Origin of the sequence: Collinsella aerofaciens (genome assembly GCF_028209625.1) — a bacterium.
Taxonomy (GTDB): domain Bacteria; phylum Actinomycetota; class Coriobacteriia; order Coriobacteriales; family Coriobacteriaceae; genus Collinsella; species Collinsella aerofaciens_AM.
In genome coordinates this window covers 1-57671 of record NZ_JAQLDU010000009.1, presented here as the reverse complement: position 1 = coordinate 57671, position 57671 = coordinate 1, and the positions used below count along the sequence as shown (strand labels likewise).

Sequence of the window (57671 nt, the reverse complement as noted above, 5' to 3'; positions counted from 1 at the left end):
ATGCAGCACGCGAACTTGTCCATAACGACGTGAGCGTTAACCCTCAAAAGTACGCGCAGACCGAGCATGCGCAGGCGCTGCTTTCCTATGCCGGCGTGCATCGTCATTTGCTCGACGAGCTCCATCGCATCGAGGACATGGGCAGCGACGAGGAGTTTGAGCAGACGCGCAACCGCCTGTTCGACGATATGCGCGATGAGCTGCTCAAGATCGTTCGCGTCGATGCGCTGGCGGTCGATGCCCAGCTGCTCGCCATCATTTTGGCGGACACACCCGTCGACGCCTGCCTGGGCGACCTGATGAAGCTCGAAGCGACCACGACCGATTACCTGCGGCAAAGCGTGCCCGGGTTCGACATGGAGGCCCCACACTACTGGGCCAATAATGTTTTGGCCGACGGTGTCACCGCAGCGGACCTTACCGTGAGCGAGCCGGCCCTTATCGGGTGGCTCCACACAGTCGAGGCCATCTCGCAGCTGTGCATGGCAAGCGCCCGCTACCGCGCTGCTGCCAACTACGCCCGCCGCGTCCTTAAGGCAGAAGGCTATCCCACCCGAGCTGCCGGCACCGTGTTGCTCGCTCTCGCTCGCCTGGAAGACCAGGACGGCTTTTTTGCCCTAGCCCACCAGCTCGAGGAACAGATGGGGGCAGACGCACTCGAAAACTCTCCTTGGTACCTGCTCGCCCGCACGATTCTGCTGTTCAAAACAAACAAGATGCGCCCGGCGACGCGCGCGCTGCGTGAGTTCGCTAACCGTTGCGAGGGCGGCGCGTTCTTTTTGCTGAACCCCATGTATCAGACACCGTACCTTCCCTGCCGGCCCGAACCGCACGACCCCTGGGACCTTTCGCATCAGGCAGTTTGGGAAGCCGACGGCATCATCTCGGACACCCCCGACTTTGCCCCCTGGGCCAACGCCTGCGAAGATGTATCGCAGCTTGCCCAGGAATTTGTGCGCCGTTACGGCTTTTAACGGCGCAAACGCCACGACCATGTCATTCACGTTAGGAACGGCTTCATGAACTTCCGCTCATCTCTCGCCTGTGCCTCGAGCGATATCGCCCGCTGGGGGCTGCGCTCCGTCCTTAAGCGCCAGGGCGGCGTACTCCCCGGCCGCATCGCCATGAAGATCGACCCCGAGCTGCTAAGCGACCTCGCGAGCCTGGTCGACCGCAGCGTGGTGATCACCGGCACCAACGGCAAGACCACCACCTCCAACCTCATCGCCGACGCCGTTGCTGCCAGCGGTGCTACCGTGGTGTGCAACCGTGCCGGCAACAATATGGAGCCTGGTGTGGTGGGCGCTCTGCTCGAGGCCCGCGGCAACCTTAAGCGAACCGCCAGCAGCAAGCGCGTAGGCGTTTTTGAATGCGATGAGCTCTACACTGTGCGCGTCCTGCCCAAGCTCAAGCCGACGTACTTCGTGCTGCTCAACCTGTTCCGTGACCAGCTAGATCGCTATGGCGAGATCGATCACACCCAGGAGGTCATCGCCCACGCGTTGGAGCTTTCGCCGGCAACGACGCTCATCTACAACGCCGACGACCCGCTGTGCGCCTCGATTGCCGCGCGCGTTCCCAACGCGAGTATTGCCTTTGGCATCGATGGCGCCACGGGCACCGAGTCCGACCGCATTAGCGACTCGCGCTTTTGCTCGCAGTGCAACGCCCCGTTGGAGTACGACTACGTACAGTATGGTCAACTCGGCGCCTACCATTGCCCCTCGTGCGGCTGGGCCCGCCCTGCGCTTGTCCGTCGCGTGACGGGCGTGGAACTCGGCTGCGACGGCTACGGCTTTGACCTTGTCTTTGGACCCGATACCGACGCACCCGCAACGCATATCGCCACGCGCTACAACGGTCTGTACATGGTCTATAACGTTGCCGCCGCCTTCTTTGCCACACACGAGTTGGGCGTGAACACGGCGCTTCTACAGCCTACGCTCGATGCCTATGTGCCTGCCGGCGGTCGTATGGGGCGCTGGGATATCGCCGGCCGCACCGTCGAGGCCAACCTGGCCAAGAATCCCGTAGGCTTCGATCGACAAATCCAGTCCATCAAGACGGCAGGCGGCAGACTCTGCGCTTTCTTCCTCAATGACAACGACGCCGACGGCCACGATGTCTCGTGGATCTACGACGTCGACTTCGAGCGCATCGCCGACACGCCGGGTCTTGTCGCCTTTGCCGGCGGCACGCGCGCGCACGACATGCAGGTGCGCCTCAAGTACGCCGGCATCGATGCCGCGATTATCTCGGACGTCGCGCAGGCAATTGGCGCCATGGCAGACGAGGCCGCCGATGACACCTTCTACGCCGTCGCCAACTACACGGCCTTCCCGCCGCTGGTCAAAGAACTCGACGGGCTGAAGGGTGCCGATGCAGCCACGGTTGCTGCCCGCGCCGCAGTCCGTGCCGACGGCAGCGCTCTTCCTGTCGGTATCGCGCCAGTCGAGCTCTCGCGCCCGCTGCGCATCGTCTACCTGTATCCCGATGCCCTCAACCTCTATGGCGACGGCGGCAACGTCATCGCCCTCGAGCGCCGCTGCGCCTGGCGCGGCATCCCCGTTCGCGTGGATGAGGTCCGCATGGGCGAGGTGCTCGATCTGCATGATGCCGATATCGTCATGATGGGCGGCGGATCCGATCGCGACCAGCTAGCCGTGGCACACGAGCTTCTCGCCCAAAAAGACAAGGTCGCAGCCTATGTTGAGGACGGCGGTTCGCTGCTCGCCATCTGCGGCAGCTATCAGCTGCTCGGCCGTTCGTACTATATGGGCGAAAAACGCATAGAGGGCCTGGGCGTCATTGCCGCCGAGACCGTACGCGGCTCCGACCGCCTGATCGGCAACGTCGCCGTCAAGACCGACCTGGCACCCGAGCCCTTTGTGGGATTCGAGAACCACGGTGGCCGCACGCTTTTGGACGCCGATGCCACGCCGCTCGGAACGTCCGTCGTCACGGGCACCGGCAACAACGGCGACGATGGATTTGAGGGTCTCACCTACAAGGGTGTCATCGGCACGTACCTGCACGGCCCGGCGCTACCCAAGAATCCCGAACTCGCCGACTGGCTCATCGCGCACGCCCTCGAGCGCCGCGGCGACGCACAGGCCAACGCTCTGCTGCCGCTCAAACCCCTCGACGACACCTACGAGCACGCCGCCCACGACGCCGCCATGAAGCTCCTCCCCTAACGCCCCAACCACCACAAAGGGGACAGATACCTTTGTGGTGGTTTTCCAGTTTGCCAACGATATACGCGCCGGCAAAAAAGTCTGCTATACTCTTTCCCGCTGTCCCCATCGTCTAGCGGCCAAGGACGCCACCCTTTCAAGGTGGATATCGCGGGTTCGAATCCCGCTGGGGGCACCACAGAATCTGAGAAGCCCGTTACCAATTCGGTAGCGGGCTTTTTGCTACCCATACGCCGGGATTCGAACCCCGAAGGCATAAAATCACACTGTCATCCAAGGGCCCGTGGACAAAAAATAGCAAATATGAGTACTGTTACCAATTTAGTAACAGCGATTTCATGCCATCAGAAGGCGATTTGGACACAAGGCGTCCTACGGCGGAGGAATTGCAGGCATTTATCAGCTAAGTACTTGGACATATGTTGCGTAACACTGCATATTTTGCAAAAAGATAATGCTACAGGGCTTGTGACAGTACTCATATTTGACGTTTTTTGCCCACGACCCCTTATTGCGTGGGCGAATCAGTTGCAAAGCGGGATCCAAAGCGTCCTTCGCAAACAAATAGCCGGGCCCCGCGCGATGCGGACCCCGGCTCAATACCGTGACGATATGTCAGTTACGCTCTACACGTAGAACAGGATGTCGTCGTAGGTCGGAACCGGCCAGTAGTCGGCGGCCACGATCTCCTCCATGGCATCCACGGCGGCGCGCAGCGTATCCATAGCGGGAACGACCTCGTGTGCATACACGTTGGCCTGCTCCTGGCCATCGAGAGCCTCGGCCTTCTGATGCACGGCGTCGAGCGCCTTAATGGAGTCGTTGATGGCGGTGATACCATTGCAGAGCTTGTTGAGCGTGTTCTGCTCGCACTGCATGGCGGCCTCAGCACCGGCGGCACGAATAGTCTCAAGGCCCTTAGCGACCTTGGTGGCATAGGCGGTAATGACCGGGCGATAGGTACGACGCGCCTCGCGAACCATCGTGGTAGCCTCGATGTTCATGAGCTTGTTGTACTTCTCGAGCTTGCAGTCATAGCGGCACTGGGCCTCGGCCTTGGTCAGGACGCCCGTCTCCTCAAAGAGCGCAATGGCCTTATCGGAAACAAAGGCGGGAAGAGCGTCGGCCGTGGTCTTGTTGTTGGCAAGGCCGCGCTTCTCGGCCTCGATGGGCCACTCGTCGGAGTAACCGTCGCCGGAGAACAGGATGCGCTGGTGATCGGTCAGCACCTTCTTGCAGTACTCGAGCGCGGCGTCCTGGAACTTATCCTCGGGCGTACCCTCGAGTGCGTCGGCGAAAGACTTGAGCGACTTGGCCACGGCAGCATCGAGCACCAGGTTGGAGTCGGAGACGTTCTGCTCGGAGCCGCAGGCACGGAACTCGAACTTGTTGCCGGTGAAGGCGAACGGGGAGGTACGGTTGCGGTCGGTGTTGTCCTGCATCAGCTTGGGCAGGGTATCGGCGCCCAGGTCGAGCACGCCGCGCGTGGCATGGACGGAAGCCTTGCCATCGATGATCTTCTCGACGACCTCGGTAAGCTGGTCGCCCAGGAAGATGGACATAATCGCCGGAGGAGCCTCGTTGGCGCCCAGACGATGATCGTTGCCGGCCGAGGCAACGGAGGCACGCAGGAGCTCCTGATAGTTATCGACGGCCTCGATCACCGCGGTGAGGAAGACGATGAACTGCAGGTTGTCGAGCGGGGTGTCGCCCGGGTCGAGCAGGTTCTCGGACTCGGTGCCAAGCGACCAGTTATTGTGCTTGCCCGAACCGTTGATGCCCTCGAAGGGCTTCTCGTGCAGCAGGCAGACCAAGTCGTGGCGGGAGGCGATGAGCTTCATCTTCTCCATCATGACCAGATTCTGGTCGATGGCCTCGTTGACCTCGCCGTAGACAGGGGCGAGCTCATGCTGGCAGGGAGCGACCTCGTTGTGCTTGGTCTTGGCAGGAATGCCAAGCGCCCACAGTTCATCGTCCAGGTCCTTCATATAGGACGAGACGGTGGGACGGATAGCGCCAAAGTAGTGCTCCTCGAGCTCCTGGCCCTTGCAGGGAGCAGCGCCAAAGAGGGTGCGACCGGTGATGACCAGGTCCCTGCGCTTGCGGTAAGCGTCCTTCTTGATCAGGAAGTACTCCTGCTCATCGCCCACGGAAGGAACGACCTTCTTGGGGGTCTTGCCAAACAGCGCTAAAACGCGCTTGGACTCACGCGAGAGCGCGGTCATGGAGCGCAGCAGCGGGGTCTTCTTGTCCAGGGCCTCGCCCGTGTAGGAGCAGAAAGCTGTGGGGATGCACAGGACATCGTCCTTAATGAATGCGGGGCTGGTGGGATCCCAAGCGGTGTAGCCACGGGCCTCGAAGGTGGCACGCAGGCCGCCGTTGGGGAAGCTGGAGGCGTCCGGCTCGCCCTGAATGAGGTTTTTGCCCGTAAACTTGGTAATGGCGGTGCCGTCGTGGTTGGGCTCGAGGAAGCTATCGTGCTTCTCGGAAGTAATGCCCGAAAGCGGCTGGAACCAGTGCGCGTAGTGCGTAGCACCCTTGGAGATGGCCCAAACCTTCATGGCGTGAGCGACGGCGTTGGCCACATCCAGGTCGAGCGGCTCACCCTCCTCGAGGGTTGCGGCAAGGCGCTTCCAAATGTCCTTGGGGAGGTAGTCCTTCATGACTTCCTCAGAGAACACCATGGTCCCGAAGCGGTCAGTAAGATCGGCCATACGGAACTCCCTTCGTATCGGCACCGCGTGAGAAGCGGTGTTGATTACTAACGAACGAGTCATAGCTTAGGCTCGCCGTGTTTCCGCGACATTACCGTTGTGTTGCTGTCGCGAAACCAATCAATGAGGTTACCGCATCGCGGCAGTATTGCCACCCTTAACAGCCAATGAACTGTATAAATTGCAGACCTCCCCGCATGGTTTAAGGGTAGTCAATTTAGGACGGGGCTAAATTGACTGGTATTTCGCATCAGATACCAGTCTTTATAGTCCGTGCCTAGATTAGCCGCTCTGTTATAGATAAAGCCGATAGCAAGGCATCTTTGATTAGTATCCTCAAATAGCGAGTGAAACTCCACCGTGACACAGTGGTGCTGTAGAATCCTTACAACACATCACACTATTACGTATCTAAAGGAGCACGATATGCGCGTCGACGAGGTTTTTAAGCAGGCAGCTTCCCAGGGCACTGCACCCGTTTCGTTTGAGATGTTCCCGCCCAAGGGCGAGCTTACCCTCGACACGGCTCGCGAAGTGGCAGGCAATCTGTGCAAGCTTTCGCCGAGCTTTGTCTCGGTCACCTGCTCGGCTGGCGGCTCGGGCAACGGCGCCACCACCGCCCCCATCGCGCATATGATTACGAGCGAATTCGATACGCCCTCGGTGGCGCACCTCACCTGTGTGGGCCGTACCCACGCCGATATCGCCGCCAAGATCGATGAGTACCGCACCGCCGGCGTGGAAAACATCCTGGCCCTGCGTGGCGATCTCCCTGCCGGCGCGACCGAGGACGACAAGCCCGCCTCCGACTACGCCTACGCCCGCGACCTCATCCCCGAGCTCGTCGACGCCGGCTTTTGCGTGGGTGCCGCAGCCTACCCCGAGGGCCACATTGCCTGCGAGGATCTCAACCTCTCGGTCGAACACCTCAAGCAAAAACAGGACGCCGGCGCGAGCTTCTTTGTGACGCAGCTCTTTTTTGATAACGAGTGCTTCTATCGTTTTCGCGAGCTTGCCGACAAGGCCGGCATCACCGTGCCCATTACCGCGGGCATCATGCCGTTTATGGGCAAGTCGCAGATCAGCCGCATGGTCTTTATGTGCGGCGCGTCACTGCCCTCCCCCGTCATCAAGATTCTCGCCAAGTACGAGAACGACCCCGAGAGCCTGCAGGCAGCCGGTGTAGATTATGCCGCCCGTCAGCTTTGCGACCTCAAGGAGCACGGTGCCGCCGGTCTGCACCTGTACACTATGAATCGTCCTGCGATCGCCGCGACCATTATGGAGCGCCTGGGGTAATGGAAAAACCGCACATCGATACAACCGCTGTCGAAGTGCCGGCCGACCTTGCGTCGCCGGCGCTTTACCGTGTCGATGCTGCGCACCATCCCCGTGTCGACCGTGCCGAGATGCTGCGGTATCTGGGTTACGGCGGCCAGCAGATTGAGCCCGAGCTGTCACGACGTATTGAGCTTGTGGTCGAGCGCCTTGAGCTGGACATTGAGCCCCGCGGCGTGCGGCGCGTGTTTACCGTCGATGCCACGGGCGTGGACGAGCAGGGAGAGCCTTGCATCCGTCTGGTTGGCACCAACGTTGAGCTGCGCGGTCGCGACATCTATCGACATCTCAAAGACGCCCGCTTTGCCGCGCTCATGGCATGCACCCTCGGCATGGACGCCGAGCGCCGCCTGCGTACCACGGGAGCCCAGCAGCCCCTGGAGGGAGCCGTGCTCGACGCCGCATGCTCTGCCTATGTAGAAGCCGCCGTCGAGCAGATGGACCAGCAGGTCAAGGCTGCGGCCGCTGCACACGGGCTCGCCGGTAACTGGCGCTTTAGTCCCGGCTATGGCGACTGCCCGCTCTCGGCCCAGCGCTCAATCGTGGCTGCGCTCAACGCCACACGGCTCATCGGGCTTACCGTTACCCCCACCAGCCTGCTCATGCCCACCAAGAGCGTGACCGCGGTGATCGGTCTGTTTGACGGCGAGGTCCACGACGCCCAGAGCCGCCCCACCTGCAATATCTGCCGCATGCGTGAGCACTGCCGCTTCCACGCCGCCCACACCACCTGCTATTCCAGCCATTAGGAGCCATCGATGTCTACTCCGCTTATCACTCATGATTCTGACGGTACTGCACTGGCGGCACCTGTCAATACTGCGCGCTGCAACGGCGCTGTGTACAAGACGCGCACGATCGACGACCTTCGCATTAAGGACGATCGTCTGCGCGCCGCCATCAAGGGCACCGGGCACCTGCTGTTTGACGGCGGCATGGGCACCATGTTGCAGGCCGCTGGCATGAAGGCGGGCGCCCTGCCCGAGCTGCTCAACTTTGAGGAGCCCCAGGTCATCACCGATATCCAACGTCAATATGTCGAGGCAGGCTGTGACGTGATCACCGCCAACACCTTTGGCGCCAACGCGCACAAGCTCGATGGCGCCGCCACCGTGGCAGATGTCTTTGCCGCCGCGGTCTCTTGCGCCCGCGCGGCCGGTGCCCATTACGTCGCCGGCGACATCGGCCCCATCGGTGCGCTGCTTCGCCCCCTGGGCACCCTCAGCTTCGACGAGGCCTACGACCTCTTTGCCGAGGAAGTGCGCGCCGGCGTCGATGCGGGCGTGGACCTCTTTATTATCGAGACCATGACCGACCTTGCCGAGATCAAGGCGGCCGTCCTCGCCTGCCGCGAGAACTCCGACCTGCCCGTCTTTGCCACCATGACCTTTGAGGAAGACGGTCGCACCTTCCTGGGCACGAGTCCCGAGGTTGCCGCCATCACGCTCGATGCCATCGGCGCCGACGTTTTGGGCATCAACTGCAGCCAGGGACCGGCCGAGCTCCGAGGACTCGCCGCTCGCATGCTCACCGTTACGGACAAGCCCGTTATAGTGCAGGCCAACGCAGGACTGCCCCACGTGGACGACGACGGCAACACCGTCTTTGATATCCAGGCGCCCGAGTACGCCGTGGCCGTCGCCGGTATGATTGAGGACGGCGTAAGCGTCGTGGGCGGCTGCTGCGGCACCACGCCGGCGCACATGGCCGCCTTGCGCACGCTTATCGATAACCACACGCCCAGCCCGCACCACCGCAAGCCCAGCATGTCGGTCACGAGCGCCCAGACGGTCGTGGACCTTCCCTGTGACGGTCACAAGATCGCCGTCATCGGCGAGCGCATCAATCCCACCGGCAAAAAGCGCCTGCAGCAAGCCCTGCGCGACGGCGACCTGGACTACGTCGTGAGCCAGGGCATCAGCCAGCAGGAGCAGGGCGCCGACATCCTGGACGTCAACGTGGGCCTGCCCGAGATCGACGAGGTCAAGATTATCCAACAGGCCACCGAGCAGCTCCAAGGCTCCACGCTGCTGCCGCTGCAGATCGACTCCACCGACCCCGCCGCCGTCGAGGCCGCCGTACGTCGCTACGCCGGCAAGCCCATCATCAACTCGGTCAACGGCAAGCAGCAGATCATGGACGAGATCTTCCCGCTGGTCGCCCACTACGGCACCAACGTTGTCGGCCTTACGCTCGACGAAGGCGGCATCCCCGATACCGCCGAGGCCCGCTTTGCCATCGCCGAGCGCATCGTGGCCGAGGCTGCCCGCTACGGCATCGGCCCGGACCGTATCCTCATCGACTGCCTGGTCATGACCGCCTCGACCAATCAACGCCAGGCCGAGCAGATCCTGCGCGCCATGTCCCTGTGCAAGGAGCGCCTGGGCGTCAAATGCGCGCTCGGCGTGTCGAACATCAGCTTTGGTCTGCCTGCCCGCCCGCTGCTGGGCTCGGTCTTTTTGGCCGCCGCCTTTGGCGCGGGCCTCGATGCCCCCATCATGAACCCGGGCTCCAAGCGCTTTATGGACACCGTCTACAGCTATCGCGTCCTGAGCGTTGAGGACGAGGGCTCGACCGGATACATCGAGCGCTATGCCGGCTGGACCGATCCGTATAAGATCGCCGCCAACCCGGCAGCAGCTCAGGCCGCATCGACCGACACCGTGCCCGCTGCCGGCACCGCCGGCACCGACGGCAACGACGACCCGATTCGTCGCATGGTCGTCTCGGGCCGCAAAGGCGAGATCGCTGCCGAGACCGAGCGTCTGCTGGCAGACCACGACGCCATGGACCTTATCAACAACCACTTTATCCCCGCTCTCGACGAGGTGGGCGTCCTCTTTGACCAGGGCAAGTTCTTCTTGCCGCAACTCATGGCCTCGGCCGAAGCCGCACGCGTGGGCTTCGACACCATCAAGCGCCTGATGCCCGCCGGCGAGATCGCCGACAAGGGCAAGATCTGCGTGGCCACCGTCAAGGGCGACATCCACGATATCGGCAAGAACATCGTCAAGATGCTGCTCGACAACTACGGCTACACCGTCTTTGACCTAGGCCGCGATGTCGACCCGCAAGAGGTGCTCAAGACCGTGCAGGAGCGTGACATCAAGCTCGTCGGCCTCTCGGCGCTTATGACCACCACGGTCGTCGCCATGGAAGAGACCATCAAGTTGCTCCATGCCGAGGTTCCGGGCGTCAAGATCATCGTGGGCGGCGCCGTGCTCACCCCCGAATACGCCAAGCAAATCGGCGCGGACTACTACGCCAAGGACGCCGCCGAGAGCGCTCGTATCGCCGAAGAGGTCTTTGGGAAGTAACACAACGGAAACAACCGAGCACCAAAACGTGCCGCACGCGCCACTTGGCACGTGCGGCACGTTAGAATAGATAAGACTATGCTCGTTTTGGCAGATAGGAGCGCAAGGATGGCGATCACGCCCGCAGAAATCGCGGAAACCCGCGGCATGGTTGAGGAACAGAACCTCGACATCAGGACCATCACCATGGGTGTTTCGCTCATGGGTTGCGGTGACGAGAACCTCGACCGCATGTGCACGAAGATCTACGACCATGTGACGCACACGGCTGAGCATCTGGTCGAGACCGCCGAGAACCTCGAGCGCGAGTACGGTATCCCCATTGTCAACAAGCGCGTTTCCGTCACCCCGGTGGCGCAGATCGCCGCGTGCTGCAAGGATGAGGACCTCACCCCCATCGCGCATGCCCTCGACCGCGCGGCCGAGACGCTCGGCATCGATTACCTGGGCGGCTTCTCCGCACTCGTCCAGAAGGGCATCGGCGACGCCGACCGCCGCGTCATCCAGTCCATCCCCCAGGCGCTCGCCACCACGAGCCGTGTCTGCTCCAGCGTCAACGTCGCCAGCCTGCGTGCCGGCATCAACATGGACGCCGTGCTTATGGCCGCCCAGACCATCATCGATGCCGCTAAACTCACGGCCGACCAGGATTCCGTCGGCGCTTCCAAGTTTGTCTGCTTTGCTAACATGGTCGAGGACTCCCCGTTTATGGCGGGCGCCGTCCACGGCGGTGGCGAGGCCGACGCCGTCATCAACGTAGGCGTCTCGGGCCCCGGCGTTATGGCCGCAGCCCTGGAGACGCTGCCCGACTCTGCATCGATGATGGAAGTCGCCGAGAAGATTAAGCAGACCGCCTTTAAGATCACCCGTGCCGGCGAGCTCATGAGCCGCGAGGCCGCCCATCGCCTGGGTGTCGAGAAGGGCATTGTCGACCTGTCGCTGGCTCCCACGCCCGCCATCGGCGACTCCGTCGCTCGCATCCTCGAGATCATCGGCGTGGGCACCTGCGGTGGTCCCGGCACGACCTGCGCGCTCGCCATGCTCAACGATGCCGTCAAGAAGGGCGGCGTCATGGCTAGCTCCAGCGTGGGCGGTCTCTCGGGTGCTTTTATCCCCGTGTCCGAGGACGCCGGCATGATCGCCGCCGTCGAGGCCGGCGCGCTTTCGCTCGAGAAGCTCGAGGCCATGACCTGCGTGTGCTCCGTTGGCCTGGACATGATCGCCATCCCCGGCGACACCCCGGTCGAGACCATCGCCGGCATTATCGCCGACGAGATGGCCATCGGCGTCATCAACAACAAGACCACGGCCGTCCGCGTGATTCCCGCCATTGGCAAGGGCGTGGGCGACTGCGTCGAGTACGGCGGCCTATTTGGCCGTGCGCCTATCATGCCGGTGAACCCCAACGCCGGCACCGTGCTTGCCCACCGCGGTGGACGCTTCCCGGCGCCGCTGAACTCGCTCAAGAACTAGCTGAGGGGGACTGGCGAGGAGCCCCGCCGCCGGGCGGCAGACATATAAGGTCGCCTGCTCGGACAGTCCTGACTCGCACGGAGAGCACATTAAGTGCTCTCCGGCTCGTGCGGAACTCGCGATCGACCTTATATATTTGCCCTCCCCGGGGCTCCCGCACAACGGGACCTCGGTTGGGTTCTATCCCGGTTGCAGTCGCTTCGCTTCTGCTCCACTTTGCTGGTATGACGGTTTGGCGTTGGATCGGTTCTTTCTGATATATGCTGGTTGCGGCTCTTCTTTTGGGAGGAGTCGCTTTTTTGTTGCTAGGAGGTTGGCCCGTGGCTGATGGGGAGAATCGTTCTGAGCTGCTTTCCACAGATTGGAATCTGGAGTGGATGCGTCTGCAAGCTGATCGGCGGCGGGCTGACGATTCTTTTGAGTGGGATAAAAGGGCTCGGCATTTTCGGCCGTTGGAGACTGCCCCTTATGCTCGGGATTTTATAAAGCTGCTGGCGCTTGAGCCCGGCGAGTCGGTACTCGATATGGGGTGCGGGGCTGGGTCGATTGCTATTCCGCTTGCTCAGGCTGGGCATCCTGTGATTGCTGCTGACTTTTCCCCTGCCATGTTGGGCACGCTTGATGCTGGCATTGAGTACTATGGGCTCGAGGATCGCATTACGCCGCTTGAGCTTGCCTGGGACGATGATTGGGATCTGGTTGGGCCGGTTGCCAAGGCTGTTGATGTTGCCTTTGCCAGTCGCTCTGTCACCACGACCAACCTAAAAGGCGCGCTTGCCAAGCTCGACCGTACGGCTCGTCGGCGTTGTGCAGTCACGATGGTCGCCAACTCCAGCCCGCGCTATGATCTGCACTTGATGAACGCTATCGGCGCCTCGGTTACCTGCAGCAATGGCTTTGTGTACGCCTTCAACATCCTCATTCAGATGGGTGCCCTGCCGCAGGTCACGTACTTTGAATCGCCGCGTCGCGATACCTTCGACAGCCTTGAGGCAGGCGTGGCGGACTTTTCCCGCATGCTTGAGCATGGCAACGAGGATAAGGTCGACCGTCTGCGCGACTACATCGCCCAACACATGATCGAGAATCCCCATGCCGGTGAGCCGGGCTCCAAGGGCGTGTCGCAGGGGCGCTATATGCTCGACCATGTCCGTAAGGTTCGCTGGGCGTTTATTGCATGGGAACCGGTCTCTGAATCCCGCTCGTAGCCCGTTCACAGCCTGCGCTGCCCATCACCTCGGCATCCGCATTCTTTTTGAACTGGGCAAACACGCTCCACACCGCGCCGTTCCTGCGCTATCGTGGGACAGCTCACGTAGATTAAGGCCCCGTCGCGGGGCGCCCCATACATAGAAAGCGAGAACCCATGGCACTGACAGGAGCCCAGGTCAAGCAGCTTCGCAGCATGGCCCATCACCTCAACCCCGCCATCATCATCGGCAAGTCCGATGTCAACGAGGGCACCGTCGAGCAGACGGTCGCCTACCTGGAGAAGCACGAGCTCGTTAAGTGCTCCGTGCTCGATGGCTCCAGTCTTTCCGCCCGCGAGGCCGCCGAAGAGCTCGCTGAGCGTTGCCACGCCGAGGTCGTCCAGGTCATCGGCCGCAAGTTCTCGCTGTATCGCGAGTCCTCGCGCAAGGACATCGAGAAGATCAAGCTCGTCTAAGAGCCAATGATCCGGCGAGCCAACACATAGCAAGCTTACGGGTGCCCAAGTACTTCGGGCGCCCGTTTTTTATCGCTCGACCAGCACGCGATTGAGCCGCCCCTCCACCAAGCGCTCGTATAGATGCCGCGTCTCGGGCTCGGGTACGCCATTGACCTGTTCCCTTAGATGGTGCATATGCCCGCTGTATAGCTCGACGATATCGCGCCGCCGCCCCGCCGCACTGTAGACGCGCATGGCGCAGCGCACCATATCCTCACGCGCCGTTTCCTGTCGAAGCCCCGACTCCGCCAGCCAAATCGCCGACTGCAAATCGTTTTCTTCTAGAGCGGCATTTGCTCCCTTAATCATGCAATCGATGTACTTTGACTGCATAATGCGTCGCATACGCAAAAAGTAGGTGGGGTTACAGCCATTGGGAACATACAGCGGTCCGGCATAAAGCTGCTCAATCTTAAGGCACAGCTCAACTAAATGGGGCCCGCGCGCACCCGTGCGATTTCCCAAAACCTCGCGGCTTATCTGGTCAAACAGCCGTACATCGGTCTTGACGTAGTCGCCGTTGAGTCCGATGCATTCATTTTGGATGAGCACACACGACTTGCCATCCGGCGTCGGTCCCAAAGCCGACCGCAAGCGCGATATCGTCGAGTACAGGTTGTTGCGGGCGCTATTGAACTCGGCATGGGGCCACAACTCCATGGCCAGCGTCTCACGATCGACGAGCGCATCCATGCCCAGCGCAAGCCGCTCGGCAAGTGTCGCCGCCTTCTTGCGGCGCCACATTTTGTCCGTGATGGGAAACCCGTCGCGCTCGGCGCGAAACGCACCAAACATGCGAATCTCGATATGGTCAATGGTATCAACGGCTTCAACCTCGCCGGCCTGGAACAGGCGCTCGCCCTCCCCTTCCAAATCGTCGCGCAGCGAGTACCGCGACAGCTCGCGCACGGGAAGCTTCTTGCGAATCCTGGTCGCCGGCTCGCCCAGACAATGCATGGCAAGGCGCGCAAAGAGCCGATACGATGGCTCCAGAATCCCCGCACGATTCATGGACATCCAGGCCGCAAGATCGCTGTCTCGGCCCGCACAGGCCAAATGCAGCGCCACCATCCAGGCCTCCGCTCCACCAACCTGCGTCTGGCTTATATCGAGCAACTCCGCTTCCTCACGTACCGAAACCATCGAGGTGTTACGCAGATACGCCGCGCGCTCCAGCAGCAATGCGTTATCGCGCATGTACGCAATCGACTCTTCGGCAAGTTTGAGCACTTGGACCGCACGGAACTTTGCATTAACCGGCCGTCCCTCTGCCAGCGACTGCCAGCCTTCTAGCAACAGGCCAAACAGCTGAATCTGGTTGTCGCGCATGCGCACGGCAAAACGATCGAGCTCGTTGAACGCCGCGTCGTCGGTTACCGGCAGGCCGGAAAGGAGCCGCCGTGCCGCCAACACCATGCGCACCCAGATAGCCATCGCCTTAAGCCCACGTACGTCGAGCGCCTCCCGCACCACCGTCATCTCGTCGTCGCGCTCGTCGATTCCCGCAAACGACCCGTCAAAGAGCTCCACCAGCATGCTATCGGCCCGTATAACAATCCCCGCGATGTCGAGCTCGCAGTCATAGGCCTTGCTCGTTTTGAGCTGCTGTAGAACGCCGCCGTCATCTCCCCGTTCGGTCAGGCATCGCTTGACCTCGATATGCGCGGACAGCATGTCGAGCGCGGTGTGGGACGTCTCTATTTCTGGCACGGCCAGGTTCATAGGGAGCCCAAGCCCGTTGTCCCCATAGCAAACAGCCGTCAGTGTCTGGGCCACCCTCCATGAAACAGGGTCTATTTCGCAGACCGCCCGTTCGCCCCCGCGCTCGATGACCGATGCCATATAGCGAGCGAGCTTTGTATTGGACACGCTGACCGCTGCCAGATATACGCCGAGCGCCTCGGCAGGCGTTGGCTCTGGAGCCGGATCGTCCGCATCGATCGTGCCCAGCGCTGCTCGGCAGATATCGGCCCCGTGCCCCGTCAGAGCCAGATCGGCCCCATACTGCCCAGCAAGTTCAAGGACCGCTTCACGGTCCAAAAAGGCGTCCGCCAGGTCCATCGCCGTATCGCATCGGCCCGCCTTAAGCAAAATCCGGGCCGCCCTCGGAACAAGTTCGGGGCGAACCTCGGCCACCAACTTACGCAAGCGCAAGCGTCCGTTATCCTCCGTGCCCAGACACGTAAAACTCCGCTCGGCGGGGTCCAAGCCAAAGATCGGGTAGTCGCGTACGAAGTAGGACTGGTCGACCATCGATAGCCTCACCCCGCAAGCCTCGAGTTCTGCGATATTGCCCTCGCCCATCAAAATCATGAGACATGCCACGCAAAACAGTGCATTATTGTCGAGCGAAGCCAAGTCGACAAGTGCCGCGCCATATACGTTGACAATCTCGTTTTCGAGCAGACCGGCTACGTCGCCTTGGCCATACAGACCCGTCTGCAATGCCGAAACGAGCTCGGGCACGCCCTGCGTGAGCTGATAAAAGTCGAGCGATGTGCTGATCGAAAACGCCGATGCCCACGCCGAATACTCATAGGCATGCACCTTGAGCATCTGCGCATTGATCTTAACCGAATCGCCCAGCCCATGAATCAGTTGACGATTTGAAGGACGGCAGGAGATAAAGACCCCCACCCCCATAGCGCGCAGGCCGCGAATCCTGTCGATGAGGTCTTCGGTATCGTGCTGATCGAGGTTTGGCACATTATCAATCGCGATAAGGGAGTGCGGTTTGTCTTTGAGTTCTTCGGTAACCACCTCGAGCTGCATAAACACCTCGCGCCCAGTGGCGCGATCGGCCTCGATAATCCGCACGGGGCCTCGCGTCGGGTCGCATTTAACCTCATGGGTGTACTGCAGCAGCACCGAGGTCTTCCCAAACCCGTCGGGCGCATAAAGAACCACGATGCCGGCCTTTCGGCCCTTGGCGATAAGCTCATTCATCAAGCGTTCGCGTCGCACCATATAGCCTCCGCCCAGCGGCATCAGCTCGAGGTCGTCCATACTGCCCAAATCGTTTACCATGCCCGCTCCTCAACTCGACCGTATGGACACCGTAACCGCAAGACCATACAAGCCGCGCTATGAATAGAGCGACCTTGTGTTTTAGGTTGTCTTTTGGTACGCAAGCGGCAAGTTTTTGTACAGCGAGGGCCGATTGTTATTAATCCCCCGACTAATCGGTCTTTAAGCAGGTAAATGGCTTGTCAGCTTGTCCCATCTAAGCGGCAGTGTAACGCAAATGAACAAGGTTCAGCCATGTCATTCAACTCGCCTAGCACCCGCTACCGTCTACGACCTTTTAGTGGCATTTTTGCATAGAATCTGGTATGGAATGAATCAAACTGTTTGACATCCGGCATTCGCCAAGCTTGCGGCAAGATTTTGGTCAAGCGGGCGGAAAGGGATAACAAAAAGGCCCCCGCAAAGCGGAGGCCTTAGGCAAGGCTATGTCGAGATGCAGGATTCGCGCTACTCGCAGAGCGAAAGGGCGGCCTCGTCGGCAACGACAACGCAGTTGGTGTGCAGCTGCAGGATCGAAGCCGGGCACGCGGGCGTAACCGGACCATAGCACATGTCATGCACGGCCTGAGCCTTGGCCTCGCCGTTGGCGACGACTAGGATCATGCGGGCATACATGATGGTCTGGGTACCCATGGTGTAGGCCTGACGGGGAACATCGTCGATGCTGTCGAACAGGCGGCTGTTGGCCTGAATGGTGCTCTCGGTGAGGTCGACGCAGTGCGTGCCCTTGGAGAAGTGGTCATCGGGCTCGTTGAAACCGATGTGGCCGTTGTTGCCAATGCCGAGCAGCTGCAGATCCGGGTAACCGGCGGCGGCGACGATCTTGTCGTACTCAGAGCAGGCAGCGGCGGCGTCGGGGTTGGAACCGTCGGGCACATGCGTGTTGTTCAGGTCGATGTTGATGTGATCGAAGAAGTTCTCACGCATGAAGTAGTGATAGCTCTGGGGATCGTCGTGCGAAAGGCCGCGATACTCGTCCAGGTTGTAGGTGCTGACCTCGGCAAAGTCGACGTCGCCCTTCTCGTACCAAGCAACGAGCTGCTTGTAGGCACCGATCGGGGTGGAGCCGGTGGCAAGACCCAGCACGCAATCGGGCTTGAGGATAACCTGCGCCGAGATGATATTGGCGGCCTTGCGGCTCATATCCTCGTAGTCTTTAGCTTTAATGATCTTCATTACGCGTCCTTTCTCGTACAAGAGAGGCAAGGCTCCCCTTACAAGCACTTGCCCGCGGCCCGCGTCGGCCGCAACCAACGTGTGCGGCCACCAGGGCGAGGTCGCGTAATGTATGTGTCTCGTGTCTAGCCGCGTCGAGGCCCCTGCCCGTCCACGGTGACCCAAAGCCGTTTAGCTTCGGACAAATCCCATCTTGCCACGGAGGGCGCCCTCTTTCAAGGGCGCCCTCCATAAACGTGTTTGAATTGTAGGCTAATGGCCACGTGCACTTGCTAGCGCTCGCGAGCAACGATGAGCTGGTCCATCTCTTCGACATGCACGCCAACGGAGCCCTTGATACTCGAGAACTCAACGGAGTTGCACACCAAGATGGGAACCGTCACATCATAGCCCTCGGCAGCAATTGCCTCGCGATCGAACTCAATGAGTACATCGCCCTTATGGACGATGTCACCCACTTGCGCATGTACGGTAAAGTGCTTGCCCTCAAGCTGAACAGTGTCCAAACCAACGTGGATGAGCACGTCCAAGCCATCGACCGTGTTAAGCGCAACAGCGTGTCCCGTGGGAAAAATGGCCTCGACCTTGGCATCAGCCGGTGCAATCACGCGCGTGCCGGTAGGCTGAATCGCCACGCCCTGGCCCAAAAGGCCGGTGGCAAATATCTGGTCGTTTACCTCGGAAAGCGGAATGACGTCGCCCGAGATGGGAGCATCCAGCGTAAGGACTCGACCACGCATACCAAAAGACCTTAGGACTTTAGTGAACATGCTCCCCCTCGGACATACCAATCGACCAAAATAGCCTTAACAGTTTACCACTTGGCACTCGTTTTTGACCATTAGGGAAGTTCGCGCTTGACAACCTCGACGATGTCGTCGACAACGCGCTGGGTCAGCTCGTGCGTCTCGGCCTCGGCCATAACGCGGACCAGCGGCTCGGTACCGCTCGGACGCACCAGAATGCGACCGCGGCCGTCAAGTTCCTTCTCGGCAGCAGCGACGGCATCCCAGATGGGCTGGCAATCGTCCAGACCAGCCTTGTTGTCGGAATGCACGTTGACGAGTACCTGCGGGTACTTCTTCATGATGCCGGCAAGATCGGTGAGGGTACGACCGGTGCGCTTGAGCACGGCCAGCAGCTGCAGAGCCGTCACCAGGCCGTCACCGGTGGTGTTGTGCTCCAGGAAGATGATGTGGCCGGACTGCTCGCCGCCGATGACGGCGCCATCCGCGAGCATACGCTCCAGAACGTAGCGGTCGCCCACGGCGGTCTGAACCATCTCGAAGCCCTGCTCCTTCATAGCGATGGAGAAGCCCAAGTTGCACATGACGGTCGAGACGATCTCGGAGTTGGCGAGCTTGCCGCGGGCGGCAAGGTCAGAACCGCAGATAGCCAGGATGTAGTCACCGTCGATCTCATTGCCCTCGCTGTCCACGAACAGCACGCGATCGGCGTCGCCGTCGTGGGCCAGGCCGATATCGGCGTGGGTGCGCAGCACGAGCTCGCGCAGGGGCTCAAGGTGAGTGGAGCCGCACTCAACGTTAATGTCAGTGCCGCAGTAATCGGTGTTGATAGCGTGCACCGTGGCGCCCAGGCGCTGCAGCGCGGCGGGCGTAGTCTGGCAAGAAGCGCCGTGGCCGCAGTCGACGGCAACGACTAGGCCATCGAGCCTCAGGCCGTCGAGCGTATCGATGGCATGATCGACATATGCCTTGCGAGCGTCCTTCATCTTGATAATGTGGCCCACGCCGGCGCCGGTCGGCAACGTGTCGGCAGCCATGGCCTCCTCGGACATGACCCAGGCGCTGATCTCTTCCTCAACCGCGTCGGGAAGCTTCATGCCCTTGCGGCTAAAGAACTTGATGCCGTTGAACTCCGGCGGATTGTGCGAAGCAGAGATGACGATGCCGCCGTCGAGCTCGTTCTGGACGGTGAGCAGCGCCACGGCAGGCGTGGGGATGACGCCGCAGCAGTGCGGACGGCCGCCCTCGGCCATGATGCCGGCGGTCAGAGCGCTCTCGAGCATGGTGCCCGAAAGACGCGTGTCGCGGCCGACGCAGATATCCGGACCAAGAAACTTGGTCGCCGCGCGGCCCAGGCGAAACGCAAGGTCGCACGAGAGGTCGGCATTGGCGACGCCACGGACGCCGTCGGTACCGAAGATGTTCTGGGGCATAGGATCGCTCCTTCCCTAGCAGGCGATATGCAACCGCCCACCCTAGTCGAAAAAGAAAAGCGGGACCCGCCGAGGAATCGGCAGGCCCCGCTTGTACATTGTATCTCGAAAGGAGATAAAACCTTAGCGCTTGGAGAACTGGGGAGCGCGGCGGGCCTTCTTGAGGCCGTACTTCTTGCGCTCGACCACGCGAGCATCGCGCGTAAGGAAACCGGCCTTCTTGAGGTCAGCACGGTAGTCGCCAGCGTTCAGAAGAGCGCGAGCGATGCCCAGACGCAGAGCGCCGGACTGACCGGAGATGCCGCCGCCATCGCACAGAGCGATAACGTCGAACTGACCGGCGGTGTCGGTCACCTTGAAGGGAGCAAGGGCGTTCTCAACGAGCTGATGACGGCCGAAATACTGCTCGGCGTCACGCTTGTTGATGGTCACCTTGCCGGTGCCGGGGACGAGACGGACGCGGGCGACGGCGTTCTTACGACGGCCGGTACCCTGGTAGACAACGGTGTTCTCAGCCATCTTTAAGCCTCCAGCTCAATCTTCGTGGGGTTCTGGGCAGCATGCGGATGCTCGGCACCAGCGTAGACCTTAAGCTTGGTCATCTGGGCACGGCCGAGGGTGGTCTTGGGCAGCATACCGCGAACGGCGCGCTCGATGACCTTCTCCGGGTGCTTCTCCATAGCCTGGCGGAAGCTCTCAGCCTTGAGGCCGCCGTTGTAGCCGCTGTGGCGATAATAGGTCTTCGTGTCGGCCTTGTTACCGGTAAGCTGGACCTTATCGGCGTTGATGACGACAACGAAGTCGCCGCAGTCGCTGTTGGGCGTGAACTGGGGCTTGTTCTTACCGCGCAGGATCATTGCGATCTGGGTGGCAAGACGGCCCAGGACAGCACCATCGGCGTCGACGAGGACCCAGTTGCGCTGGACCTCGCCCTGCTTGGCGTAGTGAGTCGATTTCGAAATCACTTAGACTCCTCCATGTACAGTACGTGTTGTTACAGAGATTCACGGGGCTCTGCAAGTAACCCGTCCATATTACCCCGCTCGCCGTACGAGTCAACAGGTATTTTGGCTCCGACCAGAGTTTCTGCACATGTCATCCACGAGCCGTGATTTTTCCAACTCTTTAGCTGTTGTCATTTTTTGAGGGTTCGCCGTCGCTAGCGCTCAACGAACTCTTGGATTTCCGCGAGCAGGCGCTTTGCCTCCTGACGGCCCTGGATATACAGGTCCAAAAGCTTTGCCGGATCGTGCTCGACATGGCCGACCTCGACCGGCTTTTGCGGAGCAATGACCAGCGCGCGGCCCTCGCGCTCATACTTCCACAGGTGCATGCGCTGGAGGTTATAGCGGTCGTGGCGCGTCTCGATAGCCTCGAGCAGATAGGGGTAGTCGACATAGCGGGCGCGCGCGGCAGGCATAAACTCGTAGGGCTTTTTCTCGTACGAGCGGTCCTGCGTGACAATGACAACTGCGCGATCGAAGCCCGCCTCCTCCAGCACGTGCTCGATGGGGACCGAATCGGCTACGCCGCCGTCGACGTATTTGTGCCCGTCGATCTCGACCGGCGGCGTCACCAGCGGCAGCGACGTCGAGGCACGCACGGCATCGAGGTCGAGCACGGCGCTTTTGACCGGCAGGTAGGCAGCGGTTCCAAACAGCATGTCCGTCGCGACGGCGCACATCTCGATAGGGCTGGCGTCGAACGTCTCGTTATCAAAGGGATCCAGGCGGTCCTGGATATCGTTGAAGATAAAGTCGTAACCCACGATGGAGCCCGTGGATGCGAAGGATGCGGCACCCATGTAGCGGTTGTCATTGCAGAAGGTCAGGTTGATGCGATTGACGCGACCGATCTGGTGCGACTTGTAGTTGACGCCGTTGAGCGCACCGGCCGAAACGCCGTACACCGCCGGAATTTCGACACCGGCCTCCATGAGAACGTCGAGCACGCCGGCGGTAAACTGCCCACGAAAACTGCCACCCTCCAAGACGAGCGCGACCTTGCCGGCGTTCTTTGCCTTATCTTCTGCAGTCATATTAACCTCCTGCGATTGCGTTTTGGCCTTCTTCTACCCAGTTTTGGAATGGAGGGCACATGGGTTTTGCAGTTGAGAAGGGCGGGACGGTCGGCGGGAAAGCGCGTCCCGGTCTCAGAGCAAATTCCGGGTCGCAGTTTCCGCTGAGCCCGCCATCCGGAAAATGAATCCCATTCCGAGCTTAGATTCCGGGATGTAGTTTCCGCTTGATGTGTCATCCGGAAACTACATCCCAGTCTGAGCGCGGATTCCGGGATGGACTTTCCGCCTGGGCTGCCATTGGGAAAGCGCGTCCCACCCTGCGTCACTGAGGCGTTTTCTTTACGCCCGCGCCCTGCACAGAGTTCGATTCTCCGCGGTTTGGGGGGGATCCGTCGGTGCGGGGCATGGCCAGCGGAAATACCATCGGCAGCACATCCGTTTTGGGTTGAAGCTTTGCGCGGAGAATCCGCGTATTTGCTTCGCAAATTCGCACCGGCTTCGGCCGCCTGCCGGCGCCCTCGCCCGCGGGCTAAAAACGCTTACGCGTTTTCCTAACGCCCGCGCCCTGCACAGAGTTCGATTCTCCGCGGTATCTGCAAGTAATAAAAAGGCAGGTAGAGACACTTCTCTACCTGCCTGTTACTTATGGTGGAGGCGCGGAGAATCGAACTCCGGTCCACGAAAGCCCCCTGATTGGCATCTCCAAGCTCAGTCGCTGGTTTAGTCTCGGACGCCTTGCGCGCAGCGACACGCTCGCGACGTCCTAACCGGTTCGGTCTTAGCCCGCGCCATACCGATTACGTGCGCAGGAGCATTCCCCTAAGATGACGTCGCGCCGGTGTCGGGGAAATCACCGGGTTGACGCGCCGCTATAAATTAAGCAGCGAGAGCCATAGGCTCAAAAGAAGAGTTGTTGTCAATTCAATTTGACGGTACCCCTGTTTAACGAGGCGAGGAGACCTCGGCTTGCTTCCTCTCTCAGAGCTATCGTGTCGAAACCAGTCGCCCCCGAATGTCGGGAAAGTCTGGATGGTATCGGGCCTGCAAACACCCGATAACCGTCGACTTTTCAAGGAACATACGGGGCGAGCCCCGCTTGTGGAGTGTTATCTTACCACGTTCTGAAAGCGGACAGCTGTTCTATGCACGAGCTGTGAAGACCCCAATGTGCGCCGCACTTCGCACTTTTGTTACCGATCGCGTCACGTATATTTTCGCCAAGCAAAATTGACCCGTCGAAAGGACCGTTATGGATACCAAGCAGCAACTCGTCGATGCCCTCGCAGGCCTGGGCTCAACCATTACCGAAGCTATGGATGTCATCGAGGGCTTTGTCCCCTGCGGACATCCCGCCCTCACGGTATCGAACGCACTCGTCGCGCTGGACGTTGACGATGATGCAGCTCTCGCCCAGCAGCTTGAGACCGTCGAGGGCTTTATCGACCACGTGAGTGAGAACCGCGGCGTGGCCGCCTACCACGGTATCGAGGTCGAGCTCGCGGGTCCCAAGGCCGATCTGTTCGCAGCAATCCGCGAGGTAGGCACCCTTATGCAGACCGCAGGCGTCAAGAACACCCAGGTCAACGAGTGGGTCTACCGCAGTCTGGCAGCACTCGACAGCTCCGACGAAAAGGCAGCCGAGCAGCTCGCAGAAAGTCCCGCCATCAAGGCCGAGCTTTTGTAAATAGCAGACGCGGGCCCCTTGGCGCATCGTCGTCCAAGAGGCCCGCAAACAGTTCGCGTCAACCGATTGCCGCGCCGCCGCATTCGGCCAAGGCAAGAATCGGCATCATTTGACGAGGTGTCTTTGCTGCAAGATCGGCATGTTCGAGCAGTTTTCGATCGTTGGTCACCAAGTAATCGACCTGGGCGCGTTTGCATGCGGCGAGTACCAAGTTGTCCTCGTAATCGCGATGGAGCGCTAAGTATTTGTCGGCCAGCCAAAGGTCCGACGCATCTGCACCCACGGCCGTGGCGTTTTCGGTCATGTTCCGAACAAACGCCAGCGCCGCATCGCCAATCGCGCGGGCAGAAGCCTCGCCGAGCGCTCCCCCGCTGGCAAGAACGCTGCGCTTCAGTTCGTGCTGTACAACATACAGTACGTCCTTGGCGATGTGCACCGGAAAGAACAGCAATGCCCCCGCCTCCGTCGCCTGCCCAATAAACGCACGCGCGGCAAGCGACTCGGCATGGTCGACGCAAAACGAATCAACCCATACGTTGGCATCCAAATGCAAAAGACCTGCGCCCGGACGACACCGATGCCGTCTGGGCGCAGGCCAGATAACGTGGGTGAACACGTCTGTTAACGCAGGTACGCCTTTGCGTTGCCCAGGCTGTAGGCAATCGTCGAGCCGTTGTGCAGCAGTGACGACGCCTGCGGGGTAATCGCGCCGGTAATGCCCAGTGCCAAGAGCGCTGAGTTGGTGAGCATCACCTTAGAATAGGAGCTCGTCAGTCGGTCAATGAGGCCCTGGCTCATGCGGCGCAAACGCACGATCGCGGCAAGATCCGTATCGGTCAGGATGATATCGGCGACCTCCTTGGCAATGTCGCTTCCGCCACCCATCGCCAAGCCCACGTCGGCCAAACCGAGCGCCGGCGAATCGTTGACGCCGTCGCCCACCATGGCAACATGGCGCCCCTCGCTCTTAATGCGCTCCACATAGGCGTACTTGTCCTCGGGCAGCAGTTCGGCCTTAAACTCGTCGACACCCGCCTCGCGCGCAATGCGCTCGGCCGTGCGCTCCGAATCGCCCGTGAGCATAACGACATGCTTGACGCCCAGCGCATGCAGGTCGGCGATGGCCTCGCGGACCCCGGGCTTGAGCGGGTCCTCGATACCGAGCACGCCGACGACCTTTCCATCGACCGCCAGATACAGCGGCGACAGGCCCTGCATCTGGGACTCGATTTGCTCCTTAATGTCGGCCTCGAGCTGCGCGCTCTCGTCCTCAAACACAAAGTGTGCCGAGCCGATAATCGCGCGACGCCCTTCGATGGACGAAGCGATGCCGTGCGCCACAATATACTCGACCGCAGCGTGACGCTCGCGGTGCTCGAGCCCGCGCTCGCGGGCAGCGTTGACCACGGCACGCGCCACCGGATGCGGAAAATGCTCCTCCAAGCAAGCGGAAAGGCGCAGGACCTCGTCCTCGCTCCAGCCATCGGTGGTGAGCACGCAGGCAAGACGCGGCTGTGCCTCGGTAAGCGTGCCGGTCTTATCAAACACAATGGTGTCGGCCTTGGCAAACGACTCAAAGTACTTCGCGCCCTTGACCATGACGCCCATCTTGGCAGCATCGCTCATAGCGGTCATGACGGCAACGGAACCCGTAAGCTTGAGTGCGCACGAGTAGTCGACCATCAGCGCCGCCGAGGTCTTGATGAGGCTACGGGTGGTAAGCGCAACCAGGCCCGCGAGCAGGAAGTTCCACGGGACGATCTTGTTGGCAAGGTCCTCCATATGCGACTGGCCCTCGGACTTGAGTGAGTCGGCCGTCTGCACGAGTGAGACGATTGAGCGCAGTTTGGTTTGCGCCGTATTGGCGCGCACGCGCACCAAGATGCCGCCGTCTTCCACGACGGTACCGGCGAACACGTCGTCGCCCACGCTGCGCTCGACGGCCAGCGGCTCGCCGGTCAGGGTCGCCTGGTTGACCATAGCGCTCCCCTGCTCGACAACACCGTCGATGCAGATGGACATGCCGGTGCGCACGGCGACCAAGTCGCCGGGCTCGAGCTCGGTGGCGGCAACGCTTACCTCGGTGTCGCCGACGACCTTTTGCGCCTTGTCGGGCACATCGAGCAGCGAGTTGATGAGCTCGTTTTCGCTCATGGCGCGGGTGTAGTCCTCGAGCAGCTCGCCCACGTTGAGCAGGAACATCGTCTGGCCCGCGGTGTCGACATCACGCTTGACGAACGAAATGCCGATGGCCGAAGCGTCGAGCACGGGAACGGTCAGGCGCGGCTGCGCGAGCTCATGAAGGGCAGCGCGCAAAAATGCCATGTAACCGGCCACGACAAACACCGCACGCAGAGGCGTCGGCAAGAACCAGCGACGTGCGTAATGGGCACCGATAAGTGTGGCAAGATCCATAACGAGCTTGTGCTTGCGTGGCTCAAGCTGCATCACGTAGCCTGTCTTTGCGTCAGCAATGGCCTGAGCGTCGAGCGCACCGACGGCGGCCAGCACGGCATCGCGGCGCGACTCGTCGTATTCGAGCGCCATCTGGCCGATGCGGCCGTAGACGCGCACCTTGTGCACGCCGTCGATGTCGCCGCCAAGCTTAAGAAGTGCATCGAGATCGCTCTCTGGCACAGGACCCGCCAATTGAAGACGGGTCCTGCCGGGGATCTCGCTAATAATCGAGAATCTCATAGTTTGTGCCTGGGAGCGTTACTCGGCTGCCTCGTCAGCAGCGGCCTCGCTCTGGGTGATGTAAGCAGCCTCGGCAACCATGTCGTCGACATTAGCCTTGGCCTGCTCGACCATGTCCTGGTAGCCGTTCTTGATGCGCATGCCGCACGCAATGCCCTGAACGCAGGCATTCTTGACCGGAGCGCTGGTAAGCAGCTTGATGCCGGCCGTGCCAAGCAGAAAACCGCCACCGACAAGCAGGGTGTTGAACGTGGACTTCTTCATGATGTCTCTCCCTTTTGCCGCATTGGACGCGGCATGGTGCCTCAGCACCCGAGTAAACAAGTTTGCTCGAGCACGCTTTTGAAATATCTCAATTTTATCTAACTATCTAGGTCAGCCATGGCTAACCTTTTGAAAATTAACGATGCGGAGTAACCGATTGTCAATGTGACAAAGGGACTGTCCCTTTGCCCCTTCTTACAACTGCCAGGTAGCTGCTTCCTTTTGCAGCGCCACCATGCGGGCGAATTCTCCACCTGCCGCCTTGAGCTGCGCCGGAGTGCCCTGCTCGGCAACCACACCATCCTTGAGTACAACGATTTTGTCGGCATTTTCCACCGTACGCATACGGTGGGCAATAACGATAACCGTCTTACCTGCGAGCAGACGGGAGAGCGCCTGCTGAACCACGGTCTCGTTCTCCACATCCAAGCTCGCCGTCGCCTCGTCCAACAGCACGATCGGCGCATCTTTGAGCAGCGCACGGGCGATGGAGATGCGCTGGCGCTCGCCGCCGGACAGCTTGGAGCCGTTCTCGCCGATCATGGTGTCGTAGCCCTGCGGCATGCGGCTTACAAACTCGTCGCAGTTGGCGGCACGCGCGGCGGCAAGCACTTCCTCATCGGTGGCATCGCGACGGCCAAGGCGGATGTTTCCCATCACCGTGTCGTCAAAGAGCAGCACGTCTTGAAACACAATGGCATAGTCGCGCAGCAACACCTCGGGATCCACGCTCGCAACATCCACGCCGCCCACGGTGACCGTGCCTTCGGTGGCGTCCCAAAAGCGCGCGGCCAGGCGGCTCACCGTGGACTTACCGGAGCCCGAAGGACCGACCAGTGCCGTAACCTCGCCTTCCTTGGCGGTAAAGCTCACATCGGTAAGAACTTTCTCGCCGGCGCGGCCGTCCTCGCCCGCACCATAGCCAAATGCCACGTGATCGAACACCACATCGTGGCCTACGGGCTCAAACTGCTCGCTGCCCCGCGCCACGGGCTCTTCCATGATGGAACGCATGCGCTTGGCCGACGACTCGGCGGCAAACAGCTCGGACATTAACATTAACGCCTGGTCAAAGGGTGCATAGATACGGCTCACCATAAGCAGGAAGGCAAACATCACCAAAAAGTCGACCTGCCCGGAGGCGACCATCGCGGCGCCCGTGACCAACGTGGTGGCAATGCCCAGACGCAGGATGGCAAAGGCGGAGTTGACCAAAAGCCCATTGGCGAGCTCGCCCTTGGTGGTCTCGCGCTCCTCGGCATCGATCACGGCGTTGAGCCCCTCAAGATAATGAGCCTCCTGGTTGGTGGCACGGATCTCGCGCGCGCAGTCGAGCGTCTCTTGAATCGCCTCGGTGACCTTGACCTTCTCGGCGCGCACGAGATCGAACACCGGGGTCATGGGCCCGCGTGTTAGATACAGCACGGCAAAGGCCACGGGAACGCTCCAAAACGCCGCGATCGCCAGCTGCCAGCAAAAGAGCAGCGACGCCACGAACACAATGGCGCTTGCGATGATGGCACCCCAAAGCTCTCCCAGCACGTGGCTGTAAGCGTGCTCCATGGCCTGGACGTCACCCATGATGGTCTCGGTTAAATCGGCCAGATCACGACGACCAAAAAACGACAGCGGCAGTTTGCGCAAGCGCTCGGCGATCTCCATACGCTGCTTGCCGCACTCCTCGTAAAAGATGCAGTAGGTGTAGTAATACTGCTGCCAGTTAGAGGCAAAGAGCAACACGAAAAAGACCAGGAGGCCGCCCACGATCGGCAGGGCATCCGGCAGGTCAGCCCCGCTGGCGAGATGCTCGACAAAGCCGGCCATAACCAGGAATAAAAAACCCATGCCGGCCATGGTAATGAGATTAGTGAGTGTGGTCCAGAAAATGCCACGTTTTACGCCGGCGACACCTTTATCGGATAGGAAATACTTCTTTTGGAATGAGGTGAACATTTAGGCCTCGCCCCCCTTCGTGACGGCGGCATCCGCGGTCGCCGCAGTGATTTTCCAGCTCGCGGCCTGTTCGTATTCGGCCCACATCTTGGCGTATAGACCGTTTTGGGACAGTAGCTCGGCATGGGTGCCAGCCTCCTGCACGCCTCCTTGGTTGAGCACCACGATCTTGTCGGCCCCCACCACGGTCGAAAGCCGATGCGCGATCATAATGACCGTGCGACCCGCCGCCAGCTTGCTAAAGGCGCGCTGGATGAGCGCTTCGTTCTCGGGGTCGGCAAACGCCGTGGCCTCGTCGAGCACCACGATTGGCGCGTCCTTAAGGATTGCGCGGGCGAGCGCCACACGCTGGACCTCGCCGCCCGAAAGGTACGCCCCGCCGGCGCCGAGCATGGTATTGATGCCCTGCGGGAGCTTGGCCACGATATCGTCGCACTGGGCCGCGGAGAGGGCCGCGCGCACTTCGTCGTCAGTGGCCCCAGGCTTGGAGGCGCGCACGTTATCGGCAAGTGTTTGGCGGAACAGCTGGTTGGTCTGAAACACAAAGGCGACCTGGTCCATAAGCTCGTGCGGATCCATGTCGCGAACGTCTACACCGCCTACGAGCACACGACCTGCGGAAACATCCCAAAAACGCGGGATCAGACTGGCACAGGTTGACTTACCGCCGCCAGAGGGACCCACCAACGCGAGGGTGCTACCTGCAGAAACGCTAAAGCTCACATGGTTGACGGCAGGTGCCTCGGCACCCTCGTAGGTAAAGCTCACGTCCTCAAATCGCACGTCGCCGCCGGCGGGGTGCTTGGGCTGGGCAGGCACGGAGAGCTGCTTGGAATCCATGACGCTTCGAATGCGAGCCAGCGAATCGGCACTCATCTGAGAGGCCTCGCCCACAAACATGAGCTTGGTCATGGCCGTTGGTACCACGGCCGAAAATATCGCGTAAAACGTGAAGTTGGCCATAAAATGCGCGAAGTCCGTCTCGCCCGGCGCCAACAGCAACGCCACGGGCAACAGGAATGTCACAAGACCATTGAGCGCGGTAAGGTTGAGCACCTGCGGGCCTCGGCAGAACGTGCCCGCATAGTTTTGCGCCATGTCGGCGTATTCGGCGATCGCGTCGTGGAACGCCTTAAAGGAGTAGACCGTCTGCTGGAACACCTTGACCACGGGGATGCCGCGCACGTATTCGGTGCCGGTCTTGTTCATCTTGACCAGCGCGCCCATGTAGGCCTTCATAAACTCGGCGCCCTTGCCGCTCATCATGGTGGCCATGGCGCAAAACGAAACGGCCACCGAAATGAGGCATGCCGCGCCCAAGCGCCAATCGAGGGCGAAAAGCAGCACGAGCAAGCCCACGACCATGGCGGCGGCGCCTGCGATATCGGGCAGCATGTGCGCGAGCAGGGTCTCGGTGGAAGCGGCGCATCCGTCTACGATACGGCGCAACTCACCGGTGGCGTGTGTGATAAAGTAGCCAAGCGGCAGCTTAAGCAGGTGCTCGCTCGTAGTCTTGCGAATATTGGACGCGCAGCGAAACGCAGACAGGTGCGTGCACATGAGCCCCACGAAATAGACCACGATGCTTGCCAGCGCAAACCCCACGGCCCACCAGCCATACGTCGCGATGCCGCAGGCTTCGCTCCAGTTAGGTGCCACGGCGATCAGATCGCGCGCGACAAGCCAAATGCACACGTACGGGCCAAAGCTCAGCAGCTGCGAGAGCGCCGAGAGGGCCATGCCCAAATATGTTAGGGATTTACGGTCGCCGGCATATGCAAGCAGCTCGCCGATACCGCCGCCTTCCTTTTTTGATCCCTTTGCCATGAGATTCCTTTCTAACGGCTTGAGAGTTAACCGTAATGAACTTATCATTGATGTGTTAGCCATGGCTCACAATCGAGCCAGGCGTGGACGTTTCTGCAAAGGAAAGGGACGCTTTTGCAAATACGACGGGCAGCGACCGACATAACCGAGCTCTATGCACCGCAGTTTGAGCAGTTTGGCCTGGAGCTTACCGGCAAGGGCGCCGTCTTTACCGGCGAGGTGGCAAACGATCGGGCGCACGGACGCGCATGGATCATGCCCCTCTCCCCTGCCTGCATCGTCATGGAGCATTACATTACCCCGACGCACGATATGTACCTGGCCGAATACACACCCGAACCGTACGCGTGCGTGAGCGAGGTCAGCGCGCCCACGCTCATGTGCATGCCCGAAGCCGGCATAACGCCTGCGAACCTTAAACCCCTGCATGGACCGTGGCCGAACAGCGCGGTGTGCAGCTTTATCCAAGATAGCTGCGGCGAGGAGCTAAGTCCGCTGTTTGCAGGGCAGCTTTATCACTCGCGCTCGGTGCTCTTTTTGCCCGGGTATTTTGACGAGCTGGAGCATCGGTATCCCACTGAGTTCGCAGGAGTCTTTGAAGCGTTTGCCGAGTCGTGGCACGAGGAGGCGACGTCTGCCATCTGCCACACGCTGCGCCGGATTAACGAGGACCGCGCCCGCACCGTAGGCGGACACGTCTATATGCAAGGCATCGTGGAGACCATGGTCGCGGAGCTCGCCTGTTCGCGCGCGGCCCACAAGCAGGCGCGGCGGGCGGCAGACACACGCGCCAGCATAACCATTGCCGAGGAAGCGACGGCGATGATTGAGTGCGCGCTCGACAAAGGCAGGCGTGTGGGTGTCAACGAAGTGGCCGAGAGGCTCTACACAAGCCGCTCCAAGCTATGCGCCACCTTTAAGGCCCAAACTGGCGAGTCCCTGGGCGCCTACATCCGCAGACGCCGTATGGAGCGAGCACAGGACCTTTTGGCCGACAGCTCGCTGACGATAGCGCAGGTGGCAGAGCGTCTAGGCTACCCTCAGCAGGCCGCCTTCGCCCAAGCCTTCAAGCAACACACCGGCACCACCCCCACCGCTTGGCGCTCCCAACATATATAAAGAATGAAGGCACCAACGGCGCCCTCATTCACCAAATTCAATCCAGCCCGCCTGACCCGAACGGCCGAGTCGTTGCAGAACCCGGGAGCCCCGGCAGGGCGGGTGCTTGCTCAAAATGAGTTCCCTCCAAAACAATGGGCGCGCCAACGGCGCGCCCATTCACTCTATTCCATTCAGCCCCGCCTGACCCGAACGGCCGAGTCGTCTGGCCGGGGAAGCCCCGAGTCGCCGGGGTGTTTGCTCCAAATGAGTTCCGCATGCAAAGAAGGCCACTAAATGTGGCCTTCGTCTTGCATAGGACTGTTTGAAATTTGGAGGAAATACCCCGGCGACTCGGGGCTTCCCCGGCCTCGCAGCTACGAGAGCGACGTTCTCAGCAACTCGTTGAAGAGCTTCGGGTTGCCCTTGCCGCGGCTCGCCTTCATGCACTGGCCCACCAAAAAGCCGATAACCTTCTGGTTGCCGTCACGATACTGCTGCGCCTGCTCGGCACAGTTTGTCAGCACCTCGTCTACGATGGGCTGCAGTGCGCCGGCATCGCTCACCTGACGCATGCCGCGCTCGTCGACAATCTTGTTGGGGTCGTCGCCGGTCTGGGCCATGGCCTCAAAGACCTCGTGCGCCTGGTTGGAGCTGATGGCATCGGTCGCGAGCAGCTTGGCAAGCGCCGCCACCTGAGCCGGCGCGATGCCGGACTCAGTCAACGACACACCCGCGCCCTTAAGGTAGGCGATCATCTCGTTGACCAGCAGGTTTGCGACCGTCTGGGCCTCCTTGCCGGCCATACCGGCAGCGGCGGCCTCAAAGAACTCGGCAAACTCCGGGTCGCCGGCGATCTGCTCGGCATCGGCCGCCTTAATGCCAAAATCGGCCTCAAAGCGGGTGCGCTTGGCATCGGGCAGCTCCGGGATCTCGCCGCGGCAGCGATCGATGAACTCGTCGTCCAAATCGAACGGCGCTAGGTCGGGATCGGGGAACAGGCGATAGTCGTCGGCCGTCTCCTTCACGCGCATGACCACGGTGCGCTTGCGGCTGGGCTCCCAGTGGCGGGTCTCCTGGTAGATGATGCCGCCCTCCTCGAGCACCTCGGCCTGGCGGCAGATCTCGTAGGCAAGGCCATCGTGCAGGCTCTTAAACGAGTTGAGGTTCTTGAGCTCGGTCTTGGTACCCAGCTTGGTCTCGCCGCGGCGGCGCAGCGACACGTTGCCATCGCAGCGCATGGAACCCTTCTCCATGGAGCAGTCCGAAATACCCAGCGTCACAAAGATGCGACGGAGCTTCTCCATAAACAGGCGCGCCTCCTCGGGCGTACGCAAGTCGGGCTCGGTGACAAGCTCGATCAGCGGCGTACCGCAGCGGTTGTAGTCGACGAGCGACTCGGCCGCGGCGGTAATGCGGCCCTCGGCACCGCCCACGTGCACCATCTTGGCGGCATCCTCCTCCATGTGGATGCGCAGGATGCGGATGGGCACCGTGTAGGAACCGTCCTCGCGACGCTCGGGCATCTGCAGGTTGGACGCGTCGTAGCTGGCCAGATGGCCGGCACGCTGGTTGCCCTCGCGCATGGTCGACGTCATGGACGTGGACAGGCCCTCGGCGTTGGCCGAGGCGCTCGCCAGGCTCTGGGCCTCGGCCTCGCCAAACGCGCAGTCGGGGCGCTCGGCGGCACCGCGGCCGGTCACGTCCAGATCGAGGTGACCGTACATGGCAAAGGCAACCGGACCCTGCGTGGTCTGGAAGTTCTTGGCCATATCGGGATAGAAGTAGTGCTTACGGTAGAACATCGAGTGGCGCTGGATCTCGCAGTTGGTGGCGAGACCTGCCCTGACGATGCTCTCGATGGCGCGCTTGTTGGGCACCGGCAGGGCGCCGGGCAGGCCCAGGCACACCGGGCACACGTTGGCGTTGGGCTCGTCATCGTGGCTGAGCTTGCAGTTGCAGAACATCTTGGTATCGAGTGCGGTGAGCTCGGTATGGATCTCCAGGCCGATCACGGCCTCCCAATCCTGCAGGACCTCGGAAAGCTCCTTCATTACAGCTCGCCTCCCTTCCCGGCAAAATCGGGCGCGACGGAAAGCGCGGGCGCACCCGTGGCAGCATCGGCAAAGCCGCGCTCCAGGGCGCGGGCAAACGTGAGCAGCCGACGGTCCTTAAAGGCAGGACCCACCAGCTGGGCAGAAACGGGCAGTTTGCTGTCCTCGCCCAGGCCCAGCGGCACCGATATACCGCCGTTGCCGCAAATGTTGAGCGAGATGGTGTACAGGTCCGAGAGGTACATCTGCGTGGGGTCGCTGATCTCGCCAAACTTAAAGGCCGTGCGCGGCGAAGCGGGCATCAGGATGGTGTCCACCTTGGCATACGCGGCATCGTAGTCCTGCGTGATGAGCGTGCGGGCCTTTTGCGCAGCATAGTAATACTTGTCGTACACGCCCGAGGAGAGCAGGTAGGCGCCGAGCATCTGGCGACGCTTGGCCTCGGCACCAAAGCCGTGGGCGCGCGAAAGCGAGCTCTGGTCGGACAGGTTGGCGCAGCCTTCCTCCTGGTAGCCATAGCGAATGCCGTCGAAGCGTGCCAAGTTGGAGAACGCCTCGGCCGGGCCGATGACGTAGTAGGCGGCGATGGCGGCATCCAGGTGCGGCAGGTCGACCTCGACCAGCTCGGCGCCCTGGTTCTGCAGCTCCTGGGCGGCGCGCTGAACAGCGGCCTTGACCTCGGGCGTCAGGCCCTCGGCCTCCATAAACGCGGGGATGATGCCCACGCGCTTGCCCTCGATGCTGTCGTTGAGATGCTCGGTAAAGTCGACGGCGCAATCCTGGCTGGTGCAGTCGTACGGATCGTGGCCCGCGCCGGTAAGCGCGTTCATGGCCAGCGCGACATCCTCGACCGTGCGGCCAAAGGGACCCACCTGGTCGAGCGACGAGCCAAAGGCAACCACGCCGTAACGGCTCACGGCGCCATACGTGGGCTTAAAGCCCACCACGCCGCACAGCGACGCCGGCTGGCGAATGGAGCCGCCGGTGTCCGAGCCCAGCGAGAGCGCGACCTCGCCCGCGGCGACGGCGGCAGCGGAGCCGCCCGAGGAGCCGCCGGGCACGCGTTCGGTATCCCAGGGGTTGTTGGTGCGGTGGAACGCCGAGCTCTCGGTGGAGCTGCCAAAGGCAAACTCGTCCATGTTGGCCTTGCCCATGGGCAGGCAGCCGGCGTCGAGCATGCGCTGGACGCAGGTGGCGGTGTAGACGCTCTGGTAGTTCTCGAGCATGCGGGAAGCGCAGGTGGTGCGCGTGCCCACGAGGTTCATGTTGTCCTTGATGGCCAGCGGCACGCCCGCGAGCGGGGGCAGAGCCTCACCAGCGGCGCGGCGGGCGTCGATTTTGGCGGCAGCCTCAAGCGCGAGCTCGGGCGCCACCTGCAGGAATGCCTGGACCCCGCCCTCGCGCGCCTCGATGGCGGCAAGGGAGGCCTGGGCCACCTCGGTAGCGGTAAAGTCGCCGGCGGCAACGCCTGCGGCGATCTGGGCGGCGGTAAGGGAATCGAAGCTTAGCGCCATTACTCGCTCTCCCCCTCTCCCAAAATGGACGGCACGCGAAAGTAGCGGTCGCGCGCGCTGCCGGCGTTTTCGAGCGCAATGTCGAGCGGCAGGTCGCGCTCGGGCTCGCGCAGGTCATCGCCCATCACGTTGGACAGGCTTCCGATGGGATGGAACGTGGGCTCCACGTCGGGCAAGTCATATTGCAAGACGGGCTCGAGCATCTGGACGGCGTCGTTCATGTAGGACGTCATCTGGGTGAGCTCGTCATCGGTCAGTGCGATCTTTGCGTACTCGGCGATGCCTCGCACGTCTTTCTCGCTGAGTGCCATAGGCGCTCCCTTCCGCATAACAGTTAAACCGCTCTAGTATACAGGGCAACGCCGCTTGGAGCAGGTGCTTTACCCAAATGCAGCGAAAACGTAACGAGGGCGGCGGTTGGCAGGCTGCGGGCTGGCGGTTCTGCAGCGAAACCGCACCGTCCATAGCGAAAACCGTCTCGCCCACAACGAAAACCGTCCTGCCCACAGCGATAACCATCACAACATTCGACACTTTTCGTCAAAATCGAGATTTTCATCGAATGTTGTGACGGTTTGGAAGTCCCGGCCACCACAAAAGTGCCTGTCCCCATTGTGGTGGTTCTGGAGAATGTCTTATGCCGAGGCCTTGGCCTTGCGGCGCTTGCGGACCGCGTGGATCACGATGTCCAGCAGCAACAGCACAATGGCCACGACCACGATGAGCACGGCAAACTCGCGCTTGCCCCAGTGGCGGCCGGCCAGCGACTTTTGCTTGTCGACGTCCTTCTTGTTGTACTTGGTGCGCACGCAATGCACCAGCAGGCGATGGTCGTTCACGCCGTAGGGCGTGCAGGTAACGAGCGTCACCTTGTCGGCACCGGGCTCGATGGTCAGTGACTCCATCTCCTCGGGCAGCACCACCTCGGAGTCCACCATCTTGTAGGCGAGCGTCTTGTTCATGGTGTGCAGCAGCACCAGGTCGCCGGGCTCTAGCAAGCGGATGTCGTCGAACATGCTCAGATTGCGCATGCCCGAGTGCGCGGTGAGCACGCAATGCGTCGAGGTGCCGCCCACTGGCAGGCTCGTGCCCTCCAGGTGGCCGACACCCGCCATGAGGACCTCCTCGCTCGTGCCGTGGTAGATGGGCATGCTCACGTCGATGGAGGGGATTTCGATCCAGCTCATCATGGGGTCGCGGTCAAAGATGAGCTGCTGGGCGTAGGGCTCAATCTGATCGTCGGGAAGCTCGGTGACCTCACCCGCCAGCTGCTCGTTAAAGGAGCGAGCCTGGAGCAGAATGCGCTCGCGCTCCTCGGCAGACAGCGCGTCCACAGTGCTGGACACGGTGCTGATCTGGTTGAACACGCCCGAGGCCTCGAGCCGGTCCAAGATCCACGGCCAGGTCATAAGGCCCACGCCAACAAGGATGATCACGATGGTGATGAGCCGATCGGCCCAGCGCGGCAGTCGCTTGCGGCGGCGCTTGGGCTTTGGTTGAGGTTTGGGCTGAGGGCTTGAGCCGCCGTTGTCCGCGGCGTTATTGCTCTTCATATGCTTGGCGCCCTGCACCATCGCCGATCACTCCTCTACAGCTCAGGTTGTCTAAACAAATAATAGCCGATTAGCGAGCTTCTGCTGCGGGCAACGCAGCTCAGCGGCATTGCGCAGCGCGAGCATGAGCCCACATTTGAGTTTTCAAAATATCACGGATCGGCGGAGCGATTCGGGATACAATGTCAATAGGAAACGACGCATCCCGCGTAAGTACTTAGGAGCGCGGGCGGCCTAGTTTTCAGTTTTTGTTAAATGCCCGGGATCCGACCCCCGGGCATTCTTATTTGCGCTTGCGGCGCAAATGCCGTCCACCGTCCGCACCGCGCGTGCGCCTACGGACCTTAAACCGAACTTCATACGAGTCAAGAAACGCGATGACGAACGAGCCCACCGCCGCGAGGGCGGCGAGCGCGTTAAGGAATTTCAGCATTTGGGGACCTCCGATCGAGTCGTCGGCCGCCCGCGCACGGGATGCGTCGCAAAGCCATTTTACTGCGAGTGTATGCACCAACAGCTGGTAAACGCAATAATTGCAAACATCTGTTCGATAGTCATACGCTCGATCCATCGGGCAATGGAGCTTGGCTGCTATATCCAAAAAACGGGGCAAACTCCAGCGCGGAGTCTGCCCCGAAAAGAGAATGGCAAAGCAAGAACGTGGATGGACGAGAAAAGTGTCCGCAAGTCTCACGGCCATCACATCCCACCCGCCAAAGGGATGGGTGAGTGAGCGTTACTCCTGCTCGGACTCCTCAGCCTGCTTACGGCTGCGGATGAGATGAGCCACGCCGATGCACAGCACCGCGCCACCAGCGATCCAAGTGAACGTCACGCCGTTAAGGCCGGTGAGCGGGAGGCCGGAACCCTGCTTGTTTTTGACGATCAAGGCAGCAGTACCGTTGTCCGTGTTAGTCGTGTCAACCTCGACCAAATTGGAACCCCTGGTGCTCGTCTTGACCGTAATCTTGTTTTCTCCCTCTCCCTCTGCTTGGTTGAATCCAATGGCTTTGATGGTGAAGGTGAACTCGGGGATGGTGTTATAGCCGGCGAGCGTATGGGTCTCCTTGACGGTGTAGGTGCCGGCATCGAGGCCCTTGACGTTAATCTCGCCGGAGTCGGTGGTCGTGAACTCATAAGCCTCAGTACCGAGGGAGCCATTCTCCTGGACATACATGTCCTTGGATGCAATATCGTCGGGATCAGTGGCACGGATGGTGAACTTTACGCCCTTAAGTATCTTATTCTCATCCGTCGCGTCCTTCTTGACGAGCTTGAGCGCATAGGTGTAGTCGCGCACGGTGTCGGGCACAGACTCACCCCGGGAATCGTGGCCAGGGTTGTTGGAGTAGATGAGCTTGACGGTGTTGGAGTTGCCCGTGCCACCGACAACGACATGCTGGGACTTATTCGGGTCGAGCTTGGCGCTGTACGTGACAACGACCCTTGTATGCTCGCCGACAGTGACGCCGGCCGCCGTGGCGGCAGCCTTAAGATCGTCAAACTTTACGCTCAAGACCGTTCTGCCATTTGAATCGGGATCAGACACGGTCACAGAAGTAGGCGTGATCTGAGTCTCACCAATCACGGCCTTGACAGTGGACTTATCAACAGTCAAACCGGCAGACAGCTCATCGTGGAACTCATAATAGTAGGTGCTGAACGTGTCGACATTGCTTGCAACCGTGCCGGTCAGCTTGTACTGAACGGTCTGACCCATCTGGGAGTCCGCCTTGTACTTCCAGCCGTTGTCCGCACCATCGTCCTTGACCTGCTTCGTCACGGTCGGGATGCTCGTCTTCTCGGTAACGACCACTGCGTTGCCGCCCACGACTGCAAAGATCGGCGAGGTACCGGTCTGCTTCTCATTCGCACTGAGCGAGTCGGTATCGGTCATGAACAGGTAGTAGCCAGCGCTCGTAGTGGTGAAAGCGCGACCGGCGGCAAAGGAATCGCCCGTAGCGGTAACACTCTTCTCTACAGCCAAGGCAATCTTGTTAAGGATGCTGCTCTGCGGCAGACTCGTGGTATCAGTGGTATCAGTGATCTTGGAAAGGTAGTCGGCAACGTCAGAAGCGGTCGAGTCTAAGGTAATCCCTGGGGCATTATTATCAACAAGCACCTTCAGGACCGCAGTCTCTGCGTCATCACTCGCCCACTCAATGTTGGACGCAACCTTACCGGACTTTCCGTCAATAACGTCAGCCTTAAAAATCTGATACGCCTTGAACGAAGTGGAGTCATTGTCCACGGACTTGTTAATCGTGAGCGAATAGCTGGGGGCAGCACCCTCCGCAGCAAACGCCATCGTGACTGTCGCCATCACGCCGCCGAAGCTCAGGGCTGCGGTGAGGCCGGCGGTTACTGCCAGGCGTGCGATGTTCTTGGTTGTTTTCATGTTGGGACCTCTTTCTTGGAGGTTGCTTTAATTCTCGTCATCACCAAAAGTCAGCAGGCTCATTTCCCTGCGCTCTAATCGCTACGGAGGTAGTACGCCACTGAGCAAGGGGGGGGGCAATTATTTATCATGGCGACCTCCTCCCCGCTTGATGACGAGCGCGACGACAATAGCCACTACTCCGATGACGGCCAAAGCCGTTACCAACACCAACGTTCTATCTCCCGTCGAGGGCATAAAGCCTCGACTCACTTCGTTACTTGGGGTGTTAAGCACCGACAACTCGACTAAACCCTTCCCGGCATCGGCGGCATCAACTCGCAGAGGGCTTTCGGCCGATACGGTCACCTTAGGCTTGGCGGCCGCCACCTGGTCGACATCCAGGCCCTCGGCCTTGACCGTCACGCAGCACGTGCCCTCAAAGGCGGTGTAGCCCTTGGGCGCCTTGAGCTCGCGGACCTCCAGCTTGCCCGAGTCCACGCCCGAGACGGTCACGCGGCCGTCCTCGCCCGTGGTGACGGTGGCCTTGCCCTCCGCATCCCACGTGCCATCGGCCGCTAGCGTGCGGCCGCGGTCGTCGGCGATGCTCAGGACCGCCCCGGCAAGCGGCTTGTCGCCGTCGCTGCCGCGCTTGGTGAGCGCGAGATCCCAGGTGTAGGCGCACGCATCATCGCTCGGCGTGCGAGTGAAGCCGGCATCGCTGAACTGGTCGGCAAAGGGAGAGCGCGGGTAACGCAGGTAGACCTCGTTGGGGTTGCCCTTCGCGATGCCGTGGTTGCACGCGCTGTTGAGCGGCGCGTTGTACACGGCGACCACGCGGGCGCCCGCGGTGAAGGCGTCGGCCCCGCCGAGCGCGGCGATGAGGTCGCCGGTACGCACGGTGAAGGTTCCGTCAACCGCTACCTTGGTGGCGCACTGGGCCGTGATGTCGGTCCAGCCCTTCGCGGGCTCGGTGTCGGCTCGGCCGTCCTTGCCGGTCTGGACGGCGTCGAAGCCACCGTCCGCGCCCGCCGCCACGTACACGCGCATGCTCGCGGCCACCTTGGAGGGGTCGAGCCCCGCGCTCATGGTGTCGACGAACCGCACCGCGTAGGTGTCGTAGGCCGTGAGCCCCGCCGGGACCGTGGCAGAGAGGCGCCAGTACAGGTCGTCGGCGACCGTGGCGTCGGCGGCCTTCTGCCATGCGGCGGTGCTGTCCTCCAGCACGTGCTTGGCCACCTTGGGGGTCGCGGCCTTGGGCTTGACGGTGACGGCGCTGCCGCCCACCAGGGCCATGATCGGCGCGGTGCCGGCCTCGCCCTGGGCGATGGCGTCGTCGTCGGCGACGATGAGCCAGTAGCCGCAGGGCAGCTCGGCCGCCGTGCCCGCGTTGAGGGCCGCGAGCTCGGCGCCAGAGCTCTGGAGGGAACGAGCGAGCTGCGCGCTCAGCGCGCTCGTAAGGTGGGAATCGGTGTTGAGCCACTCGGCAGCTTCCTGCGCGGTGGTCTGGGAATTGGGCATGCCGGCGCTGTGCAGCACAGGCAGCGCGGCGTCGCGCACGGCGTCGCTTGCCCAGGCGAGGTCGGTGGCGATCTTGGCGTCGCTGTCGCCGTCGACGACGTTGGCGCTAAAGATCTGGTAGGCGTCGTAGCTGCGCGCCACGGTGCCGCTCACCGTGATGGAACCGGTCGAGGTCGGCGCGGCCTGCGCGGATGCGGGGAACACAACCGCGCAGGTGCCGATCAGGAGGGTAAGCAGCGCAAACAAGATCGGGAAGGAGCAAACTTTCTTATTCACGACGCTTACCTCCCTTCGCATTCGCCTTGCGACGAATGTGCATCCAGGCCGCAGCAGCGCAAAGCACCACCGCGCCGGCAAGGTACGTCAGAGTGACGCCCGACATACCAGAAAGGGGCAAAGAGGTGGAGTAGGTGTTGGTGAAGGTGGGGGTGGAACTTTCAGTGAGTTCGCGGCCCGTGTCGTTGGTCACTGGCTTGCCATCACGATCCTGAATCTGCTTGTAGGTCGCAGTGACGTCGATATGGTGGTTAGAGTCGTCAGTCGCGTTAACCGTAATCTGATAGACCGACTTGTCGTACGTATAGTGCGAGAACAGCGAACCGTCGTCTTTCTCGCGCACGTAGTACGTGAAGGTCTTGGAAGCACCACGGCCAGCGGGGCCAGACGCGAGCTGGTCGAGTTGATCGAGTTTGTAATCAATCTTGTCGAAGCTCAGGGTCTGGGACTTGTCGCCGTCGGCAGTGGTGGACTTGCTGCTAACGATATCCGTAAAATCTGTGTCGGTCGCAAGCTGGAGCGTGAACTCCTTCATCTCGCCACCCTCAACGACCTTAGTCGCCATAGGCGTCCAGGAGCCCTTCGAGTCGTACGGAGTGAACTTGTTAGTGAAAGTCGTGGAGTCACCCTCACAGATAATTGGATAATAGTCTCCACTCTTCTGCACCTTGCTCCTCGCTTTTACGTTCTCCCACTTCCCAGACGACTCGCGGAATTCGTACTTGGTTACACCGACGTTTTTAATCGTGTAGTTATGGATGTAAAGATCCTTCAGTTGGCTTGAGTTTTCTTTACTCGGAACAGACATGAGCAAGGTCTTGGTATCTTCGGCCGTCACCACAATCTTATACACGCTGGAGTCGTACGTGATGCCAGAATCACCACCGGGGTCTTCGACCAAGTAGTATGTGATTTCGTTACCCGCGCCACTCGATGCGAATTGTTCACCAAGGTCAAACGTAATGCTGCCTTCTGCATCATTTGCTGCTGTTCCAACCTCGGTGCAAACGTCGCGATTGAATGTCGTGCCAGCTGTCGTGCCAGCCAAAGGGTCGTCTGAATCCTTGCGATACACCGTAAAGGAGAACTCCCCATCATTGAGCTTGCGGCCTTCCAGCTTCTTGGTCGCCTTGAGCTTGAGGCTCGGATAGACATACGTGTCCTCAGGCGCGCCCATGTACAGGTCGCCGTTCGACATGATGCCGCCGCCATGGTTCCAGGAATGATTGCCCGTGATAAACGTCGCGCCCGCCTCTAGCGCAGCCTTTCGCGCATTGATCGCCTCGGGGTCTTGAGCCTTAACATCCGAACTCAGGCCGATGCTTTTATATACCTGCACGCCACCGTTAGCGGGGATAGTAATGGCTTTCTGGAGCTCTAAGCTTCCCCGATACTTAGCATCGCCGCCGCCAAGCATTTTGCCAATCACCGCCGCGATCGGAGTCGTATGACCCTCCGCCGCAAGGAAGAAGTCCGCGTGGCCGTTTTCGCGAAACACTTCGGCATTGTAGGCGTCGGAGTCCTGGTCCTTACCGTGACCACCGCCGGAAAGATGGGGGGTGCCGTTATTGCCTGTATTACTCACGGATTCGTAGTCGTTCGCGTTTTGCTCATTTCCGGCAGAAGTATTACCGAAAATCGCCGTGCCGTCGGTGCCTGTCACCAAAGTCTTACCCGTCGGGCAAACCGCAACGCCGCCACCGTAGCCACCGGCCTCATTGCTGCTTATATAGGAGTTATAGACAAATAGCCTACCAGCATTAGACGCGACCTTAGAATCGCCCTGGACGAAGATGCCGCCTCCACCCCAGTCAAAGCGAGACATGCAGTGGTTATTAGTGATATAGACTGGATTTGAATTTGACGTTCCTTTTATCATCGCGTCAACCATCTGGCCCACGCGAATGCCGGCACCCTCAGAGCGAAAACTCACGTTAGAGGCAATAGTTCCCCCCGTAATGTTGAGCCATGCCATTGTCTTGCGCGAGCTCGCCCCTTGGTGTTCGATGTCGGTCACATAGACGCCGCCGCCGGCTTCCTCAGAATAGTTGCCCGTGATCTGGCCGCCCGAAATGGTGACATGAGTACCGTTTTTAGCGGCAAGTCCAGCACCGCCATGATCGCCATTACCATCGTTACCACAGTAATTGGCATATTTATTGTTAGTAATGTAGCCACCAGAAACAGTAACGCTGCCGCCTTCGGCCATGATGCCGCCGCCGAAACCAACACCAGTAGCAAGCGTGCTGTTGCCGGAGATTACGCCATTAGTTATGTTGACCGTGGAGTCTTTAGCATACACACCACCGCCACTAGGAGCACTGTTGCCGGCAATTACGCCACCGGAAACCTCGAGGGTCGAATTACCGTGTATTTCAATTCCGCCGCCCGCACCCGAGCCAGAAGCTCCACACACATAGCCGCCGCGCATGTTGACGGTAGAGCCGTTCTCGGCATAGACCAAGCTGCTAACGCTGCCGCCTTGTTTTTGCGTGATCACGCCGCTCACAAGGTTAAACGTGCCGCCCTTGCCGTTGTTGTTATATAGATTGATGAGCTTTAGATTTGCGTTGCCGCCGCACGCCACGATGGCGCCTTTAATCTCAACGTCATGTTTGACAAGTGTCTCGGTTGTGCCTGTTCCGCTCGGGGACGATTCGGTCACGTAGTAGGTAAGATTAGATGGAATGTTATCGTTATCGTAAGTCAGTTCGGCATTCTTGCCATAATTGGCGGCATTCTTGTCATAATTATCGGCATTCAGGCTCTGCCCCTGATCAGCTAGCTGCTGGCCCTCGCTGACCGTCTCACCCACCTGTGCAGAATCCCTAATTGTAAGTGACGCACCACCGGCAACATTGAATAACGGCTTGTCGGCGCTCGAGTGCTTAATCTTATGACCACTTAGGTCAAGGGTGATATTGCTGCCGCCTTTGTTAAGTGTGATTTCACCAGGAAAGTCAATATCAGCCGCAAGCGTAAAGCTGGCGGTTTGATTTTCCTCAACGCCTAGAAGCTTTCCCTGCAAGTCACCGGCATTCTTGATGTCCGTGGCTGTCTCTTCGCTCGCCACAGCCTCCTCGGCTGACGAACCAGCGCCATCGTCGATCGCTTCATTTTCTTCTGCCTGCGACTCGTCCTTGGGCTGCTCCTCCTGCTGGATTTCGTCGTCGCCCGCAGCATCGTCACTATTCTGGTTTTCGGTATCCCCGTTGTTGGTGTTGCCTACATCAGTAGACTCACTTGAGGAACCCCCCCCCATCACAGTTTCCTCGGTAGAAACCGTCTGGGCATCGTTGGCAATGGCCTGCGAGATCGGAGGCATGACGAGCGACAGCACCAGGCTCAAAACGGAGGCTCCGCACAAAACGCCTGCCAGCACACGGCGCGTCGCTTTATTACTCTGCTTAGATTTATCCGAATTCGCTTTCATCGATGTCTCCTCCCCAAGAGACCGCGATCTTGCTCTTTCCCTATCAAACGTATCTGCGCAATCTGTAATTGCGCTCGCTAAGTGATGCAATTATAACGATTGTTTAAATATCTGAGCAGCAAAACCGACATTTTTGTGCAAGTTCTTAATTCTCTTGACAATTGTTTAGATTTGCCTTCGTTTATTCGCTATAAAATATCTGTTTCTACTGGTAATTAAGTTAGTTATCAGTTTTTTAATAGCATTTTATTTATTTGCACAACCTTTTGCTCAAGAGCAAACATCCTGTGAACGGTCGAAAATCGACCGTGAACGGTAGATTATTAACCGGAAGGAATATCCTACCAAACTGATGAGAATATCTTTAACCCACCGGTGGTTAGAGGCATGATGTTCAGACAACTATATTTGAATTATCGCGCAGATTTTAGGCATCAATTCGCCCAAATCGCCTGAGGCCACCACAAAGGCGCCTGTCCCCATTGCGGGGGTTCTCCCCCGGCGCTACAGCAGATGTTCCTCGACAAAGATCGCAATGCCGTCTTCGTCGTTGCTGACGGTTACAAAATCGGCGGCGGCGCGGGTGGCGGCGCTGCCGTTTGCCATGGCCACGCCAACGCCGGCGTCAGCCACCATGCAGGTGTCGTTGTCCGCATCGCCAAACACGCAGATGTTCTGGAGCTCCATGTCGTTGAGCTCTGCCACGCGCACAAGGCCGCGCGTCTTGGACACGCGCGGATCCATGAACTCGTAGAGCCGCTGCGTGGTTTGCAGAGACGCCGCCTTAACAGTGTTATCTGCAAACGTCGACGCCCGTTCAATCACCCGCGGCATCACCTCGGGCGCCATGGTAAACATCACCTTGGGCTGCGGCTCGCGCAAGAACTCGGCAAAATCGACCACCTGGTAGGGCACGCCGTCGACGCGCGACAGGTGCTCGACGCACGCGTTGCTCTCGGGCACGTAGAACACGCCGTCTCGGGGGCAGACGGGTGTTGCCGGAAGGTCCGCCATGTGCTTGCAGATGCGCGCGATGGTCTCGCCCGGCAGCGGATAGCTCAGCTCGTTGATGTCGTGCGCGCGGTCGATGACCTCGGCGCCACCGCAGCCCACCAGCACGTCCACCAGGCCTTCGATGCCCCAGAGCTCGTACATGGCCTCGGTCGCGTGGGCGTCGCGCCCGGTGCACAGGCCAAAGAGCACGCCGCGCTCGCGCAGGGCGCGGATCGCCGCCACGGTGCGCGGGGACACCGCGTGCTGGCTCGTGAGCAGTGTACCGTCGATATCGCAGAACACGGCTTTGATGTGGCTGAAGATGGTGTCCATGGGGGCCTTTCTGGGTTGTGCGGCGGTGTGGGGCGTGGTCGTGAACGGCGTACATGGTATACCAAGGCACAGGCGCGGCCCGTCAAAGCAAAAACCACCACAAAGGTGCCTGGCCCCTTTGTGGTGGTTGCGACGTTTGCGGGCCAAACCATCACAACATTCGACGTTTTTCGGCAAAATCGCGATTTTCATCGAATGTTGTGATGGGTTTTACTGCCTTGCGGCACGATCAAAATGCCGGCGCCCAAACAGCAGCAACGCCGCGGGGACTGCTGTCACGACCATGCCTGCTCCGATGAGCGTCTGCTGCACGCCAAACGTCGCCGCCAGCCACGGGGCAATCGCCAGCGGGGCCACGCCGGCAAACATATTGCCAAAGCCCATGACCGAGTTCACGCGACCGAGTTGCTCGAGCGGAGCCGTCGTTTGCACAATGGTGTTGTGGAGCGGGTTGACGACGCCCCAAGCTATGCCCAGGGCGATCTGGCCGACGAGGGCCACGCCCACGTACGGCGTCCCCACATAGAGCAGGCTTCCCAGGCCCACGGACATGAGCGCCACGAGCAAGGTTTTAAGGTTGACCAGGTGCGGCGGCAAGCGGAGCGCGAGCACGGCACCCAGCACCGCGCCTACGCCCGAGGCCGACAAGAGCCAGCCCATCCACTCAACGCCGACGCGTAGGACATCGCGATAGAAAAACGACTCGAGCGGATCGAAGGCTCCGTAGCCAAAGTTCGAAAGAAAAATGATGCAGAAAAGTAGCGCAAGGACGCTGTTGGTGAAGACTGTCTTGATGCTGGCTGCGAAGGTGGCGCGGGCGGACGTGCTGGGGTTGGAGCTTTGTCCCGCACGCTCCCCTTCCTCTGCCGAATCGGCATCCGCATGCCCGGCGACATGGCTGGTCTGCGACCTAAAGCCCCAGCCGGCAACGAGCGCCAGCACGGTAAAGAGCATCATGAGCACGAACACCGCGCGTGACGATGCAGCAGCCGCGACAAAGCCGCCCAACGTGGGTCCGACGATGATACTCACGTTTGAGAACATGGCAATGGCGGAGTTGATGTCTTTGAGCTCGACGGGGTCATTGGTGAGATAGGCCGGATAGGACGTGGCAATGGGCTGAGCGAATCCCATCGTAAAGCCTAGGAACACCGCGCCGAGCAGGACGACGCCGGTCGCGCTACCAAAAGCGATGATTGCCGTGCCAGTTGCGAGAGCGCCGATGATGCTCAGCAAGAAATGGCGGCGCGGACCCCAGGCGTCGAGCTCCGCGCCACCCGCAAAGGATCCCAGGATCACAAATACATTCATAAACAGGACAGCCAGCGATGTCGCGATGACCGAAGCGCCGTCCGCATAGGTGAGTGTTCCGATAACGCCGATAAAGTAGCTGGTCTGAAAACCGGTGTAGATGAGAAAGCGCATCGCCACCAGGCGCTTGGCCTGCACGGAAAGCGATGATTGAGGCTTTGAGAAAAGAGAGACGAGCATGGAGACTCCTTGTTTCATACGAATGTGGACGGCGGGCATTCGCCACCGTCTGTCAAATCAATCTATCCGCATGAAACATTAAGGACGCATCAAGCCCCTTTTCTCCGTTTTTCGCCCGTCATGAACTACTTGGTAGATTGTAAGGCATGTCCCACACATCTACCAAAGCAAAATCCACCACAAAGGTGCCTGGCCCCTTTGTGGTGGAAATGGCGTTTGCCCAGATAAAACCTGCCAAAATAAACCTGTCCCTTTTTGGCATGTTATGGCAGCGCAGCGAGCCGGCCCCTAAAGGTGATCTTGGATAAGGTCGCAGATGGCTCGGGCGTCGTTGATGTTGATGGCTCGGGTCGCGAAGCCGGCGTCGAAGGCCTGACGCGCCAGGGCCTCATTGCAGGCAAGCGCCAGCGTGCGACCGTCGACCAAGTCAAGCGAGCTCTTGCCGCGTAGGCGATCCACACCCGATCGCGCGACGACGATGTTGTCGAAGCCCTCGGTCTTGTAGCCCTCGATGATCACCACGTCGACATCGTTGTAGCGCGACAGCAGCTCGCGCGCGGGCATCTCGTCCTCCTCGCGCGTGTCGGCGTACTCCGCCCAGCGCGTAGCGCAGATGAGGCCCACGTGCTTTGATCCGGCTTGGTGATGGCGCCAGGTGTCCTTAGCGGGCACGTCGATATCAAAGCCGTGATGCCCATGATGCTTGAGCGAACCCACGCGCAGGCCGCGGCGGGTGAGCTCGGCGATAACCTTCTCGACGAGCGTGGTCTTGCCCGAGTTTTGGTAGCCGATAAACGCGATTGCGGGGACGGCCGGAGTGGGAGCTGCGGGCGCGACGGCGGCAGGTGCGTTCGCGGGTGCGGCACCGTCAGCGGCCACAGCCTCAACAGCAGCGGCCTGACGCTCGACACGATCCCACACGCCCGAGCGGCCGCCCTCCTTGTGCAGCAGGCGAACGTCGACGATCTCCATGCCGCGATCGACGGCCTTGCACATGTCGTAGATCGTTAGGCACGCAGCGCTCGCGCCGGTCAGCGCCTCCATCTCAATACCCGTCTTGCCCGTCACGCCCGCCGTAACCAGTACGTGAAAACCAACCTGCCCGTCCGCGCGCGCCGGCGCCCAGCCCTCGGGCACGTCATCGGCCGGCGTCCCCGCCGGAGCGATGGGCGCAATGTCGCACTTGCTCTTGGTAATGAGCAACGGATGGCACATGGGAATGATGTCGCTCGTGCGTTTGATGGCCATAATGCCCGCCACGCGCGCGCAGGCGAGCACGTCACCTTTTTTGGCGCGATCCTGCAGCACCATGGCTTGCGTCTCGGGGTGCATGAGGATGGTGCCCTCGGCGATGGCGGTGCGATGGGTCTCGGCCTTGTCGGACACGTCGACCATGCGTACCTCGCCCTTGGCGTCCACATGCGTCAGCTCGTCGCGACGGGCGTCACGGGCGGGCTCGGCTGCAGCGCTGGCAGACGGCTGTGCGGACGCGTCGGCGTTGCCAGCATTCGCCGCAGCCGTGACTTTGTGGGCAGACATCGCGGCCCTGCGAGCGGCCTTGGTGGCATCGGCGTACCTGATCTTGGCCATATGATCATCCTCCGATTTGGGACATAAATCGTTGCGTGCCCTCAATTATCGCGTGTTCCTGCGGTTTGTGGGCCACGGCATCGCGCCAAATCGAAAGTACCTGCATATCATCACCACGGCGCAGGGCGTCGCGCACCGAATACTCGGCATCGCTGAACAGGCACGGACGCACGTTGCCATCGGCCGTCAGGCGCAGACGGTTGCAATTCGCACAAAAATGGTTGGACATGGCGCTGATAAAGCCGACCGTTCCCGCCGCGCCCGGAAAATGCCAATAGCGCGCAGGGCCCGCGCCGGCAGGAGCGTCGTTGATGTCGAGCGGCCCGAGCTCGCCCAGCCCCGTCGCGGCGGCCCCGGCATTGATGCGCGCCCGTAGCTCGTCGCTCGGCACGGTATCGCTCGCGTCCCACAACTCGGGATTGAGCGTGGGCGCATGCGGGTCCACAGCGCAATGCGAGCTCGTGTGTTCGTCGCCAATGGGCATGTATTCGATAAAGCGCAGGTGGATGGGACGGTCGAGCGTGAGCCGCGCGAGGGCCGCCACATCTTGGTTGAGCCGGCGCACCACAACGCAGTTGACCTTAACGGGCTCAAAGCCCCAGGCCAGCGCCGCGTCGATGCCAGCCATGGTCTGCTCGAGCCGACCCAGGCGCGTAATCTTTCCAAACAGCGTAGGGTCGAGCGTGTCGAGCGAGATGTTGACGCGGTTAAGGCCGGCATCTTTGAGCTGCGGTGCCAGCTTGGGCAGCAGGGCGCCATTGGTAGTAAGCGAGATGTCCTCGATCTGCGGAATCGCGCGGATGTCGCGAATGAGCGGAATGATACGGCGGCTGACCAGCGGCTCGCCGCCCGTCAGGCGTACGCGGCGAATGCCCTCCCCCGTCACCAAGCGCACAAAGCGGGCGATTTCCTCGGCACTGAGCAGCTCGTCGTGCGCGCGGGGTGCCACGCCATCGGCCGGCATGCAGTAAATGCAGCGGAAATTGCACTTGTCGGTAACGGCAATGCGCAGGTAATTGATATCGCGACCAAAGCCGTCATGTTGCACGTGCCCGTCCACGCAGCCCTCCCCTCACGCGGCGTTTTATTCTTCGGAAAACATAATACCCCACGGGAGAATCATGCCGACACCCGTACGACAGGACAGGTCGCTTCGAGCAAAACGGACTTTCCAAGCCCATCCTCAGCATACAAACCATCACAACATTCGATGCTTTTCCCGTTTTTGGCAAAAAACGTCGAATGTTGTGATGGTTTGCCTGCCCACGGCACCCCGTAGAAGGACCGGAACGTCCCTAAAGGACGCCGTCCCAGTGCCGAATCACGAATTCTCGCAGGTCGTTCTGCCGCTTTTGGAACGCTTCGCTTCGGTCGCACTTGAGACCCATAGCGAGCGCGATGGCGTTCATCGCCCGGTGCAATTGCAGCTGGTGGGCAAACTGAGTCCCGGTGAGGACGATCATCCTAAAGCCCAGCGCGCTCAGCACGGTCATACGCTCCGCATCCGACGCGCTGCGCTGTTTATCAAGATGGTCCGAACCGTTGTATTCAATCCCCGTACCGCTCGCAGGCGCATATACGTCGATCTCGAAATACCCGGCCTTAGCGAGATACTTGAACTCGTTGGGAACATCGACCCGATGGTTGAGCTCGATCTTGACGTATCCCAGCCCGCCCTGGGAACGTTTTGCTACGACCATGATTGCGGTGGCCGTCTCCATGGGCGACCGCGCGCCATCGTGCACGCGCTTGAGCACGGCGGCCGCGCGTATGGCCCCCTGACGAGATCGGTTCTCATTGCAATAGGCAATCAAGTCGGCAACGGTATACCTCTGCCCCATCTCGATATATTCGTCCGTCGACAGATGATTCAAATGGTATCGGGCGCAGATTTCGTAGCCATATTCCAGCTGCTCGGGTTCGTTCATCCACGAACCCGCTTGGACAAAGCACATGACCCCATCAACCACCAGAAGGCCCTCTGCCACCTCGATAAGATGGTCTGAAGGTATCGGCGCTCCAAACACGTGGCACCTAAATCCAGCCGGCGTCGAGCGCTCAAAATCGAAGTTGACGAGTGTGTCGATATGATCGAGCTCTTCTCGTGGAATACCAAGCGAAACCAGATAGTCGGTAACGATTCCAACTGCCGTTGAAGCCCTCAGCCCCTTGGCATCGAGCCCCAATTTGGGCAGGTCCGCAATCGGCTCCGCCTCGTTAGCAAGCGAGTCCTCATCGTATAGGCTGCTTGCTCGCGAGAGCGGCTCGGACGGGCGCGCCACGTTGTGGTACAGCCAGGCAGTCTTATAGGACAGGACGATCGGCAGGTCCATGAGCCCTCCAATGGAGTCGGATAACCAACCTTATTCCCCTGCCCACGGGTCCGCACACCTTCGTGCGCAAGAAAGCGATTCCACCCGATCGAGTGGTAGAAAAACCATCGCAACATTCGATGCTTTTCCCGATTTTGGCAAAAAACGTCGAATGTTGTGATGGTTTGAGGCGAGGTGAGGAGCATGGAGGGGTCAAAGCATCGTGCTCGAACGGGTTAATCCAACTCTTTTAAGCCATGCGCCAGCTGCCAGTACTCGCCGTGCTGAGCGAGCAGCTCTTCGTGCGTGCCGCGCTCGATGATGCGGCCGTGTTCGAGGACCATGATGGCGTCGGCGTCGCGGACGGTGGACAGGCGGTGCGCGATCATAAACGTGGTGCGTCCGCGCATGATGCGGTCCATGCCGCGCTCGATGAGCTTTTCGGTACGCGTGTCGATGCTCGAAGTGGCCTCGTCCAGGATGAGCACCGGCGGATCGGCAACGGCCACGCGCGCGATGGCGAGCAGCTGGCGCTGGCCCTGCGACAGGTTGGCGCCATCGGCCGTGACCGGCGTGTCGTACCCTCTAGGCAGGCGGCGGATAAACGAATCCGCGCAGGCAGCCTCGGCGGCGGCGCGCACCTCCTCGTCGGTCGCGTCGAGCTTGCCAAAGCGGATGTTCTGCGCAATGGTGCCGCTAAACAAGTGCGTGTCCTGCAGCACAATGCCGAGCGACCCGCGCAGGCTGGCCTTGGCAATGTGCTTGACGTCGATGCCGTCGTACGTGATCTCGCCGTCATCGACCTCGTAGAAGCGGTTGATGAGGTTGGTGATGGTCGTCTTTCCGGCGCCCGTCGAGCCCACAAACGCGATCTTTTGCCCCGGCTTGGCAAACAGGTTGAGGTCCGTGAGCACACGGGTGCCCGGCACGTAGGAAAAGTCCACGGCATGGAAGCGCACGTCGCCGGCAAGCGGGACCAAGCCGCACGTGAGCTCGGTACCGTCGGCGGCCACCGCGCGGCCCGACTCATCAACGGCAGCCACATCATGCAGGTGCCCGTACGAGCCCACGCCCTGGCCCTCGGGAATCTTCCATGCCCACGCGGCGTCGCCCGTCTGCACCAGCTCCACGCAGCCCTCGTCCACCTCGGGCTCAAGATCCATGGCGGCAAACAGACGCTCGGCACCGGCCAGCGCGTTGAGCAAGAAGTTGCCCAGCTGCGTAAACTGGTTGATAGGCATGGCGGCCTGACGCACAAAGACCAGGTAGCTTGCGAGCGCACCTACGTCGGCGAGCCCCTTGATGCAGAGCATGCCGCCCGCCACGGCGACGATGGCGTAGTTGGCATAGCCAATCACCACGGTCATGGGAACCATGGAGTTGGCGTAAGCCTGCGCGGCGCCACCGGTGCGGCGCAGCTCTTGGTTACGCACGTCAAAACCAGCCACGTTGGCCTGCTCGTGATTAAAGACCTTGATGACCTTTTGGCCCGAGACCATCTCCTCGACGTATCCGTCCAAATCGCCCAGCGACGCCTGTTGGGCGGCAAAAAAGCGCTTGGAACGCATGCCCGAGTAGCGCGCATACAGCACAATGGCCACATCGCACACGAGCGTGATAATCGTGAGCTGCCAGTTGAGGATGATGAGCATGGCCGTGGTGCCCACAACCTGAATGGCGGCCTGAATCACGTTGGCAAAGCTGTTGTTGAGCGCCTCGGAGACGGTGTCGACGTCGTTGGTGAAAAAGCTCATGATGTCGCCCGAGCGCGTGCTGTCAAAATAACTGAGCGGCAACGCCTGGATGTGCGCGAACAGGTCGCGGCGAATATCGGACACCACGCGTTGGGCCGCACGCACCATGATCTGTGAGTAGCCCAGGGCCGAGAGCACGCCCGCAGCGTAGATGACAGCGGTAAAGATAACCTGCCTAGCGAGCAGTTCCTCGCCGCCCGTTGCCAAACCGTTGACGATGGGGCGCACCATGTAGGTACCGGCAAGGCTTGCGATGGCGGCGACGGAGGCGAGCACGCCCACCGCGAGCAACGAGAACTTGGCGTGACCCATGTAGGAGAGCAAGCGGCGGAGCGTCTGCGTCAGATTGGCGGGGCGGGCCTGAGCGGATGTCTTAGGCATGTTGCTCGCCTCCTTCCGTGGCTTGAATTGATCCGCTGGAACCAGAGGAAGACGGGGCATCTGCGCCTTCGGCGATGCCCGCATCCCCCGCAAACTCCATCTGCGAGGCGTAAATCTCCTGATAAATGGCATCGCCCGCCAGCAGTTCCTCGTGCGTGCCCACGCCGTGGACACGACCGTCGTCCAACACCACAATGCAATCGGCATCCATGACGCTCGCAATGCGCTGCGCAATGACAATCACCGTCGTGTTGGGAATCTGAGCGATATGCTCGCGGATCTTGGCGTCGGTCGCCATATCGACCGCGCTGGTCGAATCGTCAAAGATGAGCACACGCGGATGCTTGAGCAATGTACGCGCGATGCACAGGCGCTGCTTCTGCCCGCCCGAGACACCGGCACCGCCCTGGCCCAGATAGCCGTCCAGCCCGCCGATGCGATCGAGGAACTCATCCACGCACGCCGCGCGGCAAGCCGCGAGGAGCTCATTGTCCGACGCCTGTGGATTGCCCCACTGCAGGTTCTCGCGCACGGTACCCGTAAACAGCACGTTCTTTTGCAGCACGATACCCACGGCGTCGCGCAGGGCAACCAGGTCGTAATCGCGCACATCGCGCCCGCCCACGAGTACGGCGCCTTCGGTGGCGTCGTACAGGCGCGCGATCAGCTGCACAAGCGAACTCTTGCCCGAGCCCGTGCCGCCGAGCACGCCCACCGTGGAGCCTGCCTCAATGCAAAGGTCAATATGCTCGAGCACATCCTCGGCAGCATCCGCGCGGTACTTAAACGACACGTCGCGAAACTCGATGCTTCCGTCGGCCACCCCGTGCACGGCAGCGGCAGCGTCGGGCGCTTGGATAAGCGAACGCTCGTCGAGCACCCGCGAGATGCGCTCCACGCTGGCAAGTGCGCGGGTGAGCAGCAAAAACACGTTGGAGATCATCATGAGCGAGTTCATGATCAACAGCACATAGCTCATAAAGCCTGTGAGCGAGCCCACGCCGAGCTCGCCGGCAAGGATCATGCGACCGCCGATCCACAGAATGGAAAGCGCCGCCACGTACATCGACAGCTGAAACACCGGCAGGTTGAGCACGGCGTTGCCGAAGGTCTTCGTCGCCGTATGCGCGAGCTCGGTATTGACGGCGTCGAACTTGGCCTCCTCGTGCTCGGCACGCACGTACGCCTTGACGGCGCGCACGGCGGTGAGGTCCTCCTGCACCACACAGTTGAGATGGTCCATCGAGGTCTGCAGCTGGCGGTAGAGCGGACTGACGCGATAGGTGATAACGCCCAGCACGATCGCCAGCACCGGCAGGATGATCGCGAAAACGGTGGCGAGCGGACGCGACAGCACCAGCGCATAGACCAAGCCGACGATGAGCGTCACGGGACCGCGCACCATGGGGCGAAAGCCATTGCCGATGGCATTTTGGATGACGGTGATATCGGTAGTCATGCGGGTGACGAGCGAGCTGGCGTCGTAGTTATCCAGATTGCCAAAAGCGAGCGTCTGGATCTTGCGGTACTCCGCCTCGCGCAAGTTAGCGCCCAGCCCCGAGGCGACGCGAGCAGACGTGCGTGCATAGCCCAAGCCAAGTACCAGCGAACATGCGGCGCATACCAACATATACGTGCCCTGCAACAGCATGTAGTTGATGTCGCCCGCGGGCACGCCCACGTCGATGATATTTGCCATGATGACCGGAATAAATAGCTCGAGCGCTGTCTCGGCCGTCACAAAGAACACGCCGAGCATGGCATCGCGACGGTATGCCCCCAGATAGGAAAACAAAATCTTGAGATTGCGCACGCAGGTTCATCCCCCATCAAACGTTGTTCGCAAACCCACGTATTATGGCGCGCCGTGCGGCGGTGTCAAGTGTTCCGAAATCGATTTCTGCAAGGCTAGTACAGGCGCCATGCTCACAGGGTGCACGTCCGTATTCAATTGGAAATGAACGCGAGTGTGACTTTTTCGCCCCACTGCCAACATAAACCTTGACTCTATAATCGTTGTAGGGTTTTCACTACACTGGTAGCAAAACAAACCCAGCCAGAAAGCCCCACCTATGGAACACGACCTCACACGCGGCAATGTCCTCAAGACCATCGCGGTCTTTGCCCTGCCTTATATGCTCTCGTACTTTTTGCAGATGCTCTACGGCATGGCCGATCTGTACATGATGGGGCAGTTTAGCGGCGCTGCCGGCATCACCGCCGTGGGCAACGGCGCACAGACGCTCTATATCATTACCGTGACACTCGTTGGTCTGGCCATGGGAACGACGGTCATCGTCGGCCACGCCGTGGGCTCGCGCCGCTTCGATCGCGCCGAGACCGCCATCGGCAATACCATCACGCTCTTTATGGGTGTCTCGGTGGTACTGGCCGCTGTCCTGCTCGCGCTTTGCCCGCAGATCGTGGCGCTCATTGGCACTCCCGCCGAAGCCGTCGAAGGCACTGCCGCCTACCTGCGTATCTGCTTTATCGGCATTCCCTTTATCGCCGCGTACAACATTCTTTCAGCCATCTTTCGCGGGCTGGGCGATTCGCGCTCGCCCATGTACGTAATTGGCGTGGCATGCATCATCAACATCGCGCTCGATTTTCTGTTTATCGGCCACATGGGGCTCGGCCCCGTGGGCGCGGCGCTCGGCACGGTGACCGCGCAGACGGCCAGCGTTGCCCTCGCGCTCGTGTGGCTCAAGAGCCGCCGCACGAACATCCACGTTAAGCGCAGCGACCTGCGCCCGCAGCCCGAGGTGCTCGGTAGCATTCTTAAGATCGGCGTGCCCGTGGCCGTGCAGGACGGCTGCATCCAGGTGGCGTTTATGTTCATCACCGTCATCGCCAACCACCGCGGTCTGGTCGACGCCGCCGCCGTGGGCCTGGTCGAAAAGATGATCAGCTTTTTGTTCATTGTGCCGAGTTCCATGGGCGCTACCGTCAGCGCGCTCACGGCGCAAAATGCCGGCGCGGGCAAGGGCGATCGCGCGCGTCAGGTACTCAAGGACGCCATGACCATCTCGGTGGTGTACGGCTGCCTGATCACGGTGCTGATGTGGCTGGTGGCGCCGGCGTTTATCGGCTTTTTTGCCAAGGACGCTGCAGTAGTCGCCGCCGGTACCGGCTATATGCGCAGCTATATTTTCGACGCGATCTTTGCCGGCATCCACATTTGCTTTAGCGGCTTTTTCGCTGCGTATGGCAAGAGCTACATTGGCTTTGCGCACAACGTGCTGGCCGTGGTGCTCATTCGCGTGCCCGGCGCATGGCTGCTGTCGAACGCCTATTCCGACACGCTGTTCCCCATGGGCATCGCCTCACCGTGCGGGTCGATTCTGTCGGCGGGCATCTGCGTGATTGCATTTACCGTGCTCAACCGGCGCGGGGCTTTTGACAAGCTGGTGGCGTAGCGGGGCGACGCGGGCCTAGCGCCTCTCCCCTGTTTTTACCGAAAGGAGTGGTCCTGTGACCGACATGCCAAGTGAACACACCGAGGGCCTGCTCCGCATTGGCGAGGTGGCGCGCCTGCTCAATTTAAGCGTGGGCACACTGCGTCATTACGAGCAGATGGGGCTGTTGGAGCCGGCATATGTCGATCCGGCAAGTGGGTACCGCTACTACGGATCGCGGCAGCTCTCCACCCTCAACACCATCGGCAACCTGCGCGTTCTCGACTTGCCGCTGGCGCAGATTCGCGAGTTTGCCACTACGCGCGATATGGATTTGATACAACGGCAACTGACCAAGCAACAGGAGTTAATTGAGCACAGGCGGCGTGAGTTGGAGCGCATGTCGCGCAAGATTGACCAGCGGCTTGCCTTGCTTCATGGCGCTTTGAATGCTGATCTCGACACCATTAGCGAAATCGAGGAACCCGAACTTCGCTGCGCCACGCTGCACGAGCGCGTCAATCCCACCGACGCCTATTCGCTGGGATGGCATATCCGCCAGCTTCAGCAGGGGCAGCACGAAACCTTTGCCTATCTGGGCAATCTGGGTGTGGGCATCGCGCCCGAACGCCTCGCCGCCGGCGACTTTGATGGCTACGACGAGGTCTTCCTGCTGCTCGATGACACCGATGATTACTTGGGCGACGTTGAGACGCGACCTGCCGCGCGCTGCCTGACCATAAGCTTCCGCGGCACGCACGGGCAAGCAGCCCCGCGCTATAAGCAGCTGCTCGGCTATATGCGCGAGCACAACCTGGCGCCCACCGGGCCTTCGCGCGAAATCGCCCTTATCGACGACATCATCAGCGATGACCCCGCGACCTACGTGACGCAGATCACGGTGCCGGTTGCCCCAGCAAAGTAAGAACCGCCTGGAAGGCATTGAACTGCCTCCCATTTCTTGGACACAAGAAATGGGAGGCCTTTTTATGGCTGGAAACGCTTTGTACGACGTCGGG

40 protein-coding genes, 1 tRNA gene and 1 other RNA gene (1 of these 42 running past the window's edge) are annotated in these 57671 nt (G+C 60.6%); 13 read left to right on the top strand and 29 right to left on the bottom strand.

The genetic code is table 11. The features are described from left to right. The 3 genes from PMW70_RS05725 to PMW70_RS05715 all read left to right on the top strand — a co-directional run. Positions 1-974, top strand: the 3' portion of a protein-coding gene (locus PMW70_RS05725; protein ID WP_271744129.1) for a hypothetical protein. The gene continues 70 nt to the left of window position 1, outside the view; only the last 974 of its 1044 coding nucleotides appear in the window; its start codon lies off the left edge, out of view; its stop codon occupies positions 972-974. A gap of 45 nt (positions 975-1019) precedes the next feature. Beyond that, complete coding sequence (locus PMW70_RS05720) at positions 1020-3197, top strand: MurT ligase domain-containing protein (RefSeq protein ID WP_271744128.1); 2178 nt, start codon at positions 1020-1022, stop codon at positions 3195-3197. A 101-nt stretch (positions 3198-3298) separates the two neighbouring features. After that, positions 3299-3375: transfer RNA gene (locus tag PMW70_RS05715), tRNA-Glu, on the top strand. 448 nt (positions 3376-3823) lie between these two features. Here PMW70_RS05715 and PMW70_RS05710 read toward each other — a convergent pair. Further along, a complete protein-coding gene (locus PMW70_RS05710) occupies positions 3824-5911 on the bottom strand; it encodes a glutamine synthetase III family protein (protein WP_117757412.1) in 2088 nt (695 codons plus the stop codon). Positions 5912-6337: 426 nt separating this feature from the next. On the opposite strand from PMW70_RS05710, the gene PMW70_RS05705 reads away from it, so the two are divergent. The 6 genes from PMW70_RS05705 (at position 6338) to PMW70_RS05680 (ending at position 13705) form a co-directional block, all read left to right on the top strand. Further along, a complete protein-coding gene (locus PMW70_RS05705) occupies positions 6338-7210 on the top strand; it encodes a methylenetetrahydrofolate reductase (RefSeq protein WP_117805959.1) in 873 nt (290 codons plus the stop codon). Continuing rightward, a complete protein-coding gene (locus PMW70_RS05700) occupies positions 7210-7998 on the top strand; it encodes a hypothetical protein (protein ID WP_117563616.1) in 789 nt (262 codons plus the stop codon). The genes PMW70_RS05705 and PMW70_RS05700 overlap by 1 nt, the downstream gene beginning before the upstream one ends. Positions 7999-8007: 9 nt before the next feature. Next, positions 8008-10566, top strand: a complete 2559-nt coding sequence (locus PMW70_RS05695; protein ID WP_271744127.1) for a homocysteine S-methyltransferase family protein — start codon at positions 8008-8010, stop codon at positions 10564-10566. 108 nt (positions 10567-10674) lie between these two features. Next, a complete protein-coding gene (locus tag PMW70_RS05690) occupies positions 10675-12039 on the top strand; it encodes a PFL family protein (protein ID WP_035136908.1) in 1365 nt (454 codons plus the stop codon). Positions 12040-12299: 260 nt separating this feature from the next. After that, a complete protein-coding gene (locus PMW70_RS05685; RefSeq protein WP_334203955.1) occupies positions 12300-13247 on the top strand; it encodes a methyltransferase domain-containing protein in 948 nt (315 codons plus the stop codon). A gap of 158 nt (positions 13248-13405) precedes the next feature. Further along, complete coding sequence (locus tag PMW70_RS05680; RefSeq protein ID WP_006234690.1) at positions 13406-13705, top strand: YhbY family RNA-binding protein; 300 nt, start codon at positions 13406-13408, stop codon at positions 13703-13705. 69 nt (positions 13706-13774) lie between these two features. Here the strand turns inward: PMW70_RS05680 and PMW70_RS05675 are convergent, their stop codons facing one another. The 8 genes from PMW70_RS05675 to ssrA form a co-directional block, all read right to left on the bottom strand. Then, on the bottom strand, positions 13775-16774 hold the full coding sequence (locus tag PMW70_RS05675) for an AfsR/SARP family transcriptional regulator (protein WP_271744126.1): 3000 nt from the start codon (positions 16772-16774) through the stop codon (positions 13775-13777). A 447-nt stretch (positions 16775-17221) separates the two neighbouring features. Next, a complete protein-coding gene (nagB, locus tag PMW70_RS05670) occupies positions 17222-17950 on the bottom strand; it encodes a glucosamine-6-phosphate deaminase (protein ID WP_271744125.1) in 729 nt (242 codons plus the stop codon). A 272-nt stretch (positions 17951-18222) separates the two neighbouring features. Then, the gene (locus PMW70_RS05665) at positions 18223-18720 is read right to left on the bottom strand and encodes a PTS sugar transporter subunit IIA (RefSeq protein WP_271744124.1); all 498 of its coding nucleotides are present in this window, start codon (positions 18718-18720) and stop codon (positions 18223-18225) included. A 71-nt stretch (positions 18721-18791) separates the two neighbouring features. Continuing rightward, the gene (gene glmM, locus PMW70_RS05660) at positions 18792-20129 is read right to left on the bottom strand and encodes a phosphoglucosamine mutase (RefSeq protein WP_055251011.1); all 1338 of its coding nucleotides are present in this window, start codon (positions 20127-20129) and stop codon (positions 18792-18794) included. 123 nt (positions 20130-20252) lie between these two features. Continuing rightward, a complete protein-coding gene (gene rpsI, locus PMW70_RS05655) occupies positions 20253-20648 on the bottom strand; it encodes a 30S ribosomal protein S9 (RefSeq protein WP_022094634.1) in 396 nt (131 codons plus the stop codon). A gap of 2 nt (positions 20649-20650) precedes the next feature. Next, positions 20651-21094, bottom strand: a complete 444-nt coding sequence (gene rplM, locus PMW70_RS05650) for a 50S ribosomal protein L13 (RefSeq protein ID WP_022094635.1) — start codon at positions 21092-21094, stop codon at positions 20651-20653. 194 nt (positions 21095-21288) lie between these two features. Then, positions 21289-22167: a patatin-like phospholipase family protein gene (locus PMW70_RS05645; protein WP_271744123.1), complete on the bottom strand. Its 879-nt coding sequence runs from the start codon at positions 22165-22167 to the stop codon at positions 21289-21291. 628 nt (positions 22168-22795) lie between these two features. Then, positions 22796-23159, bottom strand: a transfer-messenger RNA (tmRNA) gene (ssrA, locus tag PMW70_RS05640). A 239-nt stretch (positions 23160-23398) separates the two neighbouring features. Here ssrA and PMW70_RS05635 point away from each other — a divergent pair. Then, complete coding sequence (locus PMW70_RS05635) at positions 23399-23833, top strand: hypothetical protein (RefSeq protein WP_089573175.1); 435 nt, start codon at positions 23399-23401, stop codon at positions 23831-23833. A gap of 58 nt (positions 23834-23891) precedes the next feature. Here the strand turns inward: PMW70_RS05635 and PMW70_RS05630 are convergent, their stop codons facing one another. The 5 genes from PMW70_RS05630 to PMW70_RS05610 form a co-directional block, all read right to left on the bottom strand. Further along, a complete protein-coding gene (locus PMW70_RS05630; protein ID WP_271744122.1) occupies positions 23892-24449 on the bottom strand; it encodes a type II toxin-antitoxin system VapC family toxin in 558 nt (185 codons plus the stop codon). Positions 24450-24454: 5 nt separating this feature from the next. After that, positions 24455-26470: a heavy metal translocating P-type ATPase gene (locus tag PMW70_RS05625; protein ID WP_271744121.1), complete on the bottom strand. Its 2016-nt coding sequence runs from the start codon at positions 26468-26470 to the stop codon at positions 24455-24457. A 78-nt stretch (positions 26471-26548) separates the two neighbouring features. Further along, positions 26549-26794 carry a DUF6110 family protein gene (locus tag PMW70_RS05620; RefSeq protein ID WP_055250999.1) on the bottom strand — a complete coding sequence of 82 codons (246 nt, stop codon included), beginning with the start codon at positions 26792-26794 and terminating at the stop codon, positions 26549-26551. A gap of 195 nt (positions 26795-26989) precedes the next feature. Then, entirely contained in the window at positions 26990-28747 is a 1758-nt protein-coding gene (locus PMW70_RS05615; RefSeq protein WP_271744120.1) for an ABC transporter ATP-binding protein, read from the bottom strand. Then, positions 28748-30574: an ABC transporter ATP-binding protein gene (locus tag PMW70_RS05610; RefSeq protein ID WP_271744119.1), complete on the bottom strand. Its 1827-nt coding sequence runs from the start codon at positions 30572-30574 to the stop codon at positions 28748-28750. It lies immediately after the preceding gene. 114 nt (positions 30575-30688) lie between these two features. Between PMW70_RS05610 and PMW70_RS05605 the strand changes: the two genes are divergently transcribed. Beyond that, complete coding sequence (locus PMW70_RS05605; protein ID WP_271744118.1) at positions 30689-31693, top strand: helix-turn-helix domain-containing protein; 1005 nt, start codon at positions 30689-30691, stop codon at positions 31691-31693. A 356-nt stretch (positions 31694-32049) separates the two neighbouring features. Here the strand turns inward: PMW70_RS05605 and gatB are convergent, their stop codons facing one another. From gatB to PMW70_RS05530, 15 genes are all read right to left on the bottom strand, one after another. Next, positions 32050-33726 carry an Asp-tRNA(Asn)/Glu-tRNA(Gln) amidotransferase subunit GatB gene (gatB, locus tag PMW70_RS05600; RefSeq protein ID WP_271744117.1) on the bottom strand — a complete coding sequence of 559 codons (1677 nt, stop codon included), beginning with the start codon at positions 33724-33726 and terminating at the stop codon, positions 32050-32052. Next, a complete protein-coding gene (gene gatA, locus PMW70_RS05595) occupies positions 33726-35240 on the bottom strand; it encodes an Asp-tRNA(Asn)/Glu-tRNA(Gln) amidotransferase subunit GatA (RefSeq protein WP_271744116.1) in 1515 nt (504 codons plus the stop codon). The genes gatB and gatA overlap by 1 nt, the downstream gene beginning before the upstream one ends. Continuing rightward, positions 35240-35551, bottom strand: coding sequence for an Asp-tRNA(Asn)/Glu-tRNA(Gln) amidotransferase subunit GatC (gene gatC / locus PMW70_RS05590; protein ID WP_118094387.1), 312 nt, complete (start codon positions 35549-35551; stop codon positions 35240-35242). The genes gatA and gatC overlap by 1 nt, the downstream gene beginning before the upstream one ends. Positions 35552-35875: 324 nt before the next feature. Continuing rightward, a complete protein-coding gene (locus tag PMW70_RS05585) occupies positions 35876-36793 on the bottom strand; it encodes a class C sortase (protein ID WP_271744115.1) in 918 nt (305 codons plus the stop codon). A gap of 283 nt (positions 36794-37076) precedes the next feature. After that, positions 37077-37226 (bottom strand): hypothetical protein, encoded by a 150-nt coding sequence (locus tag PMW70_RS05580; protein WP_199580501.1) that lies wholly within the window; start codon positions 37224-37226, stop codon positions 37077-37079. A 303-nt stretch (positions 37227-37529) separates the two neighbouring features. Continuing rightward, positions 37530-39191 carry an isopeptide-forming domain-containing fimbrial protein gene (locus PMW70_RS05575; RefSeq protein WP_271744114.1) on the bottom strand — a complete coding sequence of 554 codons (1662 nt, stop codon included), beginning with the start codon at positions 39189-39191 and terminating at the stop codon, positions 37530-37532. Between the two features lie 120 nt (positions 39192-39311). Next, the gene (locus tag PMW70_RS05570) at positions 39312-40967 is read right to left on the bottom strand and encodes a SpaA isopeptide-forming pilin-related protein (RefSeq protein ID WP_271744113.1); all 1656 of its coding nucleotides are present in this window, start codon (positions 40965-40967) and stop codon (positions 39312-39314) included. After that, positions 40960-44400, bottom strand: a complete 3441-nt coding sequence (locus PMW70_RS05565) for a Spy0128 family protein (protein ID WP_271744112.1) — start codon at positions 44398-44400, stop codon at positions 40960-40962. The genes PMW70_RS05570 and PMW70_RS05565 overlap by 8 nt, the downstream gene beginning before the upstream one ends. Positions 44401-44904: 504 nt before the next feature. After that, entirely contained in the window at positions 44905-45726 is an 822-nt protein-coding gene (locus tag PMW70_RS05560) for an HAD family hydrolase (protein WP_271744111.1), read from the bottom strand. Between the two features lie 210 nt (positions 45727-45936). Further along, on the bottom strand, positions 45937-47217 hold the full coding sequence (locus PMW70_RS05555) for an MFS transporter (protein WP_271744110.1): 1281 nt from the start codon (positions 47215-47217) through the stop codon (positions 45937-45939). 288 nt (positions 47218-47505) lie between these two features. Then, on the bottom strand, positions 47506-48807 hold the full coding sequence (gene mobB / locus PMW70_RS09755; protein WP_271744109.1) for a molybdopterin-guanine dinucleotide biosynthesis protein B: 1302 nt from the start codon (positions 48805-48807) through the stop codon (positions 47506-47508). A 4-nt stretch (positions 48808-48811) separates the two neighbouring features. After that, positions 48812-49867 carry a GTP 3',8-cyclase MoaA gene (gene moaA / locus PMW70_RS05545; RefSeq protein WP_271744108.1) on the bottom strand — a complete coding sequence of 352 codons (1056 nt, stop codon included), beginning with the start codon at positions 49865-49867 and terminating at the stop codon, positions 48812-48814. Between the two features lie 235 nt (positions 49868-50102). Next, complete coding sequence (locus tag PMW70_RS05540) at positions 50103-51140, bottom strand: hypothetical protein (protein ID WP_271744107.1); 1038 nt, start codon at positions 51138-51140, stop codon at positions 50103-50105. A gap of 215 nt (positions 51141-51355) precedes the next feature. Then, positions 51356-53254 carry an ABC transporter ATP-binding protein gene (locus PMW70_RS05535; RefSeq protein ID WP_271744106.1) on the bottom strand — a complete coding sequence of 633 codons (1899 nt, stop codon included), beginning with the start codon at positions 53252-53254 and terminating at the stop codon, positions 51356-51358. After that, positions 53247-55013 (bottom strand): ABC transporter ATP-binding protein, encoded by a 1767-nt coding sequence (locus PMW70_RS05530; protein ID WP_271744168.1) that lies wholly within the window; start codon positions 55011-55013, stop codon positions 53247-53249. Before PMW70_RS05530 ends, PMW70_RS05535 begins: the two co-directional genes overlap by 8 nt. A 313-nt stretch (positions 55014-55326) precedes the next feature. Here PMW70_RS05530 and PMW70_RS05525 point away from each other — a divergent pair, with 313 nt between their 5' ends. Together PMW70_RS05525 and PMW70_RS05520 are read left to right on the top strand one after the other, a co-directional pair. Continuing rightward, positions 55327-56673, top strand: coding sequence for an MATE family efflux transporter (locus PMW70_RS05525; RefSeq protein WP_055252511.1), 1347 nt, complete (start codon positions 55327-55329; stop codon positions 56671-56673). Positions 56674-56737: 64 nt separating this feature from the next. Continuing rightward, positions 56738-57577: a MerR family transcriptional regulator gene (locus PMW70_RS05520; RefSeq protein ID WP_271744166.1), complete on the top strand. Its 840-nt coding sequence runs from the start codon at positions 56738-56740 to the stop codon at positions 57575-57577. The last annotated feature ends 94 nt before the right edge of the window (positions 57578-57671 follow it).

Excerpts from the sequence above, each read along its gene's own strand:
- PMW70_RS05705 (WP_117805959.1), top strand. The coding sequence starts at position 6,338 with ATGCGCGTCGACGAGGTTTTTAAGCAGGCAGCTTCCCAGGGCACTGCA.
- mobB (WP_271744109.1), bottom strand. The coding sequence starts at position 48,807 with ATGGCCAAGATCAGGTACGCCGATGCCACCAAGGCCGCTCGCAGGGCC.
- PMW70_RS05610 (WP_271744119.1), bottom strand. The coding sequence starts at position 30,574 with ATGGCAAAGGGATCAAAAAAGGAAGGCGGCGGTATCGGCGAGCTGCTT.
- gatC (WP_118094387.1), bottom strand. The coding sequence starts at position 35,551 with ATGGCACTCAGCGAGAAAGACGTGCGAGGCATCGCCGAGTACGCAAAG.
- PMW70_RS05585 (WP_271744115.1), bottom strand. The coding sequence starts at position 36,793 with ATGAAGAGCAATAACGCCGCGGACAACGGCGGCTCAAGCCCTCAGCCC.
- PMW70_RS05535 (WP_271744106.1), bottom strand. The coding sequence starts at position 53,254 with ATGCCTAAGACATCCGCTCAGGCCCGCCCCGCCAATCTGACGCAGACG.
- PMW70_RS05680 (WP_006234690.1), top strand. The coding sequence starts at position 13,406 with ATGGCACTGACAGGAGCCCAGGTCAAGCAGCTTCGCAGCATGGCCCAT.
- PMW70_RS05620 (WP_055250999.1), bottom strand. The coding sequence starts at position 26,794 with ATGAAGAAGTCCACGTTCAACACCCTGCTTGTCGGTGGCGGTTTTCTG.
- PMW70_RS05665 (WP_271744124.1), bottom strand. The coding sequence starts at position 18,720 with ATGTTCACTAAAGTCCTAAGGTCTTTTGGTATGCGTGGTCGAGTCCTT.
- nagB (WP_271744125.1), bottom strand. The coding sequence starts at position 17,950 with ATGAAGATCATTAAAGCTAAAGACTACGAGGATATGAGCCGCAAGGCC.
- PMW70_RS05520 (WP_271744166.1), top strand. The coding sequence starts at position 56,738 with ATGCCAAGTGAACACACCGAGGGCCTGCTCCGCATTGGCGAGGTGGCG.
- gatB (WP_271744117.1), bottom strand. The coding sequence starts at position 33,726 with ATGAAGGAGCTTTCCGAGGTCCTGCAGGATTGGGAGGCCGTGATCGGC.
- PMW70_RS05540 (WP_271744107.1), bottom strand. The coding sequence starts at position 51,140 with ATGGACCTGCCGATCGTCCTGTCCTATAAGACTGCCTGGCTGTACCAC.
- PMW70_RS05695 (WP_271744127.1), top strand. The coding sequence starts at position 8,008 with ATGTCTACTCCGCTTATCACTCATGATTCTGACGGTACTGCACTGGCG.
- rpsI (WP_022094634.1), bottom strand. The coding sequence starts at position 20,648 with ATGGCTGAGAACACCGTTGTCTACCAGGGTACCGGCCGTCGTAAGAAC.
- PMW70_RS05560 (WP_271744111.1), bottom strand. The coding sequence starts at position 45,726 with ATGGACACCATCTTCAGCCACATCAAAGCCGTGTTCTGCGATATCGAC.
- PMW70_RS05710 (WP_117757412.1), bottom strand. The coding sequence starts at position 5,911 with ATGGCCGATCTTACTGACCGCTTCGGGACCATGGTGTTCTCTGAGGAA.
- PMW70_RS05720 (WP_271744128.1), top strand. The coding sequence starts at position 1,020 with ATGAACTTCCGCTCATCTCTCGCCTGTGCCTCGAGCGATATCGCCCGC.
- PMW70_RS05525 (WP_055252511.1), top strand. The coding sequence starts at position 55,327 with ATGGAACACGACCTCACACGCGGCAATGTCCTCAAGACCATCGCGGTC.
- PMW70_RS05615 (WP_271744120.1), bottom strand. The coding sequence starts at position 28,747 with ATGTTCACCTCATTCCAAAAGAAGTATTTCCTATCCGATAAAGGTGTC.
- PMW70_RS05530 (WP_271744168.1), bottom strand. The coding sequence starts at position 55,013 with ATGCTCGGCGTGTTCTTTGTGACGGCCGAGACAGCGCTCGAGCTATTT.
- PMW70_RS05675 (WP_271744126.1), bottom strand. The coding sequence starts at position 16,774 with ATGGTAAACGATTTGGGCAGTATGGACGACCTCGAGCTGATGCCGCTG.
- gatA (WP_271744116.1), bottom strand. The coding sequence starts at position 35,240 with ATGGCGCTAAGCTTCGATTCCCTTACCGCCGCCCAGATCGCCGCAGGC.
- PMW70_RS05580 (WP_199580501.1), bottom strand. The coding sequence starts at position 37,226 with ATGCTGAAATTCCTTAACGCGCTCGCCGCCCTCGCGGCGGTGGGCTCG.
- PMW70_RS05690 (WP_035136908.1), top strand. The coding sequence starts at position 10,675 with ATGGCGATCACGCCCGCAGAAATCGCGGAAACCCGCGGCATGGTTGAG.
- PMW70_RS05685 (WP_334203955.1), top strand. The coding sequence starts at position 12,300 with ATGCTGGTTGCGGCTCTTCTTTTGGGAGGAGTCGCTTTTTTGTTGCTA.
- PMW70_RS05575 (WP_271744114.1), bottom strand. The coding sequence starts at position 39,191 with ATGAAAACAACCAAGAACATCGCACGCCTGGCAGTAACCGCCGGCCTC.
- PMW70_RS05645 (WP_271744123.1), bottom strand. The coding sequence starts at position 22,167 with ATGACTGCAGAAGATAAGGCAAAGAACGCCGGCAAGGTCGCGCTCGTC.
- PMW70_RS05565 (WP_271744112.1), bottom strand. The coding sequence starts at position 44,400 with ATGAAAGCGAATTCGGATAAATCTAAGCAGAGTAATAAAGCGACGCGC.
- glmM (WP_055251011.1), bottom strand. The coding sequence starts at position 20,129 with ATGCCCCAGAACATCTTCGGTACCGACGGCGTCCGTGGCGTCGCCAAT.
- PMW70_RS05635 (WP_089573175.1), top strand. The coding sequence starts at position 23,399 with ATGGATACCAAGCAGCAACTCGTCGATGCCCTCGCAGGCCTGGGCTCA.
- PMW70_RS05555 (WP_271744110.1), bottom strand. The coding sequence starts at position 47,217 with ATGCTCGTCTCTCTTTTCTCAAAGCCTCAATCATCGCTTTCCGTGCAG.
- PMW70_RS05700 (WP_117563616.1), top strand. The coding sequence starts at position 7,210 with ATGGAAAAACCGCACATCGATACAACCGCTGTCGAAGTGCCGGCCGAC.